Origin of the sequence: Moraxella sp. CTOTU48268, from assembly GCF_032069585.1 — a bacterium.
Lineage (GTDB): Bacteria > Pseudomonadota > Gammaproteobacteria > Pseudomonadales > Moraxellaceae > Faucicola > Faucicola cinerea.
The window spans coordinates 33,663-89,487 of record NZ_DAMALV010000008.1 but is presented as its reverse complement, the minus strand read 5'-3'; the positions used below and the strand labels follow the sequence as shown (position 1 = coordinate 89,487).

At 43.9% G+C, this 55,825-nt stretch carries 53 protein-coding genes, 2 tRNA genes and 1 pseudogene (1 of these 56 running past the window's edge); 30 read left to right on the top strand and 26 right to left on the bottom strand.

The features are described 5' to 3' along the window. The 4 genes from RT143_RS04770 to minE form a co-directional block, all read left to right on the top strand. On the top strand, positions 1-938 hold a 938-nt coding region (locus RT143_RS04770), incomplete at its 5' end, for a hypothetical protein (protein WP_313091528.1). 181 nt (positions 939-1,119) lie between these two features. Beyond that, positions 1,120-2,121 carry a septum site-determining protein MinC gene (minC, locus tag RT143_RS04765; protein ID WP_313091526.1) on the top strand — a complete coding sequence of 334 codons (1,002 nt, stop codon included), beginning with the start codon at positions 1,120-1,122 and terminating at the stop codon, positions 2,119-2,121. A 255-nt stretch (positions 2,122-2,376) separates the two neighbouring features. Then, positions 2,377-3,189: a septum site-determining protein MinD gene (gene minD / locus RT143_RS04760; protein WP_036592750.1), complete on the top strand. Its 813-nt coding sequence runs from the start codon at positions 2,377-2,379 to the stop codon at positions 3,187-3,189. 3 nt (positions 3,190-3,192) lie between these two features. Continuing rightward, complete coding sequence (gene minE / locus RT143_RS04755) at positions 3,193-3,468, top strand: cell division topological specificity factor MinE (protein ID WP_007115412.1); 276 nt, start codon at positions 3,193-3,195, stop codon at positions 3,466-3,468. Positions 3,469-3,557: 89 nt separating this feature from the next. Here minE and RT143_RS04750 read toward each other — a convergent pair whose 3' ends face one another. From RT143_RS04750 to pilG, 9 genes and pseudogenes are all read right to left on the bottom strand, one after another. Continuing rightward, a complete protein-coding gene (locus tag RT143_RS04750; protein WP_313091524.1) occupies positions 3,558-4,115 on the bottom strand; it encodes a cytochrome b in 558 nt (185 codons plus the stop codon). Between the two features lie 104 nt (positions 4,116-4,219). After that, positions 4,220-4,783 carry a hypothetical protein gene (locus RT143_RS04745; protein ID WP_313091523.1) on the bottom strand — a complete coding sequence of 188 codons (564 nt, stop codon included), beginning with the start codon at positions 4,781-4,783 and terminating at the stop codon, positions 4,220-4,222. 56 nt (positions 4,784-4,839) lie between these two features. After that, positions 4,840-5,790, bottom strand: coding sequence for a chemotaxis protein CheB (locus tag RT143_RS04740; protein WP_313091522.1), 951 nt, complete (start codon positions 5,788-5,790; stop codon positions 4,840-4,842). Between the two features lie 28 nt (positions 5,791-5,818). Beyond that, positions 5,819-12,484, bottom strand: coding sequence for an Hpt domain-containing protein (locus tag RT143_RS04735; RefSeq protein WP_313091521.1), 6,666 nt, complete (start codon positions 12,482-12,484; stop codon positions 5,819-5,821). Between the two features lie 244 nt (positions 12,485-12,728). Next, positions 12,729-12,947 (bottom strand): hypothetical protein, encoded by a 219-nt coding sequence (locus RT143_RS04730; RefSeq protein ID WP_313091519.1) that lies wholly within the window; start codon positions 12,945-12,947, stop codon positions 12,729-12,731. 98 nt (positions 12,948-13,045) lie between these two features. Further along, a pseudogene (locus tag RT143_RS04725) lies at positions 13,046-14,080 on the bottom strand (methyl-accepting chemotaxis protein); the annotation flags it as partial. A 419-nt stretch (positions 14,081-14,499) separates the two neighbouring features. Beyond that, a complete protein-coding gene (locus RT143_RS04720; RefSeq protein ID WP_065254123.1) occupies positions 14,500-15,036 on the bottom strand; it encodes a chemotaxis protein CheW in 537 nt (178 codons plus the stop codon). Positions 15,037-15,041: 5 nt separating this feature from the next. Further along, positions 15,042-15,404 carry a response regulator gene (locus RT143_RS04715; RefSeq protein ID WP_050324979.1) on the bottom strand — a complete coding sequence of 121 codons (363 nt, stop codon included), beginning with the start codon at positions 15,402-15,404 and terminating at the stop codon, positions 15,042-15,044. 245 nt (positions 15,405-15,649) lie between these two features. Beyond that, positions 15,650-16,036 (bottom strand): twitching motility response regulator PilG, encoded by a 387-nt coding sequence (gene pilG / locus RT143_RS04710; protein ID WP_050324978.1) that lies wholly within the window; start codon positions 16,034-16,036, stop codon positions 15,650-15,652. Between the two features lie 490 nt (positions 16,037-16,526). Between pilG and RT143_RS04705 the strand changes: the two genes are divergently transcribed. The 7 genes from RT143_RS04705 (at position 16,527) to RT143_RS04675 (ending at position 26,645) form a co-directional block, all read left to right on the top strand. Further along, a complete protein-coding gene (locus RT143_RS04705; protein WP_313091517.1) occupies positions 16,527-17,774 on the top strand; it encodes an efflux RND transporter periplasmic adaptor subunit in 1,248 nt (415 codons plus the stop codon). Between the two features lie 79 nt (positions 17,775-17,853). Beyond that, complete coding sequence (locus RT143_RS04700) at positions 17,854-21,036, top strand: efflux RND transporter permease subunit (protein WP_313091515.1); 3,183 nt, start codon at positions 17,854-17,856, stop codon at positions 21,034-21,036. A gap of 282 nt (positions 21,037-21,318) precedes the next feature. Further along, the gene (locus tag RT143_RS04695; protein WP_007115400.1) at positions 21,319-22,056 is read left to right on the top strand and encodes a response regulator transcription factor; all 738 of its coding nucleotides are present in this window, start codon (positions 21,319-21,321) and stop codon (positions 22,054-22,056) included. Between the two features lie 161 nt (positions 22,057-22,217). Then, entirely contained in the window at positions 22,218-23,840 is a 1,623-nt protein-coding gene (locus tag RT143_RS04690) for a sensor histidine kinase (protein WP_313091532.1), read from the top strand. A 170-nt stretch (positions 23,841-24,010) separates the two neighbouring features. Further along, on the top strand, positions 24,011-24,748 hold the full coding sequence (locus RT143_RS04685) for a methionine ABC transporter ATP-binding protein (protein WP_309574981.1): 738 nt from the start codon (positions 24,011-24,013) through the stop codon (positions 24,746-24,748). Between the two features lie 67 nt (positions 24,749-24,815). Next, on the top strand, positions 24,816-25,505 hold the full coding sequence (locus RT143_RS04680; protein ID WP_007115396.1) for a methionine ABC transporter permease: 690 nt from the start codon (positions 24,816-24,818) through the stop codon (positions 25,503-25,505). A 162-nt stretch (positions 25,506-25,667) separates the two neighbouring features. Further along, positions 25,668-26,645: a MetQ/NlpA family ABC transporter substrate-binding protein gene (locus RT143_RS04675; RefSeq protein WP_313091513.1), complete on the top strand. Its 978-nt coding sequence runs from the start codon at positions 25,668-25,670 to the stop codon at positions 26,643-26,645. A gap of 149 nt (positions 26,646-26,794) precedes the next feature. On the opposite strand, the gene RT143_RS04670 is transcribed toward RT143_RS04675, so the two are convergent. The 5 genes from RT143_RS04670 to rpmI form a co-directional block, all read right to left on the bottom strand. After that, entirely contained in the window at positions 26,795-27,112 is a 318-nt protein-coding gene (locus tag RT143_RS04670) for an integration host factor subunit alpha (protein ID WP_007117206.1), read from the bottom strand. A gap of 123 nt (positions 27,113-27,235) precedes the next feature. After that, positions 27,236-29,650, bottom strand: coding sequence for a phenylalanine--tRNA ligase subunit beta (gene pheT, locus RT143_RS04665; RefSeq protein WP_313091511.1), 2,415 nt, complete (start codon positions 29,648-29,650; stop codon positions 27,236-27,238). A 9-nt stretch (positions 29,651-29,659) separates the two neighbouring features. Further along, on the bottom strand, positions 29,660-30,715 hold the full coding sequence (pheS, locus tag RT143_RS04660; RefSeq protein ID WP_313091509.1) for a phenylalanine--tRNA ligase subunit alpha: 1,056 nt from the start codon (positions 30,713-30,715) through the stop codon (positions 29,660-29,662). A 114-nt stretch (positions 30,716-30,829) separates the two neighbouring features. Next, positions 30,830-31,189, bottom strand: a complete 360-nt coding sequence (gene rplT, locus RT143_RS04655; protein WP_007117209.1) for a 50S ribosomal protein L20 — start codon at positions 31,187-31,189, stop codon at positions 30,830-30,832. Positions 31,190-31,237: 48 nt separating this feature from the next. After that, positions 31,238-31,432, bottom strand: coding sequence for a 50S ribosomal protein L35 (rpmI, locus tag RT143_RS04650; RefSeq protein WP_036604595.1), 195 nt, complete (start codon positions 31,430-31,432; stop codon positions 31,238-31,240). Positions 31,433-31,931: 499 nt separating this feature from the next. Here rpmI and RT143_RS04645 point away from each other — a divergent pair, with 499 nt between their 5' ends. From RT143_RS04645 to RT143_RS04615, 7 genes are all read left to right on the top strand, one after another. Then, positions 31,932-32,375, top strand: coding sequence for an acyl-CoA thioesterase (locus RT143_RS04645; RefSeq protein ID WP_313091507.1), 444 nt, complete (start codon positions 31,932-31,934; stop codon positions 32,373-32,375). Positions 32,376-32,463: 88 nt separating this feature from the next. Next, the gene (hisIE, locus tag RT143_RS04640; RefSeq protein ID WP_313091506.1) at positions 32,464-33,303 is read left to right on the top strand and encodes a bifunctional phosphoribosyl-AMP cyclohydrolase/phosphoribosyl-ATP diphosphatase HisIE; all 840 of its coding nucleotides are present in this window, start codon (positions 32,464-32,466) and stop codon (positions 33,301-33,303) included. Between the two features lie 202 nt (positions 33,304-33,505). Further along, a complete protein-coding gene (gene tatA, locus RT143_RS04635; protein WP_313015171.1) occupies positions 33,506-33,736 on the top strand; it encodes a Sec-independent protein translocase subunit TatA in 231 nt (76 codons plus the stop codon). 54 nt (positions 33,737-33,790) lie between these two features. Then, positions 33,791-34,537 (top strand): Sec-independent protein translocase protein TatB, encoded by a 747-nt coding sequence (gene tatB, locus RT143_RS04630; protein ID WP_313091504.1) that lies wholly within the window; start codon positions 33,791-33,793, stop codon positions 34,535-34,537. Positions 34,538-34,629: 92 nt separating this feature from the next. Continuing rightward, positions 34,630-35,355, top strand: a complete 726-nt coding sequence (gene tatC / locus RT143_RS04625) for a twin-arginine translocase subunit TatC (RefSeq protein WP_081454577.1) — start codon at positions 34,630-34,632, stop codon at positions 35,353-35,355. A gap of 153 nt (positions 35,356-35,508) precedes the next feature. Continuing rightward, a complete protein-coding gene (locus RT143_RS04620; RefSeq protein ID WP_313091502.1) occupies positions 35,509-37,023 on the top strand; it encodes a UvrD-helicase domain-containing protein in 1,515 nt (504 codons plus the stop codon). Then, the gene (locus tag RT143_RS04615) at positions 37,016-38,029 is read left to right on the top strand and encodes a tRNA dihydrouridine synthase (RefSeq protein WP_313091501.1); all 1,014 of its coding nucleotides are present in this window, start codon (positions 37,016-37,018) and stop codon (positions 38,027-38,029) included. The genes RT143_RS04620 and RT143_RS04615 overlap by 8 nt, the downstream gene beginning before the upstream one ends. A 4-nt stretch (positions 38,030-38,033) precedes the next feature. Here the strand turns inward: RT143_RS04615 and RT143_RS04610 are convergent, their stop codons facing one another. Further along, entirely contained in the window at positions 38,034-38,456 is a 423-nt protein-coding gene (locus RT143_RS04610) for an MAPEG family protein (protein ID WP_239741422.1), read from the bottom strand. 11 nt (positions 38,457-38,467) lie between these two features. Further along, positions 38,468-38,914 carry an OsmC family protein gene (locus tag RT143_RS04605; protein ID WP_313091500.1) on the bottom strand — a complete coding sequence of 149 codons (447 nt, stop codon included), beginning with the start codon at positions 38,912-38,914 and terminating at the stop codon, positions 38,468-38,470. Positions 38,915-39,258: 344 nt separating this feature from the next. Here RT143_RS04605 and RT143_RS04600 point away from each other — a divergent pair, with 344 nt between their 5' ends. Continuing rightward, the gene (locus RT143_RS04600) at positions 39,259-39,777 is read left to right on the top strand and encodes an RNA pyrophosphohydrolase (RefSeq protein WP_036596083.1); all 519 of its coding nucleotides are present in this window, start codon (positions 39,259-39,261) and stop codon (positions 39,775-39,777) included. A 133-nt stretch (positions 39,778-39,910) separates the two neighbouring features. On the opposite strand, the gene RT143_RS04595 is transcribed toward RT143_RS04600, so the two are convergent. Further along, positions 39,911-40,171, bottom strand: a complete 261-nt coding sequence (locus RT143_RS04595) for a type B 50S ribosomal protein L31 (RefSeq protein WP_007117222.1) — start codon at positions 40,169-40,171, stop codon at positions 39,911-39,913. Positions 40,172-40,340: 169 nt separating this feature from the next. Further along, complete coding sequence (locus RT143_RS04590) at positions 40,341-42,137, bottom strand: M61 family metallopeptidase (RefSeq protein WP_313091499.1); 1,797 nt, start codon at positions 42,135-42,137, stop codon at positions 40,341-40,343. Positions 42,138-42,299: 162 nt separating this feature from the next. Between RT143_RS04590 and RT143_RS04585 the strand changes: the two genes are divergently transcribed. Next, complete coding sequence (locus RT143_RS04585) at positions 42,300-42,665, top strand: hypothetical protein (RefSeq protein WP_007117225.1); 366 nt, start codon at positions 42,300-42,302, stop codon at positions 42,663-42,665. Positions 42,666-42,967: 302 nt separating this feature from the next. On the opposite strand, the gene RT143_RS04580 is transcribed toward RT143_RS04585, so the two are convergent. Both RT143_RS04580 and RT143_RS04575 read right to left on the bottom strand, forming a co-directional pair. Further along, a complete protein-coding gene (locus tag RT143_RS04580; RefSeq protein WP_313091498.1) occupies positions 42,968-43,687 on the bottom strand; it encodes a M48 family metallopeptidase in 720 nt (239 codons plus the stop codon). A 12-nt stretch (positions 43,688-43,699) separates the two neighbouring features. After that, positions 43,700-44,323, bottom strand: a complete 624-nt coding sequence (locus tag RT143_RS04575; protein ID WP_313091497.1) for a PH domain-containing protein — start codon at positions 44,321-44,323, stop codon at positions 43,700-43,702. 173 nt (positions 44,324-44,496) lie between these two features. On the opposite strand from RT143_RS04575, the gene RT143_RS04570 reads away from it, so the two are divergent. Further along, a complete protein-coding gene (locus RT143_RS04570) occupies positions 44,497-44,751 on the top strand; it encodes a hypothetical protein (protein WP_313091496.1) in 255 nt (84 codons plus the stop codon). A gap of 153 nt (positions 44,752-44,904) precedes the next feature. On the opposite strand, the gene hemH is transcribed toward RT143_RS04570, so the two are convergent. Further along, on the bottom strand, positions 44,905-45,924 hold the full coding sequence (gene hemH, locus RT143_RS04565) for a ferrochelatase (protein WP_313091494.1): 1,020 nt from the start codon (positions 45,922-45,924) through the stop codon (positions 44,905-44,907). A 123-nt stretch (positions 45,925-46,047) separates the two neighbouring features. Further along, positions 46,048-46,413: a hypothetical protein gene (locus tag RT143_RS04560; RefSeq protein ID WP_313091492.1), complete on the bottom strand. Its 366-nt coding sequence runs from the start codon at positions 46,411-46,413 to the stop codon at positions 46,048-46,050. Between the two features lie 175 nt (positions 46,414-46,588). Between RT143_RS04560 and metX the strand changes: the two genes are divergently transcribed. The 4 genes from metX (at position 46,589) to RT143_RS04540 (ending at position 50,847) form a co-directional block, all read left to right on the top strand. Then, positions 46,589-47,755 (top strand): homoserine O-succinyltransferase MetX, encoded by a 1,167-nt coding sequence (gene metX, locus RT143_RS04555; RefSeq protein WP_201666576.1) that lies wholly within the window; start codon positions 46,589-46,591, stop codon positions 47,753-47,755. 33 nt (positions 47,756-47,788) lie between these two features. Further along, a complete protein-coding gene (metW, locus tag RT143_RS04550) occupies positions 47,789-48,397 on the top strand; it encodes a methionine biosynthesis protein MetW (RefSeq protein WP_007117232.1) in 609 nt (202 codons plus the stop codon). A gap of 381 nt (positions 48,398-48,778) precedes the next feature. Next, complete coding sequence (locus RT143_RS04545; protein WP_062332625.1) at positions 48,779-49,360, top strand: tetratricopeptide repeat protein; 582 nt, start codon at positions 48,779-48,781, stop codon at positions 49,358-49,360. 239 nt (positions 49,361-49,599) lie between these two features. Further along, positions 49,600-50,847 carry an MFS transporter gene (locus tag RT143_RS04540; protein ID WP_313091490.1) on the top strand — a complete coding sequence of 416 codons (1,248 nt, stop codon included), beginning with the start codon at positions 49,600-49,602 and terminating at the stop codon, positions 50,845-50,847. Here RT143_RS04540 and RT143_RS04535 read toward each other — a convergent pair. Further along, positions 50,837-51,646: a DNA-methyltransferase gene (locus RT143_RS04535; protein WP_313091488.1), complete on the bottom strand. Its 810-nt coding sequence runs from the start codon at positions 51,644-51,646 to the stop codon at positions 50,837-50,839. The genes RT143_RS04540 and RT143_RS04535 overlap by 11 nt on opposite strands. Beyond that, positions 51,643-51,858 (bottom strand): hypothetical protein, encoded by a 216-nt coding sequence (locus RT143_RS04530; RefSeq protein WP_036596632.1) that lies wholly within the window; start codon positions 51,856-51,858, stop codon positions 51,643-51,645. The genes RT143_RS04535 and RT143_RS04530 overlap by 4 nt, the downstream gene beginning before the upstream one ends. 66 nt (positions 51,859-51,924) lie before the next feature. Between RT143_RS04530 and RT143_RS04525 the strand changes: the two genes are divergently transcribed. Then, a complete protein-coding gene (locus RT143_RS04525; protein WP_312524145.1) occupies positions 51,925-52,137 on the top strand; it encodes a helix-turn-helix domain-containing protein in 213 nt (70 codons plus the stop codon). A gap of 8 nt (positions 52,138-52,145) precedes the next feature. Then, positions 52,146-52,670 (top strand): hypothetical protein, encoded by a 525-nt coding sequence (locus tag RT143_RS04520; protein WP_313091487.1) that lies wholly within the window; start codon positions 52,146-52,148, stop codon positions 52,668-52,670. Here RT143_RS04520 and RT143_RS04515 read toward each other — a convergent pair. Together RT143_RS04515 and RT143_RS04510 are read right to left on the bottom strand one after the other, a co-directional pair. Beyond that, a complete protein-coding gene (locus RT143_RS04515; RefSeq protein ID WP_313091485.1) occupies positions 52,644-53,546 on the bottom strand; it encodes a type II restriction endonuclease in 903 nt (300 codons plus the stop codon). The two genes, RT143_RS04520 and RT143_RS04515, sit on opposite strands and share 27 nt — an antisense overlap. Before the next feature lie 2 nt (positions 53,547-53,548). Next, positions 53,549-54,439, bottom strand: coding sequence for a DNA adenine methylase (locus RT143_RS04510; RefSeq protein ID WP_313091483.1), 891 nt, complete (start codon positions 54,437-54,439; stop codon positions 53,549-53,551). A gap of 129 nt (positions 54,440-54,568) precedes the next feature. On the opposite strand from RT143_RS04510, the gene ispE reads away from it, so the two are divergent. The 3 genes from ispE to RT143_RS04495 all read left to right on the top strand — a co-directional run. After that, a complete protein-coding gene (gene ispE / locus RT143_RS04505) occupies positions 54,569-55,474 on the top strand; it encodes a 4-(cytidine 5'-diphospho)-2-C-methyl-D-erythritol kinase (protein ID WP_313091481.1) in 906 nt (301 codons plus the stop codon). Positions 55,475-55,573: 99 nt separating this feature from the next. After that, positions 55,574-55,649, top strand: a tRNA-Gln gene (locus RT143_RS04500). A 123-nt stretch (positions 55,650-55,772) separates the two neighbouring features. Continuing rightward, positions 55,773-55,825, top strand: a tRNA-Gln gene (locus RT143_RS04495) (it continues 123 nt past the right edge of the window).

The following is a 55,825-nucleotide window of genomic DNA, read 5'->3' as shown; positions in this document are numbered from 1 at the left end:
TTGCCATTGTGTTGGACTTGCTGCTTATGGGGTTTGACGCTTTGATGCTAAGTAGCTTTATGGCAAAAATAGCAAGTTGGCTGGGGTTTCTTGACAGTATTGTCAGTTATCAGCAAGGATGGCACGAGCCGCTCAAAGTGGCAGGGGGTCTGTTTACCATCTTTTTGGTAGCAGAGCTTGTGGTTCGCTGGTTGATTGCCATCGCCCAAAAACGCTATTACCGCTGGTTTTTCTTTCCATTTGTGCATTGGTATGAGGTGTTGGGCTGTGCACCACAGCTGCGCGCATTACGACTGCTGCGCGTTGGCGTGATTGGTTATCGTCTGCATGAACTGGGCTACAAAGTTTTGCCCGCCAGTTGGCTCGCCACGATCAAATTTTATTACCAAATGATTATGGAAGAGATTTCTGATCGGGTGATTTTAACTGCGATTGACAATATCCGCACCGAAATAAGCAACACCGATGGGCATTTGGTCAAAAACATCATCGACAAGCATCGTGATGACATACAAAAGGTCATCGTTGAAGTGCTGCAGCAAGAAGCCACACCGTTATTACAATCCACGCCCGCCCATCCTGCCATCTTTGCCAAACCTTTGGCAGAACAGGTGGGCATTGCCATCCAGCAAGCGCTAACCGATACGCCCGAGCTGCACCGCATATTACGGTTGATACCGATCGCAGGTAGTCTGATAGAAAACCAAATGCACAGCATCGGGCAACACATTGGGGAAAATCTGACATTAAACTTGACCACTAACCTTACCAAACCGCAAACGCTCACGCTGATATATGAAGAAATCGCCAAAAGCTTGGTGCAAATTGACGTCACTAGCCCTGCGCTAGAAAAATTAATTAGCGATATTATTGATGATAGTTTGACGTCACTTGCCAACCAAGTTCGCATTCAACAATGGAAGCACCAAATACGCTGATTCAATCCACCAATTTGGCTGACCGATAGCGGCTTTGCAACCCTTTTTTTATCGCCCTATTACGGCTTTGGTTGCCAAACAATAAATAGCGCGGTGAATGGTTGTTGTTTTAAATAATACTTGCTAATATGCGGTATGAATCGATTTTGATGTATAAAAAGTTATTATAAAAAGGTTTTTCATGACACAGCCCGCTGCCCTTGACTTGACCCAAGATAGTTCATCACAAAACTTACAAAGCCTTAACGTATCCGAGCAGGATGCACCGCAAAGTCAGCAGCCAGCCAAGCTATTACCCACCGACCCTGTAGCCACTAGCGTGAAACTTACGGGCAGACTCCTCAACTTTACCCGCCTAAATATTGAAGGCAATGATATCAAAGTAATTTTAACAAAGATTGCACAAAAGCTAGGTCGTCAACGCCAGTCCAACTTACCGGTGATTGTCAGCTGTCATCACCCGTTAAATTTAGCGCAGCTTTGGGGCGGCTTATGGGCACTAGGGTTACAGCCGATTGGGTTGGTCACAGGCGCCAATGATGCTCAAGCCAATGAGCTTCGCATCGCCATTTTTCCAGCAGATGGGCAGCGCATTGATGGCAAATCACCAAAAAATGTGGCGACGGGCAGTGAGCGAAAATCAAACAGCACAGCCAATACTCCATCCTCTCAACACGTTGCGCAGTCCCCTACCCAATCACTAACATCCGACAGTCAAGTGACTGAGCGACAAAATCAAACCGCCAGTGATATCGCAGCCAATAATACCGCAAGCAATGAGACCACAATCAATGAGACCGCAGCTGCACCTGAAAAATTTGTCGCCTCACCGCATCACCAATCGCAGCCTGAAGGCGATTTGGTGCATACTCAAATGCTGCGCTCCGGTCAAAGTATCAATCATGTAGGCGGTGACGTGATTTTGACCAAAGGCATCAATGCCGGCGCGGAAGCGATTACCGATTATAGCTTACACGTGTATGGAAAAGCCGAAGGGCGATTGGTCGCAGGGGCGACGGGCGACACCAACGCCAAAATATTCTGTTTACGTTTTAACCCGTCACTGGTGTCAGTTGCGGGCACTTATTGCCTAAAAGAAAATATTCCCATTGAGTATTTGGATAAAGCGGTACAAGTCAGCTACCTTGATGGACAAGGCTTGGTCTTTGAATTGATGGAATGATAATCACCCAAACAGCCTTATACCATAATCTATGCAAAAATCGCCAATCTCTCGATTAACTTCGAAAAGTTTTTTATGCTAAACTAGTCCAATTAACCAAATTTGGGCTAACTAAAATTTAAGCCTTAACTTTTAACGATTTACGTTAATTTATATCCATATTTTTCAAACCAGTTTAGCGTGAATGTGTGTATGGCTTGATGATTAACCAATACAGCCTCACTGACACCGTGCTATGAATAGGAGTATGCCAAAGTGGCAAAAATCGTTGTTGTAACTTCAGGAAAAGGCGGGGTAGGCAAAACCACCACTAGCGCCTCTTTCGCTACAGGTCTAGCCCTTCGCGGCTTTAAAACTGTGGTGATTGACTTTGACGTGGGTCTTAGAAATCTTGACCTTATTATGGGCTGCGAAAACCGTATCGTGTATGACTTTGTTGATGTTATCTCAGGGAACGCGCGCCTGTCCCAAGCTTTGGTAAAAGACAAACAGCTCAATAATTTGTTTATCTTACCTGCCAGCCAAACCCGCGACAAAGACGCCTTGACAGATGAAGGAGTCGCCGAAGTCATTAATGAGTTAGCCAAACAATTTGACTACATCGTGTGTGACTCGCCCGCTGGTATCGAGCGCGGTGCCCAGCTAGCTATGTACCATGCCGATGAAGCCATCATCGTGACCAACCCAGAAATCTCGTCGGTGCGTGACTCAGACCGTATCATCGGTATTTTGCAAAGCCGTACTAAAAAAGTTGAAGAAGGTACAGGCGTGGTACGTGAGCACTTGGTCATCAACCGCTACAACGCTGAGCGTGCTGAGCGCGGCGAGATGATGGATATCAACAGCATCTCTAACGACATCCTAAAAGTGCCACTACTTGGCGTGATTCCTGAAAGCAATAGCGTACTTGAGGCATCAAACCAAGGTGTGCCTGTGGTGCTAGATCAAAATTCAAAAGCCGGTCAAACTTATGATGACATGGTCGCTCGTTTCTTGGGGGAAGAACGTCCCTATCGCCATATCGAGGTGAAGAAGAAAAGTTTCCTACAACGCTGGTTTGGAGGTTAGGCTATGGGATTTTGGAGTAATTTATTTGGCGGTGAGCAAAAGTCAAACAGTGCCAATACTGCCGCAGAGCGCCTAAAGGTCATCGTTGCTAGCGAAAACCGCTTGCACAATCGGTTAACCCCAGAGCGTATCGAAAAAATGAAACGTGAGATTTTGGCCGTGGTCAATACCTACGTATCAGGTGTCAACATTGATGACGTCAATATTCAACATCACAATGAAGCGAACATGGAAGTGCTAGAGATGAATATCAGCTTGCCTGATAGTACACGCCAATAATTCATGTTGCGCTTAATCTAGGTTGCATTTAAAAAATTGTTACTAAAAAAGCCCATGATGACATGGGCTTTTTTATACTATGGGCTGACTTAGCGCATACGGCGCATTAAATGGTCTTTTTGGATAAATTGGTGATACAGCGCGCCGATGATATGTAAGGCCGTGAAAATTAGCAGCAACGTCCACAACAGATTTTTATGAATTTTTTCTAACCTGCCTGACCAATCACTGTTTTCACTGACAAAGGCTGGGATATCAAATAGCCCAAACATACTCACCCCTTCCCCATCAAACATAACAGAAAACCAACCCGCCAAAGGCATGGCAAGCAAAATCAAGTACAGTGCCAAATGGGTTAAATGCGATAGTTTATTTTGCCATTTTGGCATCGGTACATCGGCAGGTGCTTTGGTGACAAAGCGGTTGATAATACGACCTACTGTCCAAAATAACACACTGAGTCCAAACGCTTTATGCAAATCAAAATAGGTAAAGTCAGTTGCATCTTCATTAAGCTCAATCATTGCCCAAGTCGCAATCAGCAATACCACACTAATCCAATGGAAAATACGTGACGATAGCGACCATTTGTTGACACCGTGTGGGGCAATCGGCTGTGGCGCTTCATTTGCAGGAAATAATGCCATAATGAATTTTACCTTATCATGATTTGTTTTGGGTTATTCTAGCAATGTTTGGGCAAAATAAAAGTAACAGACTGTTGGCAAAATAGCATAAAGGCGGACTGCGTCTAACTATCTAAATCCACCAAGAAATGTGAGAGCTTGTCCAAATCTGGCACCACACACAACTCGCCTGCCAACATGACTGGCTGAAAAATATAGTCCTGCTGTAAGCTGTAGTCTGCCAAATTCGGTGTGCGCGAGCGCTCGACGAGCTCATCATTTGGCGCGTTTAAGGCGGTTAATAAGTCAGGGTAGTGAGTCGCTAATTCAGCTTGGTAAGTCGCGTCATCAGCGTCTTTGAGATCAGCAATACGCACAGAATGAAAAGTCACTTCCCCGTGAATTTGCAAGGCAATCCGATGGATATCGGTGACGCTTTCTAACACCACTAAGTGGGTGGGCTTATCATCTTTTGCCAACAAGTGATACACTGACACTTCTTGATCGCGCCAAATATAATTCCAGATGCGCTCATCATAGTTATCAATGCTTAAAATCAAGGCTTGCGGCACAATCCAGTCAGGCGAACTGCTAGAAGGAATTCGAGCAATGGTTAATTGACCTGTGGTGATACTTAGGACGCCTACATCCTCATCTTGCTTAAAATAACGGTTTAAATCGTTTGCCATAGCCTGCTCATTTACTGATTAATAAGAAATTTAGGGGTCGCTGCTAGCCTGCCGTATTAGCCACACAAGGCGATTAGCTGCTGAGCTAACTGCTTAGGGGTGCCAACAAAAGTGACCTGGTTGCTTTCAATCATGCTTTGTGGCTGGCTCGCGCAGGTGCTACTGTCAGGGGATTGCGCCCAAATAATGCTGCCATTTTTTTTGACCGTCGCTGCCACATCACTGCCATCATTGCCCATACCAGAGAACACAATAGTAATTAAATTGTTGCCAAACGCTTCACTGCAGTTACGCATGACGTCACTGATTGGCGGTTTGTAACTGCCTTGCCAAGGTTTACGCTGCAAAATCACCCGTCCATTGGAATCACACACCACGCTGTGGTCAATCGGTAAAATCAAACAACGCCCTGACAATAATTTTTGGGTGTTGGTCACTATGTCACAGCGCCACTCATTGTGACGATTTAAAATTCTTGGCAAGGTGTTTAGCGTATTTTGGTTAAAGTGCTGCGCTAGTAACAGCGCCACTGGCAAATCTTCGGGCAAATTATCTAAAAATTCCTTAATCGCCAGCGGTCCGCCCATCGAGGCTGCGAGCAACACCACATATTTCCACGGTTTGATTTCGCTCTTGGCAGCATCATAGGGCTCTAACAAATCGCTACGTTCTAGCATGTTGGCAATTTTTCGCTTCAGTTGGCGTTGCCATTTGGCATATAACAGACTTTCATTGATATAAGGCGCCGTGACAAAGCCCAGTAGCACAATCTTAGTCAAATTGACATTCTGTTGTTTTTCAACATTTTGAATGACTGCGTAATCGTCTGGGGTATCGATTAGCCACACGTCAACTTTTTGCTGAAAATGTTTTTCGGTCAGCTGTGACGCTGCCAAGCATGCCACGATTTCAAATCCCCAAGAACGAATGGTATCGCTAAAGGCGAGCCGTTGCTGATTTTCCTCAGCAACGATAAAAAATCGCAGCGGTGGGTACTTTGACAGCATGAATGATTGTATCCTTTACATGGTCGGCTTAGTCAGTTTTTGCTTGTTGGGTAAAGCGCGCTAACGTGTCTAACAGCATTTGTTCTTGGAATGGTTTACCCATGTATTCATTCACCCCGATATCAAACGCGCGTTCACGGTGTTTTTCGCCGGTACGCGATGTAATCATGACAATAGGAATATGCTGGAGCCGTGAATTATGGCGAATATGGTTGGCCACTTCAAAGCCGTCCATACGTGGCATCTCAATATCCAATACAATGACTTCAGGTAGCATTTCTTGCAGTTTTTCTAGCGCATCAATACCGTCTGTTGCCACTTGGGCATCATAGCCGTGACGTTCTAGTAAGCGCGAGGTGACTTTGCGCACGGTTACTGAGTCATCCACAATCAATACCAGCGGTTTGTGCGCTCGTTTGGCCGCTTTATTGGCTTTTTGCAGCTCGACTTTGGTAATGTTGCTGACATTACGCATCAATGCCACCAAGTCAAGAATGAGCATGACCGAACCATCACCCATGATGGTGGCAGAAGAAATTCCATCGATATGGGAGAGCTGACGACCGAGCGGTTTGACGACCACTTCAATACGAGAGCCTGCAATCATATCGACTTGTAGCGCCATGCGCTGACCTAAGTCCGTACGAATAATAATCACTGGCACACTGCTTGACTGGTGCGCTAGTGCATCCACCGGGTCGCTGCCGTACAAAATCTGATTAAGATAGCGCAAACGATAGGCTTGTCCATCGATATTGATAGTATCGGCATTCGTGGTATAAAAATTAGCAATCGCATCGATATTGACCCGCATCACACGTTCAATTTGCACCAATGGTACAGCAAAGTATTTATCCCCTGCCCTCACCATCAAGGCATCAGACACCGCAACTGTCAATGGTAGACGCATGGTAAAGCGTGAGCCTCTGCCAGGCTCAGAGTCGACGGTTACTACCCCTCCTAACTGCTTGACTTCGCTTTGTACCACGTCCATACCGACACCACGACCCGAGATTTGTGATACGGATTTGGCGGTGGATAGACCCGCGTTAAAGATATATTGCATGATATCCAGTGTCTTTAGACTGGTATCTTTGGCAGAAATCAAGCCTTGCTCAATCGCTTTTTCGCGTACGGCATTGACATTAATACCGCGTCCATCATCGGCTAAGTTGATAACGATTTCACCGCCTTCACGCAGCACTTCAAGCGTGATTAAGCCTGTTCTTGATTTACCACTTTCAATACGTTCTTGCGATTTTTCAATACCATGATCAACGGCGTTACGTAGCATATGCTCAAGCGGCGAGGTAATACGCTCAAGGATATTACGGTCAATTTCACCTTCATCGTTTAAGATTCGTAGTTCAACAGATTTACCCAGTTCGGTTGCTATTTGACGGACGACCCGTTGCAGACGTGGCGTGATACGCGAGAATGGCACAGTACGTGAATCCATCAACCCTTCTTGTAAATCAGTCTGGGTGCGTGATAACTGCAGTAGCAAGTTTTCGGTTTCACGGGTTTTATCGAGCATGGTCGTTTTGATGTCTAACAAGTCCGATGCTGATTCCGATAGCGATTTTGACAATTGGTTGAGCGATGAATATTGGTCCATCTCTAACGGGTCAAAGTCACTTTCTAACGCATGCTCATCACCAATTTGTGACAAGATTTGAATCTCAAGCTCTGTTTCCATACGGCGTAGCTGATCTGCTAGACGCTGTACAGTTGCGCCCATCTCTTCGATATTGTTTGATAGACTTGATATACCCATCTCGATTCGCGAGCGGTTAATCGCGGACTCACCTGATAGGTTAATCATGCGCTCCATAGCACTTGCAGAAATCCTAAGTGTCTCAGCATGAAGGCTCGATTGATCTTGCTCAGATTCAAAGTTACCCGTCATCAGCGGCATGACGCTTAGGTCGCGCTGTTTGACTTCTAACGTGTCTTGTCCCAGACTACTGCGATAGATATCAATCTGTTCAATTTGGCTAGCGAGGTTAGCATTGGGGATTTCTTTTAAGCTATCAGGTTTTTGCGAGAATTGTTGCAGCGCGGCAACCAACGCCACCGGCGTTTGTGGGTTAAATTTATTCTCTAATACATAAATCGCATTTGCTAACCAGTCATGACACACCGCCAATAGGTTGCCAATCATACGCGTCGCAGGTTTGCGGCGGCTGCCTAGCTCTTCGTAGATGGTTTCCATTTCGTGAGCCAACGTGGCAATCCCTTCTGCACCGACCATTCTTGCGCCACCTTTGATGGTGTGCAATTCACGTTGCAAGGCTTGTAATGCTGCAAGATCACTGTTATTACTACGGAACTCTTGTAAATGCTGGCTGCTGCTATCAATCAGCTCTTTGGCTTCTTCAAGATAAATTTTTAAGATATCTTCGTCAGGCTCTTGACCTTTCCAAGTCTCTAAACGACGCCCTTCAAAGTTGTTAATAATTTCTTCGATGTAGAGTGGATCATTTTTTGCAATCGCGCTATCACCCTCTTGGGCAAGTTGTTTTTGCTCCATCAACTCTTCAGGATTGGCTTCAACAATCATCGGCACTGCAAATACCAAGTCTCGGCTTTGCACTGTACCAGCGATAACCTCATCAATTTGGTGGGCAAAGTCGCTGGCTTCAAAAGAGCGACTAAATTGTCGAACTTGCTTGAGCTGCGAGGCAATGGTTTCATGCAGCTTTTGCACCAATGAAGCGGTATCGGCATCACTCGCTAAAATACCTTTATCAATGGCATCATACACTTGCTCACCACGTAGCGCCATCTCGGCAATACTCGTTACCCCGAGTAGCTCTGCACCCCCTTTTAATATGTGCATATAATTAGCTAGTTCTTTGGTGACCGCTAAATTGCTAAGGTTATTGAGCCATTGGTTGTAGTAATTTTGTACATCGGGCTGAACGGTTTGCACTTCATCCAAGAAAATTTGCAATAGTTCATCATCTGTAGCAACTGGTTGGTACTCGATAGCATCCATCTCGGCTTGGTACTGATTTTTTGCCAATAATTTTCTTAAGGTTTCAATCGCCTCTTCATCGATATTGACGCGCAGGCCTGCTGCAATGGCGTCAAACATATTGATGAGCTGATTGTGTACGCCCATTAAGGCATCATAAATGGCTTCATTTTTGGCAAATTGCGGATAATCAGCCAGTTTGTTATAGGTAAACTGTAAGGTGCTTGGAATGATAAAATAGCTCAAACCTGCAGACGCCTGCGCAAGCCTTGCTGCCTGTTGTTCAAGCTGCTGGGCATAGGCAATAACTTGTTCATTCTCGCCAGCAAACTTAGCTTGCGCTTGCTGATCGGCAGCGAGTAAGTCATCAATCCCAAGGGCTATCAGGTCTTTGACAGTCAGTTTGGTGCTTTCATGAGGCTCAGCATTGGCATCTGTTAGCCGCTCAATCAAGTCGGCAACAATGTCAGTGTTATCTTCTACAACCGTCACATCATGATGGATTTTATGCTCATCAATGTAGGTTCGCAGTAGATCTGTGGCCTCTTGCAGGGTCAATAACTGGCGAGCCGTCAGCGGCATTTCATTATGTAATAAGTCGCCCAATACTTTTTCTACCGCTGCGCTTAAGTGATAGACATTGTTAAGTTCAATCAGGGCTGCCCCACCACGCAAGGTATGAAATGCGCGTAATATGGCATCAGGCACATGCGTTGCAGGCTCACCCAAATGCTGGGTGATAAAGTTATCAATATTGACCAATAACTCGTCTGCTTCTTCAATAAATACGTCATCAGCCACATCCATTTCACTACTGATGTCACTAATGCCACTGACATCCTGTAGCGCTTGCGTTTGTGCGGTGGCGTCACCAGACGATAGTGCCCCATCTGTGTGTGACGCACTCGGCGAGGCGGCCCCCTGCCCCATAAAGGCGGACAAGACTTGAGGGTAGCTAAAGCTGTCGCCATGTTTTTTGGCATAGCTATTAGCGACAGCTTGCCACAGTTTAATCACTGCGGGATAGTCTGTACGATTTTGGGCAAAAATCGTGATGAGTCCAGCAAATGCGTCAATGACATCAGCAACTAGATTTGAAACCCCCTCGTCTACTGTTATGGTATGATCGAGCACGCGATTGAGCATGTTTTCAATCGACCAAGCAAGCTCCCCTAGCTGATTGGCACCAACCATGCGACCTGAGCCTTTTAAGGTATGAAACCCTCGGCGGATTTCTTTTAAGGTCTCAAAATCATCGGGCTTGGCTTGCCAAGCTTGGTTAAGCGGGGCAATCGTCTCAATCACTTCATTGGCTTCTTCGATATAAATTTCTTGAATATCGGCATCGCTGACCGCATCTGTGACCATCGTTAGCTGCTCATATTCGCGAGCCACTACTTCAGGTAAGGCATGAATATCCGCTGTGGTTGATGGCGCAGTGTCGCTGGCAGCTTCATTGCGTTGAGCCATATTATCACTGTCTTCAGCCACACTAGCACTGACTGGTACAAGGCTATCTAAGCCATTCGTTTCTGGCAAGCCTGTGTTAATCGGCTGCTGCTGTAATAGATTAGTCGCTTGCAATACCGTAACCGCAGGGTCAATACTTGGCGCCCGCTGCTGCTTAAAATCTTCAACCAATATCGGCAGTTTGCGATGGGTATCTTTGATAAAGCCCACTAACGCATCACTAACCGCTAAAGTACCATCTAGCACACGGTTGAGCATGTTTTCTACTGCCCAGCACATCTCACCAATTTGATGAGCGCCCACCATACGACCTGAGCCTTTTAAGGTATGAAAACCTCGGCGGATATCTTTGAGCGCGACTAATTCACGAGTGTCCACTTCCCATACGGGAATTTGCTCACCCAACTCAGCAAGGACTTCTTGCGCCTCTTCAATGAAAATATCTCGGATATCTTCATCCATACTGTAATCATCAGCTTTGAGGGCTTGCCTCGCAACCGCTAGCGCTTGCGATTCTTGCACGCCAGTCGTTTGCGTGACAGCCGTTTGCTTGATAGGCGCTTCTGAAGCCGTAGCTAGCACTTGTGTTGGTGCTTTCATATCACTGGCAATATATTCGCCTTCATCATCGTAAATCACCGTATCTTTGCTAAAGTGCTTGGTGGGTGCTACCACTTCGGCGGCGGTTAATGGCATTTCGATTAAGCCATTAAGCAATAAATTGGCACGGTTAAGCTGAGTTTGGGTTTGATCCAAAAATTCTTCATTAACAGACTGATTGGATAAATAATCCAAAAATAGCTCAAAGCGGGCAAGCATGTCGGCGATGGCATCACTGGCTTCCGCGCTTAATACCTGTACCGAATTTTTATGCATACGGCTAAATAATAAGCGAATTTGCTCGACCAATTCTTTGGGACGTGTTAATCCTAATGCCCCAAAAACTTGAATAGTGGCAATCAATTCGTCATTGACAGTTAATTTATTTAAATCACGGGTTTGGATATATTGATTAAACGACTGTTTGATATGTTCAACATGCACGCGCGTTTGGCGCACCGCTTCATTTTGCGGATTGCTGGCATAGGCAAAATGCTTTAAGCCAATTTGGCTATCAAGGATTTCAACCGTTGACAACAACTGGCTATAAACATCTTGCAGCTGGCGTTCTACCTGCCAACTGAGTGATGACGCCATAAAGGTATCTTGCGTCATTAAGCGCACATCATCGATAATTTGCGCCATTTGGTTTTCATAAAACACCCAACCGCGATTTGCCAAACTGTTTTTGACCGATTCAAGCATCGGCAAAATGGTGAGGGGCTCATGCACTTGATAAATAATTTTTTCAAGTTTTTCTAATACTTGACTAAATAGATTATCAAGCGTGTCACTACTATTGATATCCAAGCTTGATAGCAGGACTTTAGCGTCATGCGATTTATGGGTTAACGCATTGAGCGCTAACAACACATCAACTGCCAGACGCGACACGGTAATATCAGGGGTGAGAGTCAAATCATGCGTCAGCAGCAATGACAGACTGTTTAACAGCGAAGCATAATCGGTTGGCGCAGGCTGCTCATTGATGGTTAAGTTATTGCACCACACTGCGACCAACTGCCAAAATTGACGCCAGGCAGGATTGATGGAAGCCTGGGACAAATAGCCAGCAACTTTGCTCAGTGCATCTAAATGTTCGCTATCATTGGTCTCGTTTTGTAGTAGTTGCAAACTGGTATAACGCCAGACTTTGAGTAACTCTTCGGCTTGGGCACTGTCCCATGGGTGTTTGATGTCTGGCGTGGCTAATTGGCTTAAAAATAATAAAGTATTGTTTGCAGCATCTTGGATGGGCTCATAAGTTGATGCTATGCCAAGCAGCTGCTCAAAATAAGCGATTCGGTCATTGACCCAATCGGTATGAATCTGCTGTTTAGCTTGTACTTGTTCAATGTCAAATTGCAGCAACCTCACCGCATGGCTGATTTGACTAAAATACTGCGGGGATAAAGTCTCTTGCTGAATGGCGATAGTGGTTTTATCAAGCGTTTTCGCCAGTTTTGATAAGGCGGGCTGGTTGGCAAGCGCGAGCGCACCGGTGATTTGGTGCAAATGTTGACCGATTAACTGCCACGCTGGCTGCGCGTCATGTCGTTGTAGCAACTGGTTAAGCTCACCAAATACGTCTTTTAAAACAGGCATCAACCAGTCTAAGGCGATCAAATTACGTTGTTTACTCATACCATATTCCTAGGACAACGACTGTCAAAAACGATGACGATTTTTATCGATTTTAAGGTAACTGTAACGCAGTCGTTTATTAATTTCTTATATCACTTAAAATAACTTACCCGCTGTCTGGCGTCAACTCAGGTTGATACCTTTTATAAGTTATAATGTTCACCCATTCACGCTGCGATATTTGCCAATGCTTTGAGCCAATCTAGGACAACCGTTTTGCAATCAAATAACGCACGATATCGCGCTACTCAAATTGCCGAAAATCATCAATTAACACATTGTTGCGGGCAACCAGTTGGCATTGACCTGCCTCTAAAGGAATCGGTTGCTGCGCATCTACCAAATTTTTGCTAAAAAACTGCCATTGCGATTTTATTGTTGGTATTAGCGAAAATTTATCCCTGCCAACGTCTTTAAGCTGGTGATCAAAACCACAGCGTACAACCCCTGATCTAACACACATAAGAGCTAACACGCATAAAAAGAAAGGTGGTTAAAACCACCCCTTACTTTTAGCTAACTGTTGAGTACTAAGCCTAATTAGCCATCAATCATTACCCATTAAGCATGTGCTAAAGCATCATCTGGCAATTTAAAGCCCGATACTGATTCTTGCAGCGCTGCCGCCATTTCATTAAGCTGACCGATTGAACGAGCGGTTGCCATGGTACCTGATGTGGTTTGCGAGGTAATATCTTGAATGATGTTCATGGTATTTGAAATATGACCCGCTGAGGCCGCCTGCAGACGCGCCGCATTTGAGATATTCTGAATCAATGATGCCAAGTTGTTCGATACAGTTTGTACTTCTTCAAGCGCCTCACCCGCGTCTTTTGCAAGTTTCGCACCACGTACAACTTCTGCCGTGGTTGATTCCATCGACATCACGGCTTCGTTCGTATCTGCCTGAATGGTTTTAACCAGTGTTTCAATCTGTTTGGTCGCTGTGGCTGAACGTTCTGCTAGACGCTGTACCTCGTCAGCAACAACCGCAAAACCACGACCTGCTTCACCCGCCATCGATGCCTGAATTGCTGCATTCAACGCCAGGATGTTGGTTTGGTCAGCAATGTCATTAATCAGTCCAACGATATCGCCAATCTCTTGCGATGATTCACCGAGGCGCTTAATACGTTTTGAAGTTTCTTGAATCTGGTCACGAATGGTATTCATACCATCGATGGTACGTTGTACCACTTCTGCCCCGTTATAGGCAATCGCAACCGAACGGTCCGCAACCGCAGCAGATTCGGCGGCATTTGACGATACTTGGTCAATAGACACCGCCATCTCATTAATCGCTGCAGAGGCTCCCGCAATTTCTTGCGCTTGGCTTTCAGAGGCTTGGGCTAGTTCAACTGCCGTTGCCTGTGTTTGGTCAGAGGCGCGCGCGACTCGCTCTGCAGTGACGTTAATCGCAGAAACCAGTTGACGCAATTGGTCAATCGCAAAGTTAACCGAGTCTGCAATCGCCCCTGTAAAGTCTTCTGAGACTGTCGCGTTCACGGTCAAGTCACCTTCCGCTAAATCGCCTAACTCATCAAGCAAACGCAAAATCGCCATTTGGTTACGTTCGTTTTCTTCTTGGATTCTGCGGGCACGCTCAGATTCAACTTCCATCTCATGACGTTGACGCAGCGTTTCACGCTCACCTTCTGCCTTCTCTCGAGAGGTTTTAGCATTAATCTGGCGGGTCAAAAAGTAAATTGCCCCAATGACGCCTAATACAATCAAAATAGAGGGCAACCAAATCGTCAAAAAATTATGGGCAACACTATTCTGTTGACGTACCAAAATCATCAATTGGTAGAGTCGATAAATAAATGCCAAACTAGCAACACCACCACAAATACTTGCCCAAATAATCCAGTTGATTGAGTCCCCTCTATTCAAACGATAATTACTCTTGCCAAGCCCGACCGCGACAGGGGAGTTGGTATTGGTACTTAGGGTCGAAGTTTTAGTATCCATGATATGGTAAACCCTCAATTGTTTTAATGAGTTAGAAAATTAGGTTATAACGCTGCTTCTAAATAACGCGTGTCTTGCGCCAATAAGCTTGGCATAAACACATACCAAATCTGCTCGTTTTGTCTAAAACGACCATGCGTATACTGCGCGAGCGGCGAATCGTTCGGCATCTCGATAGGCTGATATTGCCCACGACTAAAGGTTTGGATACCCAATACCTCATCAACTTGTAAGCCACTAAACAGCTTGGGTTGATCAATCACCAAAATCTTTTGATTGCCTGATTGGTAATTTAAGCCTGATGGATGTAAACCTAAGAAGTTCGACAAATTGGTAATCGGTAATAACCGTCCCCGAACATTGGCAATCCCTAGCAGCCAAGGTTTTGACAAAGGCACCGAGGTATAGGCAGGCAAAGATAGTACCTCAGCCACATCACCGAGTGGGGCTACCAAGTGGTGGCCACCTAGCGAAAACGCGACCCCTAGCCACTGATTTCTTTGGTCAAAGTGAGTACCTTTTTGTCGTTTGATACCGCGGTTAGCGAGTCTTAAAAGCTCGATAAAGCCGTTTGAGGACACGAAACCTACTCCATCACGGCGCAGATTACAGTGATTAAGGCTTCTTCTGTAATCGGCTTGCTGAGATAATCCCGTGCGCCTTGGCGCTTGCCCCAGACGCGGTCAGCTTCTTGATTTTTAGTACTGATGATGATGACAGGGATATGACTGGTTTTTGGGTCACGGGTAAGTTTGCGGGTTGCTTGGAAGCCGTTCATCTCTGGCATGACCACATCCATCAAAATCACATCGGGGAAAAACTCATTGGCTTTTTGAATTCCATCCTCGCCTGTATGCGCTTCAATGACTTCGTGCTGATGACGAGTCAAAATATCTCGAAATTTTGCCATTTCTGATGGTGAATCATCAACTACTAAGATTTTGGCCATACATTTACCCTTTTACCTAATTATTGATTGCATTAATATTTTACTGTTTTGTATTCGGTGGGAATAAAAACCCAACAGCACAACGGTTAAACTAAACACGCATCCCAAATCTACGTCTAGCTAGGTTGCAATCTGGGCTTATATTTCAGTCATATCGAGTGATTGCAGACTTTAGGGGTTAACAACAGTTGCAAGCAATGGCATGCTGTTTAGCTTCAACCTAGCGCATGAAGAAGCACAGCGCATTAAGACGCAGGACGATGACGTTCAATGGTATCAAATAGCTCTTCTTTACTAAATGGTTTGGTCAAGTACTCATCTGAGCCGACGATACGACCGCGCGCTTTATCAAACAAGCCATCTTTTGATGACAGCATAATCACGGGCGTGGCAGCAAAATCTGCGTTGTTTTTGATTAGTGAACAAGTCTGATAACCGTCGAGGCGTGGCATCATGATATCGACAAAAATCAAATCTGGGTTGGTATCCGCAATTTTTGCCAACGCATCAAAGCCATCAACGGCAGTAGTCACCTCACAGCCTGCTTTGGCAAGTAACGTCTCTGCGGTACGACGAATGGTTTTTGAATCGTCAATAATCATGACTTTTAGGCCTTCAAAATTTGCATCCATAATATTTTCCTAATGGTTGTTTCGCTACGATTTTGCTACCCATTGTCCTATAGCGATTGCTCAAAACTTTAAGTTATAGGCGTTGGGGCAACTATCAAATGATGCCTCAACCCTCAAAAGCAACTGGTACAATTTTTGACAACTAAACAAAGCTATTCTAAATAATTTTTTATAAGATATAACAAATATTTCATACAGTATAGTTACAAACCAACTGTATGGTGATATTTTTAAAATACTACCATACTTTTTTGCTGCAAAGTATGCTTAAATCGATGCACTTACCGTTCATTTTTAACATCCTATGATGATTCAGGTTTGATCTATTGACTGCTTTGTAGATTGCCCATACACCCATGTTAATATACACGGATTCCATGATGCTAGTGACACATCTTGAGATAAGCTTAGAAAAGTTTATTGCACTGGCTATTTCTACATCGTTTTATATTTTTTTAAGTTGATTGTTTGCGCTGAGGACGTCTCATTCATGATAACATCGAAGTTTATCACCAAAGTTCTACCATTAAGCCTAGCCGTGGCTAGCACTGTTATTAGTTTGAGCGGTTGCCAAAAACAGCAAAACGATAGCAAAAGCCCGTTGTCAACCCAAAAGAAAGTCACCACCGTGTCAGCCACCACGCAAATCGCCAATAACGAGATTCAGCTATTAGCCGCCGATGTCATCACCGCCAAAGCAGACCGATTTGAACCGAGCGTCACCGTGACAGGGACACTGCAGCCTTCAGACCACACAGTAGTGCAATCAACCGTGAATGCGCAAGTGCAACAAGTGCTGGCCGATGTGGGTAAAACGGTAGCAAAAGGTGAGCCACTGGTGCGACTTGATATCAGTGATAGTAAAAACCAACTCGCTCAAGCGCAAGCCGATGTTGCCGCCGCCCAAGCACAAGCCATCGTCGCCAATAAGCTTGCTGAGCGCAACAAAATTTTGCTCGAGCAAGGCTTTGTCTCACAAATAGAGTATGAGCGTAGTGTGGCAGACAGCATTGCGCAGCGTGAATCCATCAAAGCCAAACAAGCCCAATTAAGTAGTGCACAAAAAATGTTTGGTGATACCACGATTTATGCCCCTACCACGGGGATTGTCAGCAGTCGCAGCGTCAATGTCGGACAGGTAGTCACGCAAAACCAAGCCTTGATGGAAATCATTGACCCCAATAAACTTGAGTTTGCCGCCAATGTCCCTAGCGAAGCACAAACACAGCTACAACTCGGTCAAGAAGTGCCTTTTACTATTAGTAATCAAACCAATCAGTACATCGGACAAATTAGCCGTATTTCGCCCCAAGTAGATGCCGCCACTCGCCAACTGACGATTTATATCGCGGTTAAACCTTCTCAGCGTAATCGTGGACTTCGCCCGGGCATGTATACCACAGGCAAGCTTAATTATGGGGTTGCACAAGTTGGGGTATTGGTGCCGATGTCAGCGGTAATGCTGGAGTCTAAAGCTCTAGAATCTACAGCCCTCGAATCTGGAGCAAAAGGTGCGGCCAATAAATCCAGCGACCAATCCGCCACAAGTCCAACTTTAGAAGCTGGCAAGATTTTGGTGGTCAGTAAAGACAATGTGATTACCAAACAGCCTATTAAGGTACTCAAACACCTTGACGATACCAGTCAGTATTTAATTGCTGGCATCGAGCCTAACACCACAGTGATTGTGGCAAATCTCAATGCCAATGATGTGGGTAAAAAAGTCGTGCTCAAATAGCTTACTGATAGTGTTCCATTCAATCATTCTATATTGTTAAAAATTTCACTGTTAAAAATTTTGGTATTAGGAATTTGCTATGTGGCTCACCCGCGTCAGTATCAACAATCCTGTGTTTGCCGCCATGATCATGCTCGCGCTGATGGTCATTGGATTGCTGGCAACATTTCGCATGAAAGTTGAGGAATTTCCTAATATTGAATTCCCTTTTGTGGTGGTCAATACCGTTTATAGTGGTGCTTCACCTGAAGTCATCGAAACCGACATTACCAAAAAAATTGAAGACCAAGTCAATACCATCGCCGGTGTCAAAGAAGTGACCTCCGTCACCCAACAAGGCTTGTCACAAGTTATCGTGCAGTTTGATTTAAATATCCCGTCCGATGTTGCCGCGCAAAACGTGCGTGATAAATTGGCACTGGTGACCCCCACCTTTCGGGATGAAGTCACCACGCCTATCGTTGCGCAGTACAATCCTGCCGATGCGCCTGTGGTGTCCGTCACGTTTCGCTCTGACAAAATGTCGCTTCGGGAGTTATCCACTTATTTAGACAACACGGTCAAAAAACAGCTACAAACAGTCACAGGGGTGGGTCGGGTTGATATCTTGGGAGGTCGGCAGCGTCAAATCCGTGTGCTACTTAATCCCACCCAAATGAATGCCTATAAAGTCTCAGTCAATCAAATTAGCAATGCGCTACGCTCAGAGAACGTCGAATTACCTGTCGGTACTATCAATAATCAAAACCAAGAAATGGTGATTCAAGTCAACGGGTTGGTCAAAACACCCAATGAGTTTAACCAAATCATTGTCGCCCAAAATCGTTCAAGCACGGGTGCTATCGTGCCTGTGTACCTATCGCAAGTTGCCCAAGTCGTTGATGGGCAAGCTGAGGCTGAATCAGCGTCGCTACAAAATGGTCAACCTGCGGTAGCAATGGATATTATCAAAATGTCGGATGCCAATGTGATTGATGTGGTTGATAAAACCCAGCAGCGTCTGGCAGAAATCCAAGCGACCCTACCCCCAGGTGTCACCATGACGGTGGTCGCTGATAGCTCAAAAAGTATTCGTGGCTCGTTAAATAATGTGGTACGCACCTTGATTGAAGGGGCGATATTGGCGGTGTTTATTGTTTGGTTGTTCTTAGGGTCGTGGCGCTCGACCATTATCACAGGATTGACGCTGCCCATTTCGCTGCTCGGTACTTTAGCGGCGATTTGGACGTTTGGTTTTTCCATCAACATGATGACCCTGCTGGCGCTGGCATTATGTATCGGACTGCTGATTGATGATGCGATTGTGGTGCGGGAAAATATCGTGCGCCATGTGGGTATGGGCAAACATCACCGCCAAGCGGCGCTTGATGGCACCCAAGAAATCGGGCTTGCTGTGCTAGCAACGACGCTGGTGATTGTGGCGGTATTTTTACCCGTGGCTTTTATGGGCGGGATTATCGGACGCTTTTTTTATCAGTTTGGTGTGACCGTTTCCACCGCTGTGTTGCTGTCGTTATTTGTCAGCTTCACGCTTGACCCGATGTTGTCTTCGATTTGGCCAGACCCAGATGCCGCGCACCAACATGACCGACTCAATGCGCGGGTATCGTTTCGCAAGCGGCCGATTGCTTGGCTATTAGCGGGTTTTCAGCGCCTGTTAGATCGGTTGACCAATCTATACAGCCATATTCTTGCATGGAGTTTACGCCATCGTTTGATAACTGTGCTTATTGCAATTGGCTCGCTGGTTGCCGCATTTTTTGCCGTGGGGTTGGTGGGCAAAGAGTTTGTTCCGCAAGCCGATATGAATGAAATCAAAGTCAAATTTGAAACACCTGTCAATGCCAATCTTGACTATACCCAGCAAAAAGCAGCACAAGTCAACGCGGTATTACAAAGTTTTCCTGAGGTTACCAATACTTATGCCACGGTTAATGCGATGTCCTATAGCGGTAACAATCGGGTACAAGTGAATGTGTCGTTAGTACCTAAAGATGAGCGCACGCGCGGACTAGATGCCTTAAACCGTGCCATGCGTGAGCAATTGCAGCAGGTAGGCGGTATTAAAGTCACCTCAGTGGCAGCCGCTGCCATGGCAGTCAGCGGTGGTCTTAAACCGATTATGATATCCATCAAAGGCAATGATTTAAATGAGCTGCAACGCTTATCCAATGAGTTTATGCAAAAACTCTCAAACGTCAATGGCTTGGTAGATTTGGAAAGCACCCTTAAACAGCCCAAATCAATGGTCAATGTCACCATTAACCGAGAAGCAGCGAATGATGCCGGTCTCTCGATTGGGCAAATCGGACAAGCATTACGCCCGCTGCTGGCCGGTGACAATGTGAGCACCTTTAAAGATGACAACGGCAACAATATCGATGTCAACGTGCGCTTAAATGACGACAACCGCCAGACCATCTCGCAACTACAATCCATGTTCTTGTCATCAAGCCGTACGGATCAAAATGGTCAGCCGATACTAGTGCCGCTATCGCAAGTGGCGAATTTTAGTGAAACCTTGGGTGCACCGCAAATCAACCGCCGTTCGCTGTTTCGTGAAGTGGTAGTCCAAGCCAACACGGACGGCAGACCGGCAGGTGATATCGGCGCGGATATCACAAAAATCCAAAACGAAATGAAACTGCCGCCCGGTTACAGCTTTGCGGTACAAGGCTCTAACAAGGATATGGCAGAATCCATTGGCTACGCAACAACCGCGCTTGGACTGGCAATCGTGTTTATTTATATGTTGTTAGGGTCACAGTTTAATAGCTTTTTATACCCTGTGGCGATTATGGCATCGCTGCCGTTATCGCTGATTGGGGTATTCTTTGCGTTATTTTTATTCGGCTCTAGTCTTAATATGTTTTCTATCATCGGCATTATCATGCTGATGGGATTGGTGTGTAAAAATGCGATTTTGCTCATTGATTTTATTAAAGAATCTTTATCAAACGGTTTGAGCCGAAATGAAGCTATTATGCTGGCAGGGCAAACGCGCCTGCGCCCAATTTTGATGACTACCGCTGCCATGGTGATGGGGATGATACCGCTGGCACTGGGTATTGGTGAAGGGTCGGAGCAGCAAGCACCGATGGCACACGCCATTATTGGCGGGGTGATTACTTCAACTTTATTGACTTTGATTGTGGTACCTGTGATTTATACCTATTTAGATGATGGCAAACAGCGGTTTTTTCGGTTATTTGCTAAAAAGAAAGCAAAAACCCCTGCGATAAAGCGCCACGACTCACTTTAAGCAATAATTTATTACAATTTTATACAGTGTAAAGAAACTTAAGAATGAGTAGCCCAGTACAATTTTAAATTGGGTTATGCATTAATTGGATTAATTGGGCTGTGTGATTGATAGCTGTATGATTGGCAGCTAAGAAGTTTTATAAATCTGTGTAAGACACTATCATATTGGCACTCTCTTGCTTTATGATAATAGGCTCTTGATTAATGATAGAAGCCTAGCTTTGATGAGCAAAAGCAATAATAACAACTGATTTATTTTAGAGAATTTTTGGAGTTGGTGATGGAAGATAATAATAGTGGTACTAAAACCGTACTATTGATTGAGGATGATCCAGATTTAGCCGAGTTGATTAGCGAATATTTGGGCATGAATTATTATGAGGTTCAGCATGCGCCAACTGCGACAGAAGGGCTAGAGACGCTATTTAATCCTGCTAAATCCATTGATTTGGTGATTTTAGATTTGATGTTGCCGGATATGGATGGCATGCAAGTGTGTCAACGTATTCGTCAGCACAAAGATAGCCGACTGGCGCAAACGGCGATTATCATGCTGACTGCCAAAGGTGACACCACTGACCGTGTGTTGGGTCTTGAGATGGGCGCGGATGATTATGTCTCAAAACCATTTGAACCGCGTGAACTATTGGCGCGTATCCGTGCAGTCATGCGCCGTCACGACCTGCCGCTTCACCAGCAAAAAGAAGATAACTTAGTATTTGGTCGTTTAAAGGTTTATCCAGACAGCCATGAAGTGACGATTGATGATGAGCCGGTGCGTTTGACCACCCACCAGTTTCAGTTATTGCATTACTTTGCTACCCACTCAGGTAAAGTACTGAGCCGTGAACAGCTGTGGCATGCGATGCCAAACGATGACAGTAGTGATAACATCGACCGTGCCATTGATGTGCATATTTCGCGTCTGCGCGCGCTGATTGAAGACAATCCTCGTCAGCCAAAACGCATTATCACAGTGCGTGGTGTCGGCTATCAGTTTGCCACTGACCAAGTGTAAGATAGCTTGACAAATTTAACACGCAAAAGGTCATTATCTTTGGTTATTTATGCTAGCAAAGCTATTATAATAACCTGTGATGACCCACAATTTTTGGATTCTGTGTGCGATTGAGCGGCATAAAATTTAACAGTGTATTTAGCAAGTTATTTGCCAGCGTTATGCTGGCATTGGTCATTTTTGCTGGGGCAATGGTAATTTTAAGCCATTTGGTACACGATACTTCTGCCAACACCCGCCACCAAGTCATTGCCAGCCAAGTCACCCAGCAGCTAGATCCGTTACTAGTTGAGCTACGTACCGCTCAAGACCAACAAAAAAATCTCGAAACCCGTTACCTACTTGCCCTCGTACGGCGTAGTTTTAATATCTATAGCGATTCACTGAACGCCAAATTTGGTCTGTATGATGGCAAAAGTGGCGAAGCGATTATGATCATGCGTGGGCTACCTGCCACCTTACCGCCAAACCCGCCATTTTTTTTATCCTTGTTTCCTAGAGATGATCCAAAACACCCGACCGAAATTCAAGTCAATAGCCAATCTGGTTATGTGCTGTTATACCAATCAAAACTTAGTAACCGCCGTACGATTTCGCCCGCGATTAATTTACTGACAGGCACCTTGCTACTGCTGCTCATCATGTCGGGCATGTTATGGATGATTGCGCGCACCATGACATGGCGTATCAATCAGCTAAGTCGGCAAATCACCCAACTGGGTGATGGCGATTTCTCTGCCCGTGTCACACCCGTAGGCAATGATGAAATTACCATTTTGGCACGCGGTTTTAACCAAACCGCCGAGCGTATCGAAACCTTGATGAATGCCAATAAACTGCTGTTAGCGCATGCTTCTCATGAAATTCGTACACCGATTACCCGTATTCGTCTACAAGTTGAAATGATGACGATGCTGGCAAGTCAGTTTGACAAAACAATACAAGATAAAGTACAAAAACGTGCCGATGCCATCAACCGTGATTTGACGGGTCTTAATGATTTGGTGGAAAGTATTTTACTCGTCAGTCGTATGGATGCCGGTCATGCGATAGAAAAAGTAGAAGACGTCGATTTATATGAGTTAATTAAAAACGAGATTCAGCACTACCCACAAGCTACCTTTGCGGGTGGTCACGTTATCATCCAAGGACAAGCCAAACTTCTCACCCACCTCGTGCGTAATTTGCTCGACAATGCCCATCTTCATGGCGTCCCACCTGTGAGCGTACAGCTGTATGCCATTGATGATGCGGGTAATCAACTGGCAATTGATGCCCTACCAACGATGCAAGAGAATACAAAAGATACCCATGCAGAAAAACTTAACGATGCTCAAAAAGATAAAGTGGCTTTGCCCGCCCCTATAAAAGATACCACCAGTGACCCCACAAACGTCGATGACATCACCGTTGACCCTGAAATGTCATCGACAAATAGTCCCGCCGCAACGGACACAGCAGATAGCGAGGCAACTTCGAGCAAACTGGCTAACAAACAAAAAAATAAATCGTCTATTTTTTCCCGTAAAAAATCTGACGTTGTACACCTGCCAGAATTTCATCAGGTGTGTATTGCGGTTATCGACCAAGGTACAGGCATTCCTGAAGACAAACGCACCGATATTTTCAGTCCATTTGTACGGCTACAACAAGAGAAAAAAGGCTCAGGGCTCGGGCTATCTTTAGTCGCGCAGATTGTCAAAGCCCATGGCGGTAGTATTATCACTGACACACTGCATGGCCATACCCGCTTTTTGGTCACACTACCTATCACTCAATCGTAACCGCTTTTATCTCTGCCTATAGTTTTGTCACAAATTTTTTTTGCTTTTCCTCTCTATTATTCATTTAAACATACCATTCGGCATTTATTTATTCGTTAAAGCGACTAAACGCTGACGACGAGCTGTGCTAAAATTACCCTCTTTTAGCCACTGCAAAATTTTTTATTATCATGATTACCATTGATAACGTTACCAAACGCTTCCAAACCCAAGATGGCAACTGGTTTACTGCGGTAGAACCGACATCGCTCACAATCCAACAAGGCGAGATTTTTGGCTTGATGGGTTATTCTGGCGCAGGAAAATCCACCTTGCTACGCTTGATTAATTTACTTGAACGCCCAGATAGCGGCACTGTCACCATAGATGGCAAGGAGCTGACCTCGCTGTCCACCCACGATTTGCGCCATGCCCGTCAAAATATCGGGATGATTTTTCAGCAGTTTAATCTGATGGCAAATCGCACAGTGGCACAAAACATTGCCTTTGCCCTAGAGATTGCCGGTTGGGAAAAAGCGACCATCATGCCGCGGGTGATGGAATGTCTTGAAATTGTCGATTTGGTCAATCGCGCCAACCACTATCCCGCCCAGCTCTCTGGCGGTCAAAAACAGCGGGCAGGTATCGCACGGGCGTTAGCACCCAAGCCTCATGTAATGCTCGCCGATGAGCCCACCTCTGCGCTCGACCCTGCTACCACCAAATCGGTGTTAGCCTGTCTCAAGGATATTAATGACAAGTTTAACGTCACTATCGTGATTGTGACGCATGAAATGTCCGTGATTCGCAAGCTGTGTAACCGCGTTGCCCTGCTCGATAAAGGCAGATTGCTGGAAGTCGCTGACGTACATTCGGGGCAAATTCATGCCACCACACCGATTGGGCAACTGCTGATTAGTGATGATTAACGGCGCACAAACATCGTTGATGACTGGATAATCTTTTAAGTTTTAAATTGAATCGTTGGGTAATTTCATGGCAAATACATTAACTTGGCAAAGCGCGGTTGATAATCTTTTGGGGATGAAGGCAGAAATTTGGCAAGCGTTTTGGGAGACGCTAATTATGGTGGGTATCTCAACGGTTGCGTCGGTCATCTTTGGTACATTGCTCGGCGTCGCGCTATTTTTGACCAGTAAAAATCAGCTCGCCGACAACAAATCGTTGTATGCAGGACTTGGCAACTTTACCAACATTATGCGTGCTTTTCCGTTTGTGATTTTGATGATTGTGATTATTCCTGTCACTCGCCTCATTGTCGGTACAACCATTGGTCCAATCGCAGCATCGCTTGCTTTGAGTGTCGCCGGTATCTTCTACTTTGCTAGGCTCGTTGAGCAAAATCTGCGTGATGTGCCAAAAGGTATCATCGAAGCGGCGTTATCAATGGGTGCAAGTACTGGGACGATTATTCGCAATGTGTTATTGGTCGAGTCACGCTCAAGTTTGATTTTGAGTATTACTACTTTGATGATTAGTTTACTCTCTTACAGTGCGGCAGCGGGTATGATTGGGGGTGGCGGTCTCGGTGATTTGGCGATTCGTTATGGTTATAACCGCTACCAAAATGATGTGATGATTTTTATGGTGATTTTATTGGTGGTGATGGTGATTATCATCCAATCGGTTGGTAATATTTTGGCGCACCGTCTGGATAAACGTTAATTTTAGCTGATGGCTGTTTAAAAAATTGTTATTGATGGTTTTTCTAGGAATTATGAAAAAATTTCATATCCATAGGTTAACTCTCAATAACATTTTTTTTATGAGTGTGTTAAGGTAAGCTGATTGTTTTGTCCGTTTATTTTTTCATTTTTGGAGGAAGGTATGAAATTAACGCATTTATCAAGCCATATCGCGCAGCTATTAGCAACTGTAGGGGTGGCAGGGATTGCCCTAGTCGGTTGTAGCAAGCCTGAAAGCAAAACCGAAACCACAGCACAAGCCAGCACCACCACAACTACAACTACGACTACCGCAAGCTCAACGACTACCACGGCAGCAGCAAGCACAGGTATCGACCCGAACAAATCTGAAATTGTGATTGGTACTACTGTGGGCGACTTTGGTGACATGGTCAAGAACTCTGTCAAACCGCAGTTAGAAAAACAAGGCTATAAAGTCAGATTGGTTGAATTCTCTGACTATGTGCGCCCAAATAAAGCCTTAGCCGATGGCGATATTGATATCAACGTGTTCCAACACAAACCTTATCTTGATACTTTCAAAAAAGATAACAACCTAGATATCGTTGAAGCCTTCCAAGTGCCTACCGCACCGCTTGGCATCTATCCTGGTAAATTAAATGACCTAAAACAAGTCAAAGACGGTACCACCGTGGCTGCACCGAACGATCCAAGCAACTTTGCACGCGCGCTGGTAATGCTCAACGAACTAGGCTGGGTAAAACTTAAAGACAATATCGACCCACTCACTGCATCAAAAAATGATATCGCAGAAAACCTAAAAAATATCAAATTGGTAGAGCTAGAAGCCGCACAATTACCACGTGCGCGTTCTGACGTTGACTTTGCAGTCATCAATGGTAACTATGCGACCAGCTCAGGTATCAAATTGACTGAAGCGCTGTTCCAAGAACCCAGCTATGCGTATGTCAACTGGTCAGCGATTCGCACCAAAGACAAAGACACACAATGGGTAAAAGACGTGACCAATGCGTATAATTCAGAAGAATTTAAACAATACGCCCACAAAACTTTCCCAGGCTATAAATACCCAGCTATTTGGGGCGAAAACCCTGCGACACCAGCAGCTGCCAGTGCTACTGCCTCTACTGCCAAATAATGGCATAATTGGCATAAAAAAAAGAAGCATTCAGCTTCTTTTTTTTATGGTTAAAATTTATAGACAGAATCTTTTATGGTCAAAATGCGTTAATTGATTTTAAAACGCTTAAATTTTAACTAGAAATAATCTAAAAACAATAAAGCGCGTTATTCTGTGAACAGTTTATCTTCAATACTGCGACGCATTTTTTGCCCCGCTTTAAAGGTAACAACGCGGCGCGCTGTGACATGAACCATCTCGCCAGTCTTTGGGTTGCGACCTGGACGCTGGCTTTTATCTTTGATTTCAAAGTTACCAAAACCCGATAGCTTGACTTGGTGACCTTTGGTCAACGTCTCTGACAACTCTGAAAAAAAATTCTCCACAAATGCGCGGCTGTCTTGGCGCGTCATGCCCAAATTTTCCATCAAATGATTGATCATTTCTAATTTGGTTAAGGTTTTTCCTTCAACTTGCATATTCATTATCATACCCACCCTACTAAATGTTCCTATTCTAGCGATTCTAGCAAATACAGTCGATAGTTATTTTTACTTTAAAATCAAAGAAAAACATTGTATCGACTGTCATAATTTGCTAGTCCAAGATTACATACGTAGCGTTGCGTGATACTGCTCATGTAGCGCAGCGATGACAGCTTCTATTTGTGCATTAATACGCTCGTCAGAAAGCGTGGCTTCGACGTCTTGCCACACCAGTGCAAAAGCAAGCGATTGTTGGTTTTCAGGCAAAGTACTGCCGGCATACACATCAAACAACCACACATCTTTTAATAGCTCGCCCCCGACTTGTTTGATAGTGTCACGCATTGATTGCATAGCAATCGACTGGTCTACCACCACAGCGATATCACGGCGTACTTGTGGGAATTTACTTGGCGTCATGATGGTCAATGCCTGCTGGTGCATATCAATCACCATCTGTAAGTTTAGCTGCGCCACCCAAGTGGTCGGCAAATCCAAGGCTTTGGCAATCTGTGGGTGCAACTGACCCAACCAACCAATCACCTTGCCTTGATAGTGTACATCGGCACTTTGACCGGGGTGTAAAAACGGCTGCTCGCTACGTTGATAACTGATAGCGGACTGGGCAAACCGTGGGAAAACCGATTCGACGTCATTTTTTAAGTCGTAAAAATCCATCACACGGCTGTCATGATGCTGCTCTGGATGGGTACTGCCGACTGCCACCATCGCCAAAGTGTCAACTTGGTTTAAGCTTGCAATATCACTGCCATCAAAACGCAGACCCGTCTCAAACAGACGCACGCGGTTTTGTTGACGGTTTAAGTTATATTGCACACAAGGCAACAAACTAGACAGCAGGGTACGACGCATGACCGCTAAGTCACTTGAGATTGGATTGGCAAGCGCGAGTGGTGCAGCAAAATGCGCCCCATCAAACAAAGCTTCGACTTTGGCATCACTAAAACTAAAACTCACCGCTTCAAAATAACCTTGATTGACCAAGCTCATTTTTAAGTTATGCAGATCATTTTGGCGTTTATTGTCAAACAAGTTACTGGTAAACGCCGGCAGTTTGTTGGCAATATTGTTATAGCCATAAATACGAGCGATTTCTTCAATCAAATCTTCGGGCAAGGCGATATCAAAACGATGACTTGGCGGCGTGGCAACCAGATTTTCGCCTTGTAACTCGGTGCTGATTTGTAGACTATTTAAAATCTCTATGGCTTTGTCGGTGGCGATATCCGCGCCTAACAATTTGTTGATACTGACAATCGGTAGCGTCACTGGCGTACGTTTTGGCAGTTCAGCGGTGTTTTCAACCAGCGTGATTTGACCGACCCTAACCTCACTTGAGCCATTACCAAATGTTGCCAATAAATTGACCGCGCGGTCGAGTGCCAATTTTGGCAATTCAAAATCAACACCCCGCTCAAAACGCTGTGACGCATCGGTATGCAAGCCAAAACGGCGCGCTTTACTTGCAATCGCCAACTGTTTGAAAAATGCACTTTCGATTACCACTCGGGTCGTGCTATCGGTCACTGCGGTGCGAAGTCCACCCATAATCCCTGCTAACGCAATAACCCCTTGTTCATCGGCAATCACCAGTTCATCACCTTGTAAGGTGATGGTTTGCTCATTTAAAAGCTCAAGGGTTTCGCCTTGTTGGGCATGGCGCACGGTGATTGCGCCCACCAGTTTGTCTGCATCAAACGCATGCAGCGGCTGACCGAGCTCAAGTAGTACATAATTGGTGACATCCACCAGTAAATTACGTGGCTTGACGCCTGAGGCATTTAGGGCCTGTTTCATCCAATCAGGTGATGGCGTAGTGCCCGTCAGTCCACTGACCAGTTGCGCGTAATAACGTGGGCAGTCTGTGGTCTCTACGCTAACCGCTTGGCTAGCGTTGTCGGTCACAGCTGCGGTAATGTTGTCAAATGGCAGTTGAAATGTTAAATCATTGAGCACGGCAAGCTCACGCGCGATACCGCGCACACTAAAACAGTCCCCCCGGTTTGGGGTAATTGAAATATCTAGCACATGATTGTCTAAGCCAAGATAGGCTCGGATATCCATGCCAATCGGTGCATCATTTGGCAAAATTAGCAAGCCATCAACACCATCATCACAGTCAATCTCGCTACCACCGCACAGCATACCGTGCGACTCTACGCCGCGCAGTTTGCCTTTTTTAATGTTAAAGGGTTCATCCCCTTGTGCAGGTGGCAGTTTGGCGCCCACCAGTGCCACAGGTACACGCACGCCAGCGGCGACATTGGGTGCACCGCAAACGATTTGTAGGGGTGCTTCGCTATGCTCACCGACATTCACTTTGGCAACGCGCAGTTTATCAGCATCGGGGTGTTGGGTGACGTCAATCACTTCACCGACCACCACACCACTAAAGTCTTTGGCGACTTTATCCAAGCTATCAAGCTCTAAGCCTGCCATCGTCAGTTGTTCGCCAATTTGCTCAGCGCTTAAGTTTGGGTTTGCCCATTGGCGTAACCAGTTTTCGCTAATTTTCATTGTTTTCCCCTAAGCAAACTGCTTTAAAAATCTGACATCATTTTGATAGAACAAGCGCAAATCATTCACCCCATAATACAACATGGCAAAGCGCTCAATGCCCATGCCAAATGCAAAACCTTGGTATTTGGTCGGGTCAATGCCGCTATCGGACAACACTTTTGGATGCACCATACCGCAGCCCATCACTTCTAGCCATTTGCCCCCACCTGCATAAGTATCGGCAAGGATATCCACTTCTGCAGACGGCTCAGTAAATGGAAAATACGACGGGCGAAAACGCACCGTAAGTTTGCGACCAAAAAACGCCTGCAAAAACTCATGAATCAAGCCTTTTAACTCAGCAAAATTGGTCGATTCGCTAACATACAAACCTTCAAGCTGATGAAACATCGGTGAGTGGGTTTGGTCGCTGTCGTTGCGATACACACGTCCTGGACAGATGATACGAATCGGCAGGTTGCCTTTTTCCATCGTGCGAATCTGCACCGAACTGGTATGGGTACGTAACACATAATTGGCATTAAAATAAAACGTATCGTGCATGGCGCGCGCTGGGTGATGGCTTGGAATATTTAGCGCTTCAAAGTTATAGTAGTCGCTCTCAACTTCAGGACCTGTTGCAACTTCAAAGCCTGCTTGACGGAAAAACCCTTGCATACGCTCAGCGGTCATGGTGACAGGGTGCAAATTACCCGCTTGTTGTCCACGTGCAGGCAGGGTGATGTCAATGGATTCGCTGGCAAGTTTGGCAGCCAAGGCTTTAGCTTCTAAATCGCTTTGCGCTTGTTGTAGGCTATCATTGATTTGGGTACGTACTTGATGCAGCATACCGCCGATGGTCTTTTTGCCGTCGGCATCGAGTCCGCCCAGCTGTTTCGACCATGTAGTAAGGTGACTTTTTTTGCCGGTTAAAGTCACGCGGATGTTTTGTAGGTCTTGGGGGTTTTGTGCGGTACTGATTAAGGCTTTGGCATCGTTGATAAATTGGGAAAATTGGTCTTGGGTGATATCGGTTAAATTTTCAGAATATTGGATAAGTTTGTCAGTCGTTATTTCTGTCATGAGCGTTGCAATCTTGGTTATCAATAGTGATAGGCATTTTAACTAAAATATGGCGATAAAAAAAGCCATTAAGCTTGCACTTAATGGCTTTTTGAAAAATCGCTTTAAAACAAATTAAGCAGCCAGTGCTTGTTTTGCTTTTTCTGCCAACGCCGTAAAACCTTGCGCATCATGCATAGCGATGTCTGCTAATACACGGCGGTCGATTTCGATGCTGGCTTTTTTCAGACCGTTGATCATACGGCTGTAGCTTAAGCCATTTAAGCGCGCACCCGCGTTGATACGTGCAATCCACAGACGACGGAATGAACGTTTTTTGTTACGACGGTCACGATACGCATATTGACCTGCTTTGGTAACTGCTTGTACAGCAACACGGAAAACACGAGAACGCGCACCGTAATAACCTTTTGCACGAGCCAATACTTTTTTATGACGGCGATTTGCCTGTACACCACGTTTTACACGAGCCATAATTTACTCCTAAAGTTTTGTAATATCAGTTGATTGAATACCTATAAATTATAGGTAAGGACACATACGGTAAACACGTTTCTCATCAGACACGTGTACCAATTTGCATCCACGTAATTGACGGATACGCTTAGGAGATTTTTTGGTCAAAATGTGGCGTTTGAATGCTTGTTTGCGTTTGATACCGTTACCAGTTTTTTTAAAACGCTTGGCAGCACCACGGCGAGTTTTTAATTTCATGATAGCCTCTTGTTCGTTTTTGACAAAGATTAAACATCTTTATCAAGTGAAGTTAACCTGTTTGTCAAAAAATCCTCATCACACTGGATTTTTTGCCTTGAGGTGGGAGGCGGTATTTTATCAAAAATCATTCGTGAATGCACGCTAATGTTATCACTAATTTTTCTTTGACATCTATTTTATTGATGTTACTTTAATATTTCTCTACTATAATAGATAAATTATTATTAAGGGCTGTTTGTAGAATACTTAAAAAATCAATGATATTAATTATTTAAAAAAGATGACTTAGTAAATCTATCACGAGATTACATTAATTAAGTTAACAACTTAGTTTATGAAAACTGCGGTTAAATTGGCTAAAAGTGATAAGTGAGCCCTATTTTGGACACAGTTCGCGTTAGTTTGTTTAGCCTTAAGGTATTTATCGGGCTCTTAAGCTTCTGAAAAGTTTAATGTGTAATACTCTTTCATCTTTATCAACATCATGAGGTTAGAATTCTTGTCAACGTTAAGCACAAATATTGAAGTTGCCCATTTCGTGTTTGAGACCGTCATGCGCGTGCGCAATACCGAAATTGGATTAGCACAACATTTAACGGTTGAAAATTTGGTGGCATTGCTTACCGAAGCCCGTTTTCGTTTTTTATATTCAAAAAGCATTAAGGAGGTTAATGCTGAGTACCAAGGCTTGATCATTAATCATATCGACACCCAAATCCTTGATCGGGCAAGGGCGCGTGAAGAACTGTTGTTTGAGGTTGGCGTGCAGCATTTAACCGATTTGGGTGGTGATTTTGTGTTTAAAGTCTCGCGGATGTTTGATGGGTCATTGGTGGCGTATGCCAAAATGGGCTTTGCGGCGTATGACTATCGTCAAAGCCAAGAAATCCCGTTATCAGCTACCATCAAAGAAGCCTTAGATGTGAAACCCTTTGAGATTTAGGGCTTGATGAATTATGATAAATGCACGCATCGCTTGATGGGTGCTTTTTTTTGGTTAGGGCTTGCATAGTATGATACAGGGCGTGAATATGGATTGGCTAGATACACTAAAATTTGATGACAATGGGCTTATTCCTGCAGTCGCTCAAGATTTTTATACAGGGCGCATTTTGATGATGGCATGGATGAATCGCGAGTCATTACGTTTGACTGCCGAAAAAATGCAAGCGGTGTATTGGTCACGCTCTCGCGGTAAATTATGGCACAAAGGCGAAAGCTCTGGGCATTTTCAGCAAGTCCATGAAATCCGCTTAGACTGCGATGCTGATGTGATTGTGCTGTCAGTCACCCAAGTGGGTGGGATTGCTTGCCATACGGGTCGGCAGTCTTGTTTTTATCGTCTGCTTGCCGATGACCACGGACAGCTACAATGGCAAATTACTGATGCGGTCATCAAAGATCCTGATGCGATTTATGGTAACAACGCTAAATCGAATCATGAACACTCGCAGCTTGCAAGCCATCCGACACAACCAGGCAATGCGACACAATCCCCTACGACGTCAGCGGATATTTTGACTGCGTTAGATGAAGTATTGCTTGGGCGTAAAGATGCCAATCCTGATAGCTCATACGTAGCAAGCTTATACCATAAAGGTATCAACAAAATCTTAGAAAAAGTCGGTGAAGAAACCACTGAAGCCATTATCGCTGCCAAAGATATCAACATTGCCAACGATACTCCTTATGAGACCATCGCCGATGATACCGCGGTGAAAGATTTGGTATATGAAGTTGCTGATGTTTGGTTTCATACAATGGTCACATTGGCATGGTTTAATATACCGTCTTGGGCTGTCACCAATGAATTGGCAAGACGTTTTGGCTTATCGGGTATCGACGAAAAAGCCGCACGTCAAATCTCTTAAGTAATAGCCCTTAAGTGAGCGCTACTAAGTAAACGCCACTAAACAGTCGATAAGTCCTGAGTATTGCTCGCTAACAGTGCAAAAAATTCGCCGTGTTTCACACCGTTTTTTGCACTGTTATGCCAACGCAATGGTTATGTGTTACACTGCAAATTCATATTGTCCTCACCCCTATTGTCAAGGTTAATCAAAGGATATTCTCATGGGTAGTTTCTCAATCACACATTGGTTAATTTTACTGGTTGTTGTTGTGGTCATTTTTGGCACTTCAAAACTGAAAAATGCCGGTAAAGATTTGGGTGGTGCCGTTAAAGGCTTTAAAGATGCGGTCAAAGATGAAAACGAACAGCATCTGAACAAAAACCGTGTCCTTGAACACGAAAAAGCTGAACTCCATACCACGCAGACCCAACAAGATAAACATAACGTTTAAACCCTAGTCGTTACTTTTTCTTTGGTTTTTTAATCCCTAACTGCCACGGTTGTTATGTTTGATATAGGTTTCTCCGAACTACTGTTATTTGGGGCGATTGCACTGATTGTGCTGGGCCCTGAAAAACTCCCCCAAGCGGCGCGTACTGCAGGTCAGTGGTATGCCAAATTCCGCCGTACGGTTGCAACACTGCAGTCAGAAATTGAAGCTGAGCTTGACCTTGCCGAAACGCGCAAGCAAATGCAGCTTGAGCTGGAAAAAATCCGCCAAGCTGAAGTAGATATGAAGCGCGAGATGGAAGCGCTTCGCAGCAGTGTGAGCGAACTACAGCAACATGGCAAAGTTCCTTCGATGCAAGCTCACAATACCCAGTCGGCTAATACAACCCCTAATCTTGGTCATGATACTAACGCAGTTAGCCTACCCCCTGAACCACTCAGCCATGAACCTTCCAATCATAAGCCACCTAGTCATTTAGCTGAGCCAACAACGGATACCACCGCGCTGTTACCAAACAAGCCACTAGATAATTCACTAGACAAACCATCTGACGAATCTTATCTGACAGAAACCAAAGCAGACGATTATTTGCTAGGTCTAGAGGCTGATGTCGAAGCCGATGAAGTGGCTAAAGACTTACATGAAGCGCTATTTGCTGCCACTGAGCCAATGTATTATCGTTGGTTTTTGCTCAGTGATTATGACCGTGTCAGACGTCTTCCCAATCCACCGTTTTTACCCAATTATCAAGCCGATCCGCTACTGCACCAATTGCCAAGTTTGGGTGGAGTTGCCCAGTGATTAAGCTTATCAAAACCAAAAAAACGCCTGAACAATTAGCCATTGAACAAGCTAAAGATGATAAACCATCGCAAGACAACACTTTAGTAGATATGCCCATCACTGAACATTTGATTGAACTGCGCCGTCATTTGATTCACGGTTTTGCGGCAGTTTTGGTGATTTTTTTGGCATTGGCGGGCTTTTCGCGGGAAATCTACGATATTTTTTCTGCCCCGTTAACGGCGTTGTTGCCAGTCAATTCTTCTATGATTGCAACGGATATCACCTCGTCATTTTTGGCACCGATTAAATTGACGCTGTATCTGGCTGTTATCTTGGCGATGCCGTATATTTTGTACCAGATTTGGTCGTTTATCGCACCAGGGCTATATAAGCATGAAAAACGTATCGCCCTACCCGTGCTATTGTCATCGGTGATTTTGTTTTATCTGGGGATTGCGTTTGCTTATTATGTCGTGCTCAAAAGCGTGCTAGCTTTTTTTATCAAATTTTCCCCCGACAATGTGCTACCGATGACCGATATCGAAAGCTATCTAAATTTTGTACTCAAGCTGTTTTTGGTGTTTGGGGCAACCTTTGAGATTCCTGTGTTGACGCTGCTACTGGTGCTGGCTGGGGTAGTGACGGTGGATAGCTTGGCGCAAAAACGCCGTTACATCATCGTGGGTTGTTTCGGTATTGCGGCATTGGTGACACCGCCAGATGGGCTATCCATGATTATGCTAGCTATCCCGATGTGGTTATTGTTTGAACTCGGTCTAGTTATGGCACGGGTATTGGTTAAAGAAAAAGCGTTATTACAGAACAACAGCTAATCTGGCTGGATAAAGCTAAAATCGAATCAACCTCTCATTCATCCCCACTTAGTAAATAAAGGCTAGTAAATAAAGGTTTAGTAAATAAAGGAAACTGAGCAAAACTTGCCAAATTTTGCTAAAATAGCTCACTTTTCTGTTAGCAATGGCCTTATGTCAAACCCCAGCATTATTCCCACCCAATCCCCTGTTCACAGCCTGACCCAACGCCCAACGGGTGAGCAGCAGCAGGCTGTCGATATGGCACTTACACGCCAGTCGTTTAAGGTGGTAGCGTATGCCGGCGCAGGTAAGACCACCACGCTTAACCTGATTGGCAATCAGCTACGTGGTCGCGGGATTTATTTGGCATTTAACAAAGCAATTGCTTCAGAAGCCCAACGTAAATTCCCCCACCATGTCGACTGTCGCACTTTCCACTCATTGGCATTTCGTCATACCGCTCGCGATATCACTGCAAAGCTGCAACTACCGCGTTTTTCTCCCAGTCGCCTTGCCTCAGATTTGGGGTTGACCCCTGTACAAGTCAAACGCCAAATTGAAGGCAAAAGCCAGTTTGTGACCTTAACGCCAGAGCGACAAGCGCGATTTGTGTCCGATGCGGTGAGCACGTTTTGTAGTATCCATGCCAGTTACCCTGCGCCGCGCCATTTGCAGTTTCCTGACTGGTTGGTTGCCAGTGAAGCTGAGCAGCTGCGCGACACCTTATACCCGTATGTAGAGCGCCGCTGGCAACAGTCGATTGACCCGCGCCACCCTGCGGGGATTGGGCATGATATTTACCTTAAACTTTGGGCGCTATCCAAACCGGTAATTCCTGCGGATTTTATCTTATTTGATGAAGCGCAAGATGCCGACCCCTTGATGATGGGGATTTTGTCCAATCAGCCCAACCAAGTTATCTATGTGGGTGACGCGCATCAGCAAATTTATGAATGGCGCGGCGCTGTCAATGCCATGAAGCGCCTGCCGCTACCCCAAACCTTGCTCACCCAATCGTTTCGATTTGGCGACCAAATTGCTGATGTGGCGAATGGGTTTTTAAAAGCGCTACAAGAAGAGGTACCACTGCGCGGCAATCCTGCGATGGCGTCTACCTTAGGCAAAAGTATGGTGCATGGTCAAAAAGATGCCATTCTTTGCCGTACCAATGCCAGTGCGATGGTCAATCTGTTATCTGGGCTTAAAATGGGACATAAAGTTGCGCTACAAGCCGATACAGACCGTTTACTCAAATTTAGCCAATCTGCCGAACGTCTAAAAAAAGGACAAGCGGCGTATGGTGTGCCTGAGCTTGCCTACTTTAACAATTGGCGCGACGTGCAGGATTATAGCGAGACGAGCGAAGGCAGCGATTTAAAAACCCTCGTCAAACTGGTCGATGAACATGGCACCGAAACGCTAAACCAGGCAATCAATAGCTTGACCACACTGGACAAAGCCGACTATATCATCTCTACAGCGCATAAAGCCAAAGGGTTGGAATGGTCACGGGTGCAAATTGACAATGATTTTTATTATGATGTGACTTCTCAGGCGGTAAAAATCTCCCCCGAAGAGTTGCGACTGCTGTATGTCGCCTGTACGCGCGCCAAGGTAAATTTGGATATTTTTAATATTCAAGATTTGATTCACGGACTCAAAGATAAAAAGGTGATTTATGGCTAGTCACTTATCGCAGTTTAGCCCCGATTTTACCCAGCCGCAAATTGTCCTTGCGCCGATGGAAGGATTGACCGACCCATTGATGCGGGATGTTTTAACCAGTATCGGTCATTACGACTGGACGGTGAGTGAGTTTATTCGCGTCACCCAGCACGTCCTACCCGCGCATGTGTTTTACAAATTTGTACCCGAACTTTTGCATGAAGATGGTTTAAAAGGCAAAACCATTCACGGCACGCCAGTACATGTACAGTTACTGGGCAGTGAGCCTGATTTGATGGCAGATAATGCCGTCAGAACGGTCGAGCTTGGTGCGTTAGCCATTGATATTAACTTTGGCTGCCCTGCTAAAACTGTCAATAGTCACCGCGGTGGCTCGGTGTTGCTCACCGAACCTGAAACCTTGTATCAAATCATCCATGCAGTACGACAAGCCGTGCCATCAGATACGCCTATATCAGCAAAAATCCGACTCGGCTATGAAGATACCTCACTCACCCAAGAAATCGGCGATGCGGTGCAATCAGCCAATGCCAGTTGGCTGACCATCCATGCCCGTACCAAAACCCAAGGCTATAAACCCCCAGCCTATTGGGAGTTAATCGCGCCCCTAACACAGCGGTTAAGCTTACCGATTATTGCCAATGGCGAAATTTGGCAGACTGAGCAAGCCATGCGTTGCCGCAAACAAGCCAACACCCCACATATCATGCTCGGACGTGGTGCGGTCACTCGACCTGACTTAGTCAATCAAATCAAAGCGATGGATAAAAATGACACAGTAAAAAACATGGCTTGGCAAGACTTGCTCAAGCTACAAATTGCGTTTTTGCAAGGACATGCCCGTAGCGATAATATGCTGGTGGGACGTTACAAACAATGGCTTGGCATGTTGACCCAGGGCTATGAAGAAGCCAACGAGCTTTGGCAAAACGTAAAAAGGCAAAAACAGCTTAAGACCATTGTTGCGATGTTACAAGCACAATCCCAAGCTGGCGATTGCTCATAGCAAATTAGCTCAATCGTATCGCTAAATAAAACAACATCAGTGGACAGGCGAGGCTAAGCGACCAAATAATTGAGCGAAAAGTTGCCCAATTGGCAATATACGCCAACCCATAAATAATCCGTAATATCACATACAACCACGCCAACTGCGTCACCACTGACAGCGGTACAAAAAATAGCAATGCCACAATCACCGCTGCCAAAAATACCGGCAAGGTTTCATAACTATTTTGCTGGGCGGCATTGGCACGCGCTGCCGCGCCCGTTTGTTTACCCAAAAACTCGCGCGGATTGGCATTGTCTTTGCTTTTAAATCCGCCAAAGAGCTTTGCCAATATCGCAAACACCAAGGGCAATAAACTGGCAACCATCATTGCCAGCACCACGCTGCTATTGGTGGCAGGGACAGCACTTAAATAGGGAAACATGCCGTTATTCCCTACCCTTTAACCGTTTTATCAGTCATTTCACTAGAGGTATCATCAATGATTTCATAGTCATGGGTGATTTTGACACCGCCATTTTCTAGCATACGACTGGCTGAGCAGTATTTTTCTGCCGATAATTCGATGGCTTTTTTAACCTGCGCTTCTTTGATAGCACTACCTTTAACTACAAAATGTAAATGAATATCAGTAAATACTGCAGGAATCGTGTCGGCACGCTTAGCCGATAGCTGACACTCAACATCGCTCACCGCCTGACGGGCTTTTTGCAAGATACTTACCACATCATAACTGGCACAGCCGCCAAGCCCCATCAAAACCATTTCCATGGGTTTGGCACCCAATTTTTCCGTTGAATCCATGATGATTTTATTGCCGTTTTCGGTCACGGCTGCAAAATTAATGTCTTCGTTTTTTAACCAATTTACCGTTGCTTTCATACTATCCCCAGATGCTTATAATTTTTAAAAAAATATTTTGTATAAAATCAAGCGATATTATGCGCTTTTTATGTCCGTGAAACAATTTATAGCAAATAAACATTACACTTTTGACATAAAAACTGGTTTAATAGTGGGTAATAAAGGCAGTGATTACATTGTCCATGTTTTTTAGCAAAAATAATAAAATAAGCGTCTGTTGGTAGAGATGGGTTTATTCCCGATGATTTGATTGACCAAAACTTTAATAATGGTCTGCAAGGATGTGTGTAAACCTTGTGACCCAAAAAACTTGATAATGTGATTGCCTGCCAATTTTAACCATTAAATTGAAGGTAATCGTCATGATTGATGCAGACGGCTTTCGAGCCAACGTAGGTATCATCTTGGCAAATACACACGGACAAGTACTGTGGGCAAAACGCGTGGGTCACGATGCTTGGCAGTTTCCACAAGGCGGCATTGATTTTGGTGAAACGCCACTAGATGCAATGTATCGAGAATTGTGGGAAGAAGTCGGACTGTATCCTCAGCATGTCAAAGTGTTGTCACAAACCCAAAATTGGCTTCGTTATCGGTTGCCAAAACGTTTTGTACGACAAGGACAATATCCTTTGTGTATTGGACAAAAACAAAAATGGTTTTTGCTCCAGCTAGATGAGAACAATGTAGAACATATCCGTTTTGATACGGCAAAACCTGAATTTGACCGCTGGGAATGGGTCAGTTACTGGTATCCACTTAACCAGGTGGTGGCATTTAAACGTAATGTATATCGCCGTGCCTTGTTTGAGTTATCACCGCAGTTGCCACTCAAAAAAGAATTGTTACTACCCAAAAACGTAAAAATTCATTCATATTAAACCTAAACAAATAAATCCAAAAAAAGCTCACTTCGGTGAGCTTTTTTATGGCCTATTGTCTAGTACTGCCCCATTCCAGCCAATAAAAAACCCTTCGCAGTTGCAAAGGGTTTTTGATAATAAGCGATTAAACTTATTTTTTGTTACGACCTGCAAATGCGCCGAAACGTTTGTTGAAGCTTGCCACACGACCTTCGTTTTGGGTTTTACGTTGTTCACCGGTATAGAATGGGTGTGAGGCACTTGAAATATCGAGTGCAACGTATGGGTATTCTTTACCTTCGTATTCGCGAGTTACTTTTGATTTGATAGTAGAGCGAGTTAAAAAGTAAACGTCAGCGTTAGTGTCGTGGAATAAAACTTCTTGATAAGCTGGATGGATATCTGCGCGCATGGTTAGGTCTCTAGTCATTATCCTGCCCTTTGGTCTGCAGTTAGTATGCTTGGCGTGAATGTTTATTTTGTTAAAAATTCACCCAAACACCCAACCGATTAAAGCCAACACAGGATGGATTGATAAAATTGGAAGCCGAATTTTACTAGATTTGCTTTATTTTTGCAAGTTATTTCCACTGCAGCCATTTTGTGAAGCTTGTATTTTCACTCGCTAATAGCGTCCATATTTGCGGTTGTTTAACATGCGCGTCACTCACGGGTGGCACTTCAAGTACCAACAGCTCATCACGGCGAAATACATGACACACGGCAGGGTCTTCACTAATTGTTTGGGTTTTAGCAGTGGCTTTGAGCCATTTTTCGCTCGCCTTTAACCCATCAATTGCCACGATGACGTCATTAGCAGAAATCCCTGCAGCGGCGGCTTGGCTATTTCGCACAACACGTTGCACTTTTAACCCAGTAGGCTCGCTCATATATTTCATGCCCCAAGTAATATCATCGTCTTTTTGTTCAATACTCACACCCTGTTCTGACAACAGTTCAAATAGCGGTAATTCTGTCGTGCCGTCGATATAATTGGCTCTAAAATCTTGCCAAACGTCTTTGGGTAAGCATTCATTCATGACGTCATCTAGATTGGCGTCCGTCATACCAAAACGGCGATTATCTTGGGCTTTGGCTTTGTCATAAAAAACTTTTATCACATCAAAAATACGTTTGCCATGGTTTATCAAAGTCAAGTCTAAACATAACGCCACTAGCGCGCCTTTGTTGTAGTAGCTAATCCCGGCGTTGGCGGTGTTCTCATCGCTACGATATAGCTTTATCCACGCATCAAAACTTGATTCTGCCACGCTTTGCAAGGCGCGTCCGTGGGTTTGATAGTAGCGATTGATTTGTTCGGCAAGTAGCTTTAGATAGCTATGTTGCGAAATAACCCCGCTTTTTTGTAGCATAAAATCATCCACATAACTGGTAAATCCTTCAAACACCCATAGCAAGGTGGTGTAAGTCTCTTGGTTAAAGTTGGCGGTTAAAAAGACTTCGGGACGCACGGTTTTAACCCACCACGCATGGAAATATTCATGGCTACACAAGCCCAAAAAGCGTTGATAATTCTCGCTTGGCTCAGCTTGTTCAAAAAATGTGGGTAGGTCATCTCGTGGGGTAATCAAGCTGGTACTGGCAAGGTGCTCAAGCCCGCCATAGTCGCTTGAAGTTGCCATGGTCATAAACAGATAATCATCAAACGGCGTATCACCAAGCCAATCAACATAGCTTTGACAAATTTTGCTAAGGTCAGTTTCTAGCCGTTCAAGGTCGCTGTGCTGCACGCCAGAAATCACAAATCGGTGGGGAATGGTGTTTTCGCCACTTTTTACATCGAACCAAAATTCATCTTGCTCAGCAATTTCAAACGGGCTGTCAGTAAGTTGCTCGTAGTTGTCGGCAGTTAGCTGATAGATGGTTTGTTTGGCTTGCTGGTGCATTTTTTCCGGTAAGGCGGTAGCTAGGCTGACTTCCACACCGTTTACCTCATAAAAGTCTTGCGGGCAAATGAGTTCGGCTTTAATCGCTTGGTTTTCTTGCCCTTGTACCGCTAATGCTAGAGAGGTGAAGTTGCCGTACAGGCGAGTTTCATCGACATATGCCCCACGCACCGATAAGTCATAAGCATAGACTTCATAAGTGACGCTAATGCGGTCGCCTTGTTTGGCGTGGATTTGCCAGTGGTTTTTATCGAGTTTTTTAAGGCGTTGATTGTTCTTGGCGTTGGGGTCATGGATGGTGGCAGTGACTGCCGTAATGTGTTTGCTAAATTCTCGAATCATGTAACTGCCCGCAATCCAAGCAGGTAGCCAAACGATTGGGTTGTCGTTGTCTGCAGTAAACGCAAGCGTGACATCGACAAGGTGTTCACGGAAGCGTTTAAAGTCGAATTGATAATGAATTTTGTTCATGATATTTTCTTTTTCAATTTTACGAAATTTTGAATAGATGCTAGGATAAAACAAAATTTTAACCCAAATTTTGTTTTTAGACCGAATTTTCTACAGGCAATCAACGATGAATTATTACAAATTGGATTTTTTCTAAGTTTTTTAACTTAGGAAAAATCTATTATGCAAAAACTTGAAAAAACTCACAAAAAAACCAAAGTTCAATATCGCAGTTCTGGGCGTAAGAAAATCTATTTTCCGTGGGAAAGTTGTCGTTATCCAAATTTACGCAATCAGATTTATAGCTACTTTAGAACGCAACAAGAACGCTCATTTCATTATTTGCACAAAGCGGAATATTGGGACTATAACATCAAGCTACGCCCCAAGCGTGGTAAGCATTTACCGCATATTTGGGATGACAAACCAACTTATGCGTTCAAATATGCAAAAAGTTGGAAACACAATTCTAAACGCCGTCATCAATGGTATCGTGAAAAAGATGGGTTTCGTGAAAAAATGCAATCTGATTACATTTTAACAGATTGATTTTGAGGATTTGCAACTTTATAATAAAGACAAGGAGTGGGCTAACGGTTTCCCGAAAGCCCCAGCGTTTTAGTTGTTCCAGCAACTGCCACGCTGTCTTGCGTCCGTCTAATAAGCGTTACTGCTTAACAGCATTAGGACAACAAGAACGATGATGATTAAACAGCGTTTCATCGTTCTTTACTCCGTTAAGTGTTAAGTCCAAGCTTAACGGCTCGTTTAGCATAACGTCACGCCAAACTCTGCTATTATATTTTTATGCTTGCAAAAAAGCCATATCAAAGCGATATGGCTTTTTTCATTTATAAATCCCCAAATTTCAACTTATCATGCCAATGTTTGTAATCGGGCATGACTCGTGCCACCTGCGCCCAAAATCGTGCCGAATGATTGGGCTCAATCAGATGACAAAGCTCATGCACTAACACATAATCCGCGCAGTCTGGCGGGAATTGCGCCAGCCAAACGGACAAGCGAATGGTTTTGGCTTGGGTGCTACAACTGCCCCAGCGGGTTTTCATGGTGTAGGGCGTGATTCTGTTGGCAGATTTGCCTACTTTGTCTTGCCAAAACGCTTGGCGGTTTTGGATAAATTGAGTGAGCCAAAATTTATAAATATGGCGTAAGGTTTTGGCAACATCCAATCGCGCCAGCTCGCTTGGTTTTATGTGGTGTTTTAACAATAATTCTCTGACTACAACCTGTTGCCCTTCAAAATAAATGTTGCTTTCAAGGGTCAAATTTGCCAAGTCTTTGACATCATTGATATAAGCAAGTTTTTTGGGTTTAAGTTCTTTGAGTTTTCGTTGTTTTTGCTGACAGTCGATTGCCCATGCAAGGCGATGTTCAAGCGATTGTATCAGCAAATGTTGTGGCATACGCATGGGGTAAGACACGCTGAGCAAGCTGGTAAACGGTGCTTCATCAATCGATTTGATACGAAAGTTGATATGTTTGACCCGTTTGCTTTCAATCGCAAGTTTGATACCTTGCTCAGCGTAGGCGGTGAGTACAGTTTGCATAAATTTTAGCAATTATTGACGCAAGTAATGCTCAAAAATCGCACCAAAGTCATAATTACGAATGGTCTTTAAACGCTCGCCATAGGCATTTTCTACTTGTGCGACAGTTTGGTTGATGACATCAGGCAAATTAAGCACCACCTTTTCTGACAGTTCGCGTAAGCTAAATATATTGGTGACGGTATTAAAGGATTTTTCTAGCACCGTTTCTTCATGGGCAATGCGTTTGCACTCCTCGCTAATCGCAGTCAGCGCCTTATATATGTCGCGGATTTGCTCGATTTGATTTTTGTCGATATCAATCGAAAACGCCATACCGCCCAAGCTAAATTTTAGCTCAGCGTCCATATCCATCGTGCCTGCCGTCTCAATCATGATATTGGCGGGCTGAAAATTGCGGTACGGATAGCGTTTTAGCAGGCGTTTTTTACTGGTCGCCGACTGACCGTCAAGGTGGATAAAGGCGACATTGGTAAAGCAATATTCGTCCATTTTTGACTTAATCACAAAATAAATCCGCTCGTTATCTTCATGAAAAATATAGTCATCAATATCAGTTTGGTTAAACTGACTCGCTGGGATGATTTTACCGATGTCACTCAAACCCAATGCATCTGAGGCAAGATTTTTAAACATAGCCACTTCCTGTTTTATCCATAAAAATTGTTAAAAACGCTGTCTGTGCGAAAAACTGTTTTCGATAACATAACACAAATATCACATTGGCAACATAGATGTCATGCTGATTACTGGCTATGATAGCGACATAACACTGATAATAAAAAATAAATGAAAATTAAGGAACAAAAATGAAAGCCAAACCAACATCTAGCAATTTGACCGATATTGATTCGGATAGTTTTACTGTGCAATTGGATGATGAATCCTTGTCATCGAGCCATATTGAAGCGGGTGAAAGTGGTTTGACCGCGATTCATCGCCAAAATATTGATGAGCAGCGGATTGATGAATTACTGGTTGAAGATAGCTTTAGCGAAGACGACTATCCGACCATTAGTGATATCGCTGACCCTGATGCCGCAGATGAAAGTTATAAAGACTGATTTTCTGTACTGAAATTTTTTGTATTTAAATGTCAAAAATAAACGCCAAAAAGGTTGGTAAGTTACCAACCTTTTTTATTGGTCATCTGTTAATAAGGCTCGCTATTAATGCGCTTAATAATCCGTTTTAAGCCCAAGCTTTAACAATAAGTATTAATACCATCCTTGCAGATTTTGTTGCCACGCTTGCACATGTGGCAATGCCAATGATTCAAACAAGTCAATATGCGCAGCATCCACATTGAGTGCAGGGATATAATGATAGTCCCCACCGCCATTGGACTGGAATGTCTGTCGATTTTCGACTGCCAACTCTTCTAGCGTCTCTAGGCAATCTGCCGAAAATGCTGGACTTAGCACTTGTACTGACTTGATGCCTTGCTTGCCCCACTCGGTTAAGGTAACATCCGTATAAGGTTTGACCCATTCTTGCTTACCAAAGCGCGATTGAAAACTACATTCCCACTCATGACGCTCAAGCCCCAGCACTTGCGCCAAATGCGCTGCCGTACAGCGACAACGTCTGGCATACGGATCGCCTTTTTGCTCATATGGCTCTGGAATCCCGTGAAAACTCAATAGCAGTTTTTCAGGTTTGCCATGTTCAGCTTGGAAGCGTTTGACGCTCTCAGCCAAGGCTTGGATGTATTGCGGATGAGCAAAATAATCTTTGACAAAGCTAATGCTGGGTAAATTACGCTGCTTAAGCCCCCATTTGGCGACGACATCAAACACCGCGCCAGTGGTTGAACCGGAAAACTGCGGATAAGCTGGCAACATCACGATTTGTTCTACTTTTCTGGCAGTTAGCGCCGATAGCACATCCGTTAACGCAGGTTTGCCATAGGTCATGGCAGCATGGACGCTTACTTTGCAAGGCAGTTGCTGTTGGTCAAAACGCTGCTGCAACAAGTCCACTTGGGCAAGCGTGATTTTACGCAGCGGGGAGTCGCCATCCCACACGCTAGCATAGGCTTGGGCAACCCGTTTGGGGCGACTGCGTAGCACAAACAAGTTTAAGATGATTTGCCAAATAAACTGCGGAATTTCAATCACGCGCGGATCGGACAAAAATTGTTTGAGATAGCGGCGCACCGCTGCTTCAGTCGGCGCATCGGGTGTTCCCAAATTCACAAGGACAACGGCAATTTCAGGTGGATTGCTTGGCTTCATAATTTGTCTTTAATCCAAAAAATCATAAAAAAGTGGGGTTAAGATTAGCATATTTACTAGAGCGCGCGTACTGGATAATCACCTGAAATTGCTCAATTATTGCATTTTTAAGCTATAGTTGAATCAATGACAACCTATCCCACCCATGACCAATAGCGCATCCACTAGGCGAGAATTTTGTTCAGAGGATAAGGGGCTTTTAGCAGGACTTTTACTTTTAAAGATTGCGTTTTGTGAAGGACTGCTAGCCGATTCACCATCTGCTTGGTGGTTATGCTGCTTGGGCTGTTGGTGCTGTTGGTTTTGATAGTGGTTTTGGTGGCTGTTTGGATGGCTGACCATCGTGTCGCTTGTGACTTTCCTAGCATTAGCAGCCAAAACCGATGTTGGCTGATGAAACGCCAAATACGTCAATGCCAAAAATCCCGTGAGCGCCAATCCTGTGAGCGATAGGAGTGTATGGTGGGGTGATGATGCTAAATTTGGCATTTGAATTCCAAGTTGTGATAACCCATATAAACCCTTACAATAGCTATACTTTTAATGCGTTATCAATCAAAAATTAGTGAGAAAGCGGGTGAGTACACAGCAACACAAACCACATACCAAGATTTTACCTGAAGCTGAATTGACTGTCCCTAAAAATTTTGACGACGATCAACCTATTAGTTTTGCCAAATCTGGTGGCAAATCTGTGGGTATCGTCACACCGCAAAAAATTCATTTTGATACCCCACTGACGTTAGAATGCAATCGCACGCTGCCATTTTTTGATTTAATGGTGGAAACTTATGGCGAGCTCAACGCCGATAAATCCAATGCGATATTGATTTGTCATGCGCTATCGGGCAGTCATCATGCGGCTGGCTATCATAGTAGCGATGATAAAAAAGCAGGCTGGTGGGATACTTTTATCGGTCCTGGTAAGGCAATTGATACCACGCGTTTTTTTGTGGTATGTCTTAACAACATTGGCAGCTGCTACGGCTCGACGGGTCCAACCAGTACCAACCCAGAAACAGGCAAGCCTTATGGTCCTGATTTTCCCTTAGTCACTATCAAAGACTGGGTAAAAACCCAAGTCATGCTCTCTGACTATCTCGGCATTGATATCTGGCATGCCATTGTTGGTGGCTCAATGGGTGGCATGCAAGCCATGCAGTGGTCAATTGACTATCCGAGTCGGCTAAAAAAATGTGTGGTCATTGCCAGCACGCCCAAGCTGTCTGCGCAAAATATCGCCTTTAACGAAGTGGCACGCCAATCGATTTTATCCGATCCTGATTTTTGCGAAGGACGCTATATCGAGCAAGGCAAAATTCCCAAACGTGGCTTGATTTTGGCGCGCATGGTCGGTCATATCACTTATCTCACCGATGAAGCGATGCGGGTAAAATTTGGACGCGATTTGAAAGCCGGCAAGCTGATGTTCAACTACGATGTAGAATTTCAAGTGGAAAGTTATTTACGCTATCAAGGTGAGCAGTTTAGTGAACGTTTTGATGCCAATACCTATTTGCTGATGACCAAAGCCCTGGATTATTTTGACCCTGCGCGTGGCGCAATTGAGGATGACAGTATCAATGATAGCTTGAGTGATACCGATGCGCTACGGTTGGCATTGGCAAATACCCAGTGTAAGTTTTTAATTATATCCTTTACCACCGATTGGCGGTTTAGCCCAGAGCGCTCGCAAGAAATTGTGGATGCGCTAATTGCCAATGGTAAACCCGTAAGCTATATCAATATTGATGCCGCCTATGGACATGATTCGTTTTTGTTTGATATCCCGACCTATCGTCAATCGGTATTTAATTTTTTAACCGCCTAATTTATATTTAACTTTAGATTTAACGAGAATTGAATGAAAATCGACCATCAACTTGCCGAACGCTGGATTAAACCCAATGCCAAAGTCTTGGATTTAGGCTGTGGTAACGGTGATTTACTCGCGCATTTGCAAAACAAATTGGGCGTGTTTGGCTATGGTATCGAAATCGACCAAACTAAAATCAATGACTGTGTTACTAAAGGCGTCAACGTCATTGAGCAAGACTTAAATGATGGGTTAGCGCGGTTTGCCGACGCAAGCTTTGACACGGTGGTGATGGCGCGCGCCCTACAAGCGGTCAAAGAGCCCGACCAACTCCTCCTCGACATGGTACGTGTTGGCAAAGAAGTGATTGTCACTTTCCCTAATTTTGCGCATTGGCAAAACCGTATTCACTTGGGTATCAAAGGCATGATGCCAATGTCTGAAGCCCTGCCGTTTGCTTGGTACAACACGCCCAATATTCACTTGTGTACCTTTAAAGACTTTGAAAAGCTGTGTGATGACAATGACATCCGTATCATCAATCGTTTTGCGGTACAAGAAAGTGAAAAGCCCTACCCGTGGCTACTTGCACAAATTATCCGTAAAAACCCAAACTTACTTGCCGATGTGGCAATCTATCGGGTTACCAAAAATTAATTATCGTGTTTCCAAAAACTAAGCTGTTTTATCGCTGATTCTATGCCTATGAAAATTTGGTAAGCGGATAAATTACCTTCAAGTATGACAATATTTCACAAAAGTAAAGCCCTACACGACACTAATTGTCGCAAGTCTTTGTTTCCTCTGTGAAATATTGTAACAACTGTTTACATTTTCCCTTAAATATTTGAAACGCAAAGCAAACAGTGTTAACCTAAAACAATCAAAAGATTGCGTTATCCTATTAAAACATAACGAATGGCTAAATCATTGTAAAATTTAAGATTTTCTGTTAATTCGTTTACTTATTTATTAAGTTTATTTTATCTAAACCTAGGCAAGCTTGCGATGGCTGCAGCTTGATACTCGGAGTTGATTATGAAATTATTGAAAGTCACCGTATTAACTGCATTTTTAAGCTTATCAGGCGTTGCAAGCGCTGAATTGGTTGCCAATATTCCACTCAATGGCTCACGCTATGACAGCATGGAACCGATGGCATTACTAAGCCAAGCTAAATCTGGCAACCAACAAGCCCAATTCTTCCTAGCCAAACGCTACCAAAAAGGTCTCGGCATTCAGCAAAACTTCCAACAAGCCATCCAGTGGTACACCACCGCCGCCAAACAAGACATTGCACCTGCACAATTAAATCTTGCCATGATGTATATTCGTGGCGAAGGCGTGCAGCCCAATGCTGGGCAAGCGCGTTATTGGTTAGAAAAAGCGGCAAAACTTGGTGATAACCGTGCCAGCTATACCCTAGCCATGCTAGATGAAAAAGAAAAAAAATTGGTCGATGCCTACAAATGGTATGACCTAGCGGCTCGTGACGGTATGCTATCAGACCAAGTACGTACCCGCGCGCAAAGCAAAATCGGTCAATTGGCATTAAACTTGTCCTCACAAGACATCGCCACTGCACGTAGTCGTGCGGATTCTTGGTTCCAAAGCAAGTAAATTTAATACAACGAATGTTTGGTTAAGTGTTAAGCTAACCATTAAAATCCCTGAGACCCTAGTATTTACTAGGGTTTTTTGTTTTTATGGGTTAAATTAATCAAGATTGCTCGACGCACATTGATTGTATGAAATCGCGCATTCATGGATTTTTTTGAACAGTTTTATGCGTCAGCTACTAGCGCGTTAGCCAAGTAGTTGCCACCCCAGTTTTTGCTACCTTTTTTTGGATATGCCCTATGCCAAGCCCTGCCCTACCGTCAAAAAATCAGCTTTGGCTGTTAGTAGCCGCCGCTGCAGTTATTTTATTGATTACGTCTGGGATTCGGCTATCACTTGGGTTATTTATCAAACCGATTGATGCTAGCGCGCATATTGGCATTGTGCCAATCAGTTTTGCCTTAGCGGTGACACAGCTGATGTGGGGTGTGTCACAGCCTGTGACAGGGGCACTGGCGGATAAGTTTGGCGCATGGCGGGTACTATTGTTCGGTACCTTGCTACTGGCGATTGGCTGTTTTAGTGTACCCTATTTTGTCAGTGCCGGTGGTTTGGTGGTCACGCTTGGGATTTTGGTCGCATTTGGGACAGGGGCGGGTAGCTTTTCAGTGCTGATGGGGCAAGTGGCGAATCAAACCCCACCTCATATGCGCGGTACTGCATCGGGTATTATCAATGCAGGTAGCTCGTTTGGACAATTTTTATTTGCGCCGATTTTACAAGGGTTAATTGCTCTGCCAGTGGTTGGGTGGACAGGGGCAATGTATTTTATGGCAGGGACAAGTTTGCTGTGTTTGCCGTTGGCCTATTATCTCACGCAGGGTAACAATGTAGGTAAACATGCGCCTGTCGCTTCGCCGATAGTTGCCAATAACCAAGCCCACGAAACGCTATCACAATGCATTCGACGCGCGCTTAGCGATCGTAAATACTGGCTGCTGCATATCGGCTTTTTTACCTGTGGTTTTCATATTGCGTTTTTAGTCACTCATTTGCCGATGGAAGTGACGTTGGCGGGTCTTGGTAGCAATGTTGCCTCTTGGTCGCTCGCGTTGATTGGCTTATCGAATGTGGTGGGCAGTTTGTTTGTCGGCTGGTGTGTGGGTCATTTTCGCAGCAAATATATTTTGTTTTGGATGTATTTGAGCCGTACTATCTTGATTGCGATTTTCTTGATGACACCTAAGACGGCAACGACTTTTTTTATATTTGCGGTTAGCTTGGGTCTAACTTGGCTTGCCACCGTACCCCCGACTGCGGCAACCGTTGGCAAGTTATATGGGGTCAAATATTTGGCGACCTTGTTTGGATTGGTGTTGTTTAGTCACCAAGTTGGTGGGTTTTTGGGTGCTTATTTGGGAGGAATTGTGGTCGATAAATTCGGTAATTATCAGTATATGTGGTATGCCGATATGGCACTGGCTGCCTTGGCTGCTGTGCTCAATCTACCGATTCAAGAGCCAAAAATAATGAAAGCTACAAGCTAATCTGTTGCTTGACTCTCTCTTTAAAATATTGGCGTGATTTTTCATCCAACCCAAGATAGCGATTTTTGCTTAAGGTTAAAAAATTACTATCTTGGTCAACTCCGATAAATTTTCTACCAAATAAATTGGCAGCAATACCTGTTGTCGATGAGCCTGTAAATGGGTCAAGCACGAGATCATTGGCTTTGGTAGACGCCAAAACAATCCTTGACAACAATCCTAACGGTTTTTGCGTAGGATGTTTGCCAAATTGCTTTTCCCAGCTTGATACCGCAGGCAGACGCCAAACATCTTTCATTTGTTTGTCACCATTGAGCGACTTCATTAATTCATAATCAAAGTAATGCGGAATTTTTGGGTTTTTTCTTGCCCAGATTATCCATTCAGTTGAATAGGTGAAATAGCGACAAGAAAAATTTGGCGGTGGATTGGGTTTTTCCCAAGTTATCATGTTTAAGACTTTAAAATTGAGTTGTGATAATACTCGCCCTAGCGTAAAAATATTGTGGTGGGTTCCACTCATCCAAATCGTGCCATTATCTGCCAACATTCGCTTTGCTTGGCTTAGCCAATCATAAGTAAAAATATAGACTTCATTATCATCACTAAATTTATCCCACTCACCCTTATTGACCGATTGCACTATACCATTTTTAACCGTTAATCCGTCATTGGATAAAAAATAAGGCGGATCAGCAAAAATCATATTGATAGATTTATCATCGATTGTCGGCAAAATGTGTAAGCAATCACCTTGCAGCAGCGTGAAATCTTGTAGTTCTGATTGATAAAAAATCATTCCATCATATCCGCAATAAAGTGCAACATTGACGCGATATCATAACTCCCTTCTAAAAATCCCATATTTTCACAACCATCAGGAATGAAAACCGTCTGGTTTTCTAACCGACTATCCAAGCTAAGCATTCGCAAGGTATTCACAATTTTGCCTTTGATGCCTTCATCCGCTAGCCATTCACAATCATCATTGAACTTGTAAGCAACATGCATGTCAATAATTCCAAAATAACACTTATTGTGTGTAGTTAATTTTAATCAATCAGTGAGAATAACGCAATGGAAAATGACATTTTAATCAAGTTTGGGCAAAAAATTCGCCAACTGCGCAAAGCTAAAAATCTCAGTCAAGAGCAGTTAGCAGAACTGACAGGGTTTCATCGTAACTATATTGGCATGGTCGAACGTGGCGAGCGAAATCCTGCACTAATCAATATTGAGATTTTTGCTAACGCGTTTGATTTGTCATTAAGTGAATTATTTGATTTTTAGGATAAATAATGGCAAGACAGCCTAATAGTTTTGGCGGTGGGCCACAAACCAATATTAATGGTCTAACCTTTGAAAGAAACATGGATCTTTTGACAGTGATTGATGCTCTACCTAATTTTCATACGGTAAATAATAAAATTTATTTGAAAAATATTTTGGTCGCTGAACATTTTTCTAAGTATGGCTTGTACAAAAATTACTTATTGCTTAATCAAATAAATTGGCAAGATTTTATTAGCTCTCAACTATTGCCTGATGATGTATTAATTACCCAAAAGTCATGTTATATCATAGAGAAAAAGTTTCAAAATACAGGCGGGTCAGTTGATGAGAAACTGACAACTTTTCCTTTTAAAACCCAGCAATATCAGAAAATGTTTACCCCTTTAGGAAAACAAGTTCATTTTTATTACTTACTAAGCGAATGGTTTGATAAGCCTAAATATAAAGACCCATTACAATATATTCGAGATAATCAATCGGACTACTTTTTTAATGTTGCTGACTTACTTAATAAGATTGTTTGGGAATAAAATTTTACCCAAATAATCATCTTTTAACATTTCAATATTGAGCAAAATATTGTTGCGTTCAAAATAGTCTTGTAATGGATTTTTAGTTGTCAGCCAACCTTTCCCATCGGTCACCCAAATAAAAGTAACCTCCTGAGCCTCCCAAAATCGGCTCATTTCGATATATTCAGTTGCGGTGGATTTTAACTTTGAGCCACCACCGCCATAAAAATTGCACTCGATAAAAAATAACTGCCCATCTTTTTTGATTACAAAATCGATGATTCTCGAAGATTTGTCGACAGCAATATCCATGTCCCAAACGTCTTTAATTTTCTTAGCATTGGCTTGAGCCAAATAAGCTAAATTGTGTTCATGACAAAATATGGCGACAAAGGATTCAACGAGTTTTTCCATCGATGTACCACCACGATTTTTTCGACCGTTGGAATCAAGTCCAACTTCTACACCAATACAATAGTCAGGGATACTTTTAATTTGCTTGGTTTTGATCAATTCCGCAAAACCACTTTCGACCAAGAGATTTACCACATCGTGAATTTTTTCATCTATGACTTCTTTTAAATTAAAATCAAAATTTTTATAAATAAAAGCCGTGCTATCAATCAAAACTTCAATTGATTTGTCTCGAATTGCCAAAAGAGTGGGTACTGTCTTAATTGTCTTCGGATAAGTCTTAAGAATATCGAACAATGCCGCTTCGATATCTTCTTTACCAATGGCAGTGTTTAACAAATTCAGCTCTTTTTCGATTGGGGTAATATTTTTAAACACCTTTCCCCAGTTCACAAAATAATCAAACTGAGTGATACCTTTTAAATTTAGTGTCTCAATGAATTTTTTAAAATGTTCATCTGCAAACAATTGACTATCCATAACTAATAATTCCGTATTAATAATTCATTGACGGCTTGGCGACTGGTTGATTTTGCCCCAATAGCACGATTAGCCGTTACTCGCTCGATATTAAAATCTTGATAGAGTATGTCGAAGAAATCATCATACTCGCTGTGCGTCGTTGGGTCAGAATTACTTAATAAAAACTGATGTCCCAATTTATCAATTTTTTGGCAAAACCCATGTAGCCGACGTTGCTCACTATCATCAAAAACTTGATGAGAATAAGCAGTAAAACTTGCTGTTTCGCTAATCGGGCGATAAGGTGGATCAAGATAAAACCAGCAAGGTAAGTTGTTTGGTAGCGCTTTAATCGTTTGCTCGTAGTCACCCTGTAAAATCACGACTTTTTGCAACGCGTCAGAGACTGCAAGTAATAATGCTTTATCCAAAAAAATCGGTCTTTTATAACTACCTATTGGCACATTAAACTGATTTTTTTTATTAACTCGATATAGCCCATTAAAACTGGCTTTATTCAAAAATATAAATAAACTGGCTTGCTTCACTGGATCAAGATTTCTTTGATTGAAACTTGCACGTTTAGCATAAAAATAAGGCGTTTTTGCATCTTTATCTAACAACCTATCATACTCTTTTTGCAAGTTATCTAACTCAATCATTAACTGTTGAACATCTGCCTTGATAACCTGATAGACATTTATTAGATCTTCATTAAAGTCATTAATAATAAGTTTTTTTAGATACTTTAAGTTAGATAATGCCCAAAAACTGACCGCACCCCCGCCCAAAAATGGCTCAATCATACAGAAATCTTGATTGGCTGTATAATTTGGCAAACGTGCTTGTATATCACCGATGAGTTGTGATTTACCACCAGCCCATTTTAGAAAAGGTTTAAGTTGAGACATTTTTTAAATTTGAACATCGAATCAAAAAGGAAAGGCATTATAACACAGCCGATTTTTATCCTTTCAATGAACTTCAATGCAAATTGATATGTTAAAATTTCAAGCCAACCTGTCACTCATTATAAAAATATGCCGACCCTTACCCAACAATCCCCTGCCAAAATCAATCTATTTTTACATATTACCGGTAAACGCCCCGACGGCTATCACAATCTACAAACCGTATTTCGGCTGATAGATTTGTACGATACGCTCACTTTTAGTCATACGGATAAAACCATAGGCGACAACTTGCCCGTCACCCTTACCAATGCCGAGCACGTCACCGACAACCCTACCGACAATCTGATTATTAAAGCGGCCATTGCCTTATTAGCCTTCGCCAAAAACCATCAAATCTTGAGTGACTCGCAAATCGCCCAATTACCGATTGTTGATATTCACCTCGATAAACACATTCCGATGGGGGCAGGCTTGGGCGGGGGTTCGTCTAATTGTGCGACAGCCCTGATGACGCTCAATACCTTATGGAAAATAGGATTGAGCAATGAGCAGTTACGCCTCATCGGCGCAAAACTAGGCGCCGATGTACCGATATTTATTTTTGGCAAAGATGCCATTGCTGAAGGCATTGGTGAGATTTTAACGCCAATTGATTTGCCTGCGCAGCAATTTTTATTGTTAAAACCCGATGCCCATATCAGTACGGCTGAACTTTTCGCCCATCCGCTGCTAAAACGGGACTGTGCAAGCCTTTCTCATGACTATTTGCAAAGCCATTGTCATGCCTTTACCAATGAGTTAACCGATGGCTTTACCAATGTTTTTGAACCTGTGGTATGTGCCTTATCTGCAGACGTCAACGCCGCGATGAAGGTTTTAAGGACGCTTGCCACCAACACCCACACCACACCGCGCATGACGGGCTCAGGGAGTTGTGTGTTTTTGCCAGTACCTAGCGATTTTGATAAAAACACCATCAAACACTGGCTACAATCATCACCTTTTCACGCGTATTGGGTGCATACGCTGTAACAAAATTTTGGAAAATCAACGATTGCAAAAATTTTGGTGTTTATGCCCAAAAAAAGCTTGCAATTTTATGTTTTTTGGTTAAAATATCGCTTCCAATACAGGGGTATCGCCAAGTTGGTAAGGCACCAGGTTTTGATCCTGGCATTCGTTGGTTCGAGTCCAGCTACCCCTGCCATATTCAAAGATGTACAGATTTTCTTGTGCATCACGTAGTAAAAATTTTGTCATAAAATCTGCGCTGTTCAAGACATTTTACATTGACAAAATCGCCTAAAATCGGTATAGTTCGCACCGTCACAGGGGTATCGCCAAGTTGGTAAGGCACCAGGTTTTGATCCTGGCATTCGTTGG

Coding starts and splice junctions, on each gene's coding strand:
- pheS (WP_313091509.1), bottom strand. CDS start 30,715: ATGACAGAAATAACGACTGACAAACTTATCCAATATTCTGAAAATTTA.
- minE (WP_007115412.1), top strand. CDS start 3,193: ATGGGATTTTGGAGTAATTTATTTGGCGGTGAGCAAAAGTCAAACAGT.
- hisIE (WP_313091506.1), top strand. CDS start 32,464: ATGGATTGGCTAGATACACTAAAATTTGATGACAATGGGCTTATTCCT.
- ispE (WP_313091481.1), top strand. CDS start 54,569: ATGCCGACCCTTACCCAACAATCCCCTGCCAAAATCAATCTATTTTTA.
- rplT (WP_007117209.1), bottom strand. CDS start 31,189: ATGGCTCGTGTAAAACGTGGTGTACAGGCAAATCGCCGTCATAAAAAA.
- RT143_RS04510 (WP_313091483.1), bottom strand. CDS start 54,439: ATGTCTCAACTTAAACCTTTTCTAAAATGGGCTGGTGGTAAATCACAA.
- RT143_RS04605 (WP_313091500.1), bottom strand. CDS start 38,914: ATGAAAGCAACGGTAAATTGGTTAAAAAACGAAGACATTAATTTTGCA.
- RT143_RS04670 (WP_007117206.1), bottom strand. CDS start 27,112: ATGAATATGCAAGTTGAAGGAAAAACCTTAACCAAATTAGAAATGATC.
- RT143_RS04675 (WP_313091513.1), top strand. CDS start 25,668: ATGAAATTAACGCATTTATCAAGCCATATCGCGCAGCTATTAGCAACT.
- RT143_RS04595 (WP_007117222.1), bottom strand. CDS start 40,171: ATGCGCGCAGATATCCATCCAGCTTATCAAGAAGTTTTATTCCACGAC.
- RT143_RS04600 (WP_036596083.1), top strand. CDS start 39,259: ATGATTGATGCAGACGGCTTTCGAGCCAACGTAGGTATCATCTTGGCA.
- RT143_RS04580 (WP_313091498.1), bottom strand. CDS start 43,687: ATGCAAACTGTACTCACCGCCTACGCTGAGCAAGGTATCAAACTTGCG.
- RT143_RS04705 (WP_313091517.1), top strand. CDS start 16,527: ATGATAACATCGAAGTTTATCACCAAAGTTCTACCATTAAGCCTAGCC.
- RT143_RS04735 (WP_313091521.1), bottom strand. CDS start 12,484: ATGAGTAAACAACGTAATTTGATCGCCTTAGACTGGTTGATGCCTGTT.
- RT143_RS04740 (WP_313091522.1), bottom strand. CDS start 5,790: ATGCTGTCAAAGTACCCACCGCTGCGATTTTTTATCGTTGCTGAGGAA.
- RT143_RS04575 (WP_313091497.1), bottom strand. CDS start 44,323: ATGTTTAAAAATCTTGCCTCAGATGCATTGGGTTTGAGTGACATCGGT.
- RT143_RS04685 (WP_309574981.1), top strand. CDS start 24,011: ATGATTACCATTGATAACGTTACCAAACGCTTCCAAACCCAAGATGGC.
- RT143_RS04525 (WP_312524145.1), top strand. CDS start 51,925: ATGGAAAATGACATTTTAATCAAGTTTGGGCAAAAAATTCGCCAACTG.
- RT143_RS04540 (WP_313091490.1), top strand. CDS start 49,600: ATGCCAAGCCCTGCCCTACCGTCAAAAAATCAGCTTTGGCTGTTAGTA.
- tatB (WP_313091504.1), top strand. CDS start 33,791: ATGTTTGATATAGGTTTCTCCGAACTACTGTTATTTGGGGCGATTGCA.
- RT143_RS04520 (WP_313091487.1), top strand. CDS start 52,146: ATGGCAAGACAGCCTAATAGTTTTGGCGGTGGGCCACAAACCAATATT.
- RT143_RS04750 (WP_313091524.1), bottom strand. CDS start 4,115: ATGGCATTATTTCCTGCAAATGAAGCGCCACAGCCGATTGCCCCACAC.
- RT143_RS04715 (WP_050324979.1), bottom strand. CDS start 15,404: ATGGCCAAAATCTTAGTAGTTGATGATTCACCATCAGAAATGGCAAAA.
- RT143_RS04690 (WP_313091532.1), top strand. CDS start 22,218: ATGCTGGCATTGGTCATTTTTGCTGGGGCAATGGTAATTTTAAGCCAT.
- minC (WP_313091526.1), top strand. CDS start 1,120: ATGACACAGCCCGCTGCCCTTGACTTGACCCAAGATAGTTCATCACAA.
- RT143_RS04530 (WP_036596632.1), bottom strand. CDS start 51,858: ATGCATGTTGCTTACAAGTTCAATGATGATTGTGAATGGCTAGCGGAT.
- RT143_RS04560 (WP_313091492.1), bottom strand. CDS start 46,413: ATGCCAAATTTAGCATCATCACCCCACCATACACTCCTATCGCTCACA.
- metW (WP_007117232.1), top strand. CDS start 47,789: ATGAAAATCGACCATCAACTTGCCGAACGCTGGATTAAACCCAATGCC.
- RT143_RS04620 (WP_313091502.1), top strand. CDS start 35,509: ATGTCAAACCCCAGCATTATTCCCACCCAATCCCCTGTTCACAGCCTG.
- pilG (WP_050324978.1), bottom strand. CDS start 16,036: ATGGATGCAAATTTTGAAGGCCTAAAAGTCATGATTATTGACGATTCA.
- RT143_RS04585 (WP_007117225.1), top strand. CDS start 42,300: ATGCAAAAACTTGAAAAAACTCACAAAAAAACCAAAGTTCAATATCGC.
- RT143_RS04700 (WP_313091515.1), top strand. CDS start 17,854: ATGTGGCTCACCCGCGTCAGTATCAACAATCCTGTGTTTGCCGCCATG.
- RT143_RS04695 (WP_007115400.1), top strand. CDS start 21,319: ATGGAAGATAATAATAGTGGTACTAAAACCGTACTATTGATTGAGGAT.
- RT143_RS04515 (WP_313091485.1), bottom strand. CDS start 53,546: ATGGATAGTCAATTGTTTGCAGATGAACATTTTAAAAAATTCATTGAG.
- RT143_RS04745 (WP_313091523.1), bottom strand. CDS start 4,783: ATGGCAAACGATTTAAACCGTTATTTTAAGCAAGATGAGGATGTAGGC.
- RT143_RS04680 (WP_007115396.1), top strand. CDS start 24,816: ATGGCAAATACATTAACTTGGCAAAGCGCGGTTGATAATCTTTTGGGG.
- RT143_RS04610 (WP_239741422.1), bottom strand. CDS start 38,456: ATGTTTCCCTATTTAAGTGCTGTCCCTGCCACCAATAGCAGCGTGGTG.
- pheT (WP_313091511.1), bottom strand. CDS start 29,650: ATGAAAATTAGCGAAAACTGGTTACGCCAATGGGCAAACCCAAACTTA.
- RT143_RS04590 (WP_313091499.1), bottom strand. CDS start 42,137: ATGAACAAAATTCATTATCAATTCGACTTTAAACGCTTCCGTGAACAC.
- hemH (WP_313091494.1), bottom strand. CDS start 45,924: ATGAAGCCAAGCAATCCACCTGAAATTGCCGTTGTCCTTGTGAATTTG.
- tatA (WP_313015171.1), top strand. CDS start 33,506: ATGGGTAGTTTCTCAATCACACATTGGTTAATTTTACTGGTTGTTGTT.
- tatC (WP_081454577.1), top strand. CDS start 34,630: ATGCCCATCACTGAACATTTGATTGAACTGCGCCGTCATTTGATTCAC.
- RT143_RS04615 (WP_313091501.1), top strand. CDS start 37,016: ATGGCTAGTCACTTATCGCAGTTTAGCCCCGATTTTACCCAGCCGCAA.
- RT143_RS04535 (WP_313091488.1), bottom strand. CDS start 51,646: ATGATTTTTTATCAATCAGAACTACAAGATTTCACGCTGCTGCAAGGT.
- RT143_RS04730 (WP_313091519.1), bottom strand. CDS start 12,947: ATGTGTGTTAGATCAGGGGTTGTACGCTGTGGTTTTGATCACCAGCTT.
- RT143_RS04545 (WP_062332625.1), top strand. CDS start 48,779: ATGAAATTATTGAAAGTCACCGTATTAACTGCATTTTTAAGCTTATCA.
- RT143_RS04570 (WP_313091496.1), top strand. CDS start 44,497: ATGAAAGCCAAACCAACATCTAGCAATTTGACCGATATTGATTCGGAT.